Genomic DNA, 57,185 nt, shown 5'->3' with positions numbered 1-57,185 from the left:
TGTCCACCGGCTCGGCGGTGCCGTCGACGATGACGTCGCGGGTCGGCCCGAGGCCGAGTCGCCCCCGGCCGTCCGCCAGCAGGTTGCGGCCGGTGACCGAGGCGAGCGGCGTCGAGATGAGGAACGCGGTCCCGTCCCAGAGGTACGAGAGCGGGATGAGGTGGACGCCGCCCGGGAGCCCGACGCCGCGCCCTAGAGATCGACGTCGCTCTCCAGTTTCGCGCGAGTGGCCCGCAGTCTCTCCTCAAGCCCACGCGGCGGCGCGCCCGTCGTACTTCCTCCAGTCACTTCGTGGAAAGCCCTTCCTCCAGGGGAGGGGCTGCGTCGGTCATCGTCGGTTCACCGAGGCCGTGGGCTTCGCGCGGCAGCGACAGTGCCCGAACCCCAGGGCCGGCAAGGCGTGCGATGGACTCGGTCCGAGTGACGATGGTGGTCGGCTGCGGCGGGCGCATCAGCTCGGCACCCGGCACCGCCCCGAGCCCGGCGGCCGTCTCGTGATCGGCGACCAGGCAGGGCGGGCAGCAGTGACACTCAGGGCGCGGGTGCCGGCGATGCGGCCTCCCATGCAAACCCGTCCGGGTCGGTGAAAGGCCCGGCATCGCCACCGATCACGAGCCGGTGCGATCCGGTGCCGTCGGGAGAGACACCGGCGTCCTTGGCAAGGGCACGGCGCCTGTACAGCGCCGGCTTGACGGGTCCCGACCCAGCAGCGAACTCGACGTACTTGCTACCGAAGCTCTTTGCCACCGCCAGGCCTTGGTCGACGTAGAACCGCTTGCTCGCGGCCACGTCCGCGACTCCCAGCAGGAGCACGATCTCGTCGATCTGCCGGGTGGCAGGGCCGGTGTCCTTCTTGGCCGAGGTCGCGACCTTCCAGATCGTCCCGTCCGGGGCTTGTACGACACCGCCGTAGCCCCAGAGCGACTTCGCGGCAGGCTTCAGCGGCGTGGCGCCGGCGTCGAGGGCGGCGTCGATGAAGCCGTTGACGGTGGCCGGCTGGGACACCGTGAGCGACAGCGTGAACCCACGGAAGCCGGTCGTCGGTGCCTGCGAGGCCCGCAGGCGCACCTGTGTGTCCAAACCGAAGGCGGTGGTGCAGAAGCGGTTGGCGGCCGTGGGGTCGGCCACGTCGAGGGTGACGGATTCGATGGATGCCATGGCCATCACGCTAGTTGCGGCTCGGCGACCGGCGCTTCTTGATTCCTGACCGGTCTTGTCACCTGTTTTGCCACACACGGTGGCATCCCCGCAGCGCCCGTTGCGCGGCGCCGGTAGTCGCTGGGCGGCATGCCGACCAGCTCGGTGAAGCGGGTGCTGAAGGTGCCCAGCGATGAGCAGCCGACCGCGAAGCAGACCTCGGTGACGCTGAGGTCGCCACGACGCAGCAGCGCCGTCGCGCGCTCGATACGACGCGTCATAAGGTACGCGTACGGCGGCTCGCCGTAGGCCAGCCGGAACTGGCGGCTGAGGTGGCCGGCGGACATGTTCACGCCGCGGGCGAGTGCCTCGACGTTCAGCGGCTGCGCGTACTCCCGGTCGATCCTGTCGCGGACGCGGCGCAGTCGCGCAAGGTCGCTCAGGCGCTGCGCCGCGGTGCGTGCACGCCCCCACGAGGGGTGACACATGGGAGAACTCCTTTTCATCGATGTCCGCGAGCACCTGGATTGCATGCCGAGGCAGGCGGCGAGGTGCTCGATGGCGATGACCGGCTTGCCGGAGTGGACGAGCCGGTCGAGCAGGCCGAGCAACTGCTCGACGTCGGTGGGATGGAGGCCGGTGGTCGGCTCGGCGAGGATGCAGACGCCGCCCTTGTGGGCGGCCGGCGTGCGCGCCTCGGCCTCGGCGACCGACATCGCGAGCACCTGTGCGATGGTGCGGCCGCCGAGGGGGTGGTCGAGGACAGCGGCCCGGGAGCGCCGGCCGCCGCATTCTTCGCAGGTGATCGCGACGCCGGCCAGCATGGCCGAACCGATGACCGGACGGCTCAGCGAAGCTCCTGGACGCGGACCAGGTTGCCCGCGGGATCGCGGAAGGCGCAGTCGCGGATGCCGTACGGCTGCTCGGTCGGCTCCTGGACGACCTCGGCGTCGCCGGCCTGCAGCTTCTCGAAAGTGCCGTCGAGGTCCCGGGTGGCCAGCAGGATCCAGCCGTAGGTGCCCTTGGCCATCATCTCGGCGATGGTGCGGCGCTCGTCCTCGGTGACCCCGGGGTCGGCGGCCGGCGGCGCCAGGAGGATGGACGTGCCGGGCTGGCCGGCGGGGCCGACCGTGATCCAGCGCATCTTGCCCTGTCCGACGTCGCTGCGGACCTCGAAGCCGAGGGCGTCGCGGTAGAAGGCCAGGGACGCGTCCGGGTCGTCATGCGGGAGGAAACTCGTGTGAATGGTGATGTCCATGACGGTCAGACTAGGAGCGGCTTCGTGACCCGCGCTTCTCGATTCCTGATCGATCCGGCCATCTGTTTCGCCACACGCGGTCGCATCCCCGCCGTCGCGCGCACCGCCTGGCGCCGCAGTCGCGGGCCCGGAGTGCGGTGCTCAGGCCACTGAGCATCCTGGGTTCGCTGTCGACCACGAGCACGCGCTTCACGAGAGCTCCCGTACGGCGGCGGGAAGCGACAGGGTCATGGTCAGGCCCCCGCCGGGGGTGTCTTCCGGCGCAAGGGTGCCACCCATCGCCTCGGCCAGGCCCCGGGCGAGCGCGAGGCCGAGCCCGACCCCGGTCGTGTTGTCCGTGTCGCCCAGTCTCTGGAAGGGCACGAAGGCCCGCTCACGGTCGGTGACCGGCAGACCGGGGCCGCGGTCGATGATGCGGAACTCGACCCGGTCGGCCAGCGCGCTCGCGGTGATCACGACCGAGCGGTCCGGCGGGGTGTAACGGACGGCGTTCCCGACGAGATTGGCGATGATGCGTTCCAACAAGGGCGGATCCGCCAGAACGGCGGGCGCGTCCTCGGAGATCCGGACCTTCACGTCGGTCGGGTCGCAGGGCAGCGAGTCCAGAGCTGCCGGCAGCACTTCGTCGAGGGTGGTGGCCCTCAGATTCAGGGTGAGGGCCCCTGCCTGGAGCCGGCTCATGTCGAGAAGGTTGTCCACCAGCCGGTTCAGCCGGGCCATGGACTCCTCGGCCGTCGCCAGCAGCTCGGCCCGGTCCTCGTCGCTGAAGTCGACCTCGGTGCTGCGCAGGGAGCTGATGGCGGCCCAGCCGGCCGCCAGCGGGGTGCGCAGATCGTGGCTGACGGCGGCGAGCAGCGCTGTACGCATCCGGTCGGCAGCCTTCACGGGCTCTATCTCGGCGGCGGCCTCGGCGAGGCGTGCGCGTTCGAGGGCCGCGGCGACATGCGCGGTGAAGGCCGTCAGAACACGCAGCTCGGATGCGGGCAGGGTGCGGCCCCGCAGCACCAGGTGGGCGTCGGGACCGACCGGTACGTGGACGGCGTCGTCGTCCGTCGTCGGCTGAGCGAGCAGTTCGGCGGAGGTCATTGAGAAGGTCTCTCTCGTACGTTCGAGCAGCGCCGGGATCGCTTGGTCCCCGCGGACGATGGACCCGGCCAGCGAGGACAGCGTCTCCGCCTCGGCCGTGGCCCGGGCGGCGCGGCGCGACAGCCGCAGCGACCGGTCGACGATCACGGCCACGGTGGCTGCGACGATCGCGAACACCAAGAGTGCCAGGATGTTGTTGGGCTCGGAGATGGTGAACTCACCGATCGGCGGTATGAACCAGTAATTGAGCAGCAGGGACGCCGTCACCGATGCGACGAGCGCGGACACCACTCCGCCGACACAGGCCACCCCGACCACCACCACGAGAAACAGCAGCGCCTCACTCGTCAGGTTGAGGCTGCCTCGGGTGCTGTCCAGCAGGAACGTCAGAGCCACCGGAAGAACCAGGCCTGACACCGGCCCCGCGATGAGCCGCGCGGTCGGCAGGGTGCGCCGCCGCGAGGGCAGGAGCCGACCTCCGCCGGCACGCTCGTGGGTGACCATGTGCACGTCGATGTCCTGCGACAGTTCGACGATCGTTTCGCCAATGCCGCGGCCGGTGAGGAACCGCTCCAGGCGCCGCCGCCTGCTGGTGCCCAGTACCAGCTGCGTGGCGTTCTCGGCCTGTGCGAACTCAGTGAGCGCGGTGGCCACATCGTCGCCCACGACGGAGTGATAGCTGCCACCGAGGCTCTCGACGAGCGCCCGTTGGCGGGCCAGCGAAGCCGATGAGGCACCGCCGGTCAGCCCGTCGCTGCGCACGATGTGCACGGCCAGCAGGTCACCGCCTGCGCTACGGTCGGCGATCCGGGCCGCGCGGCGGATGAGTGTCTCGCCCTCGGCGCCACCCGTGAGCGCCACCACGACTCGCTCGCGCGTTTCCCAGACGCGCTCTATGCCATGTTCGGAGCGGTACTTCTGCAGCGCTTCGTCGACGCGTCCCGCCACCCACAGCAGGGCCAACTCCCGCAATGCGGTGAGGTTTCCGGGACGGAAGTAGTTGGCCAGGGCGGCGTCGATCTTCTCCGGTGCGTAGATGTTCCCGTGCGCCATCCGGCGGCGCAGCGCCTCGGCCGGCATGTCGACGAGCTCGATCTGATCGGCGCGGCGCACCACCTCGTCGGGGACGGTCTCCGGCTGCGGCACATCGGTGATCTTCTCGACGACGTCGTTGAGGGAATCCAGGTGCTGGATGTTGACCGCGGTGACGACATCGATGCCGGCGGTGAGGAGTTCCTCGATGTCCTGCCAGCGCTTGGCGTGCCGGCCGCCGGACACATTGGTGTGAGCGAGTTCGTCGACGAGCGCCACCTGAGGACGTCGGCGCAGCACCGCATCGAGGTCCAACTCGCTGAACTCTCCGCCCCGGTGGGAGCGTGCGGCACGGGGGAGGACCTCCAGGCCGTCGAGCAGCTCCTCGGTGAGCGGTCGGTGGTGGCATTCCACGAAGGCCGCCACGACATCGGTTCCCCGCTGTGCTCTGCGGTGTCCCTCGTCGAGCATCCGGTAGGTCTTGCCGACGCCGGGGGCCGCCCCGAGGAAGACCTTGAGCCTTCCCCGTCTCCTGCCCGATTCCGTCACGGCACGCGCCTCCTCACGCCGCACGCACGCCCGGTCACAGGGCCTTCCTGCGTGGCCGGGCGACAGGTGCCGCTGATCAGCATCGGCCGTGAGCGGCGGGTAGGGGGCCTGGCCCGGCGACCTTGACGCGATTCTGATCCGGTCCGCTGCGGGGGCGACGGGCGCAGCCCGGCTCGAAGAACTCCTGAGCAATGGCTCAGACGTCGCCGCGCCGGGACGCCGGTGAGTTGCGCGTCCTGTTCACCGGGGTATCAGCGGCGCTGGGGCCTCCGAGGGCTGTTTGCCCGACGTGCCCGGGACGAGGACAGCGCTCGTGCGGCCGGTGATCTCGCTGCCCTCGGCGTGTCCTTCGGTCCCTGCGGCGCCGCATCCCTGGCCGGAATCCGCGCCGCGCTCACCGGCGACTGCGCCGACGAGCGCCGCACGACCCTGGGCCTCGGCCCCGCCTCGATATTCGTGCTGCTCAGCACCGAAGGCACCGCCGCCAACCCCCACTCCACCACCGATCACTGAAGGACCCGTTCGTTGTAACACCGCATGATGTCCGCCCACGACCGCATCACATACGACGTCACGCGCCCGCCGTCGTCCGGTGACTCTCCACCTCAGCTCTCGGGTACGCCGGGCGCCAGCCGTACGGTCACCGTCTTGGGCCGTTGATACTCCTGGAGCGCCAGAGTGCTCAGGTCCGTGCCGTGGCCGGACGAGCCACGCCCGCTGTGCGGGAGCTCCGCCGTCTGCACCAGATGGCAGTTGAGCCAGGCCTCGCCCGCGTCGAGGCGGGCCGCGAGATCGAGCCCCGTGCCGAGACCGGTCGTCCAGACACTGGCCGCCAGGGCCTGCGGGACACTGTTCGCCAGGGCCAGAGCCGCCTCCACTGTGTCCGCGTGCTGGACCGTGAGGAGCGGGCCGAAGACTTCCTCGGTGACCGTCGGGTCGTCGTGCGGGAGATCCGCAAGGAGAAGGGCCGCGCGCCAGTGGCCGTGCTCCTCGCCGGGCGGGGCGGCGATGTCCGCCGCCAACTGTCGCTTCGCCGACGAGGAGGCGACGAGGGAGTCGTAACGCGTCACCTGGTCCGGGTTGTTCAGCGGGCCGAAGTCGCGGCCTGCCAGCCGGGCACCCATCGCCTCCGTCAGGCGGGCCACCGTCGACTCGTAGTTCTCCGTGAGCGTGATGACCCGGGCCGGCGCCGCGCAGCTCTGCCCCGCGTTGTACGTGGCCGCCTTCGCGAGCGACGCATACGTGTCCGCAGGGGCGTCCGGGAGAACGACGGCCGGGGCGTTGCCGCCCAGCTCCAGGCTGATCCGGCGCGTGCCCGCCCGTGCCGCCACATCCAGGCCCGCCCGGCCGCTGCCCGTGAACGCGACCATGTCCACCGGGGACTCGACCAGCAGCCGACCCGTCCGCCGGTCTCCCGGAAGCGACTGGAGCACTCCCTCGCCCAGGGTCCGCGCGGCGTGCTCCGCCAGCAGTTCCAGCGTGTCCGGAGTGGTCTCCGCCGGCTTCACCACCACCGTGTTGCCCGCGGCGAGCGCCGGGGCGCAGCGCCAGGCCGCCATCATCAGCGGGTAGTTCCAGGGGACGATCACCCCGACCACGCCCATCGGCTCCCAGCGCACCCAGCTCTCGTGCCCGGACACCAGCCGGCCCGCCGCCGGGGCCGTCCGGGTCCGTGCCGCCGTCGCGTAGAAGCGGAACAGATCCGCCACCTGTTCGATCTCGCCCGCCGTCTCCGTATCCGGCTTGCCCGTCCCGGCCCGCTCACGAGCCGCGTACTCTGCCGCTCCGGCCTCGATCAGCGTCGCCAGCCTGTCCAGACGTCGTGCCCGGTCCCTGGGGGTCAGGGCGCTCCACGTGCCCAGCGCCGTACGGGCCGCCGCCACGGCCACAGCCACCTCGGGCTCGCGGGAGACGGGCGCCGTGCCGCGGGAACGGCCCGTGCGAGGGTCGGTGAGTTCAGTGTTCATCGTTGCTTCCCGCTCGTCGCTTCCTGCTGCTCATTCGTCACAACGCGTAGGATCGCAGCCACAGTTCCAGCGTCAGCACCAGCCACAGCTTGCCGCCCTGACGGGGCAGAAGGGTGCCCTCGCCCTTCATCCAGGTGCGGACCGTGTCCGGGCGGAACAGGCCTCGGCGGGCCGACTGCCGGCTCAGCAGCAGATCGTTCCCGAGATCGTGCAGAGGACCCGTCAGCCACTGCTGCACCGGCACCCGCATCCCGCTCTTCGGACGGTCGACGACCGTGTCGGGCAGGAGGTCGCGCGCGGCCTCCTTGAGGATCCACTTTTCCGCCGAGCCACGGAGTTTGTACGTCGGCGGCGTCGCGAACGCGTGGTCGACGACCCGGCGGTCGAAGAGCGGTGCCCGGCCCTCGATGCCTTGCGACGCAGTCAGGCGCTCCACCTTTGTCAGGATGTGGTGCGCGCCCTTGGTCCGCAGATTGCAGTGAAGGAGCTGGTTGAGGAGATGGCCCATGCGGTGCGGGCTGTCGGCGCCCGGAGTCAGATACGGCTCCACGAACCGCTGGGGGCGCGGGGCGTCCCGCAGCGCGTCGAGCGTCTGCGCGGTCAGCAGCGTCGGGAGGTCCGTCCAGCACTTGCGGTACGAGCGCAGATACGCCGTCGCCCGGTCCTCGTCCCAGGGCGCCCCCGGTTCACGGTGCATCTCCTGCACCAGCATCGGGAGGTTCTTCGGGCCGCCGAACACGGGGTCGCCTCCCTCGCCGTTGAGCACCACAGAGGCGCCGTCCGCGGCCACGGCCTCCGCGAGCAACAGGTTCGGGACCGTCAACGGATCGCCCACCGGACTGTCCAGGAGCGCAGCCGCCTCCGCGAGCCGTGAGGCGACCGTCTTTCCCGACACGTTCAGGACCCGGTGGCGGGTATGGCAGTGGGCGGCCACCAGGCCCGAGTAGCCCAGCTCGTTGGGGAGTTCGTCGCCGAAGCTGATCGAGTACGTGTGTACCGGATGGCTGTGGAGCTTCGCCGCCAGCGCGGTGACGAGGGAGCTGTCGATCCCGCCGGAAAGAAGGACCGCGGCCGGCTCCGCCTCCGGGAGCCTGTCGGTCGTCGCCCGCTCCAGGAGCGCCCGCAGGGCCAGGACATGCTCCGTCGGATCCTGCGGCACCGGCTGCGCGATGTGCTCGCGGGGCTCCCAGTGCACCGCTTCGGTGACTGTGCCGTCCTCCGCCAGTCGCAGCACCCGCCCGGGCAGGACCTCCCGCACGCCGGTCAGGAGCGTCTCCTCGCCCGGCAGATAGGCGAAGGTGAGGAACGAACGGACCGCGGACAGATTCATTGATGTACCGAGTGCGGGCCAGCGCCGCAGCGCCCTCAGCGAGGTCGAGGCCGCCCAGGCTCCTTCGGCGCGGGCATAGAAGAGAGTCCGGGCGCCCACCTGGTCGCGGATCAGGATCAGGTCCTTGCCGTCCAGCACGGCCAGCACGAACATGCCCTCGGCGAGCGCCACCCCCGCGTCGCCGAGCCGCGCCCAGCAGCGCAGCAGGAGTTCACCGTCGGAGCACCGGGCGGGTACGGGGGTCCCCTCGGCGTGCAACGCGGACAGGAGGGCCGGGCGGTTGTGGAGGGTGACCTCGCCGACCGCCGTCAGGCCGTATGCCGTGAACGGGCCTTCGGCCCGGCCGGGTTCGCCCGCGATCAGTCCCAGATCAGCCCCGGCGACGTCCACGGATGCCCGGCCGGTCCCGGCCGCACCCATCGCCTCGACATGGGACCGGGCCTGCCGGGTGGTCGGGGCCAGGCAGACGCAGAAGCGTGCCATGGACGGCTCCTTTCCTTCGTGTTCTCTGGTCGTACTGCTACCGCCACCGCTACGGCCTCCGGTGGTGCCGACGCGGCCGGCTCAGCCGAAGTCGTCGTCGCTCCAGGCGTCATCGCCGTTGTCCCAGCCCGCGTCCCAGTCGGCCGTCCCGCCGTCACCAAAATCGCCGCTCCCGCCTGCGCCCGAGTCGCCCGAGGACGACGACTGGCTCTGTGCCTGCTGCTGGCGGAGCTCCTCTTCCTCCTCCGGGCTCATGCTCAGCGGCGGCAGCTGGGCGGCGGTGATGGCGAGGCCCGCCACGCCCAGGCCCGCGAGCATGACGCCCATCCTGCCGCCGAACGATGTCCGGTTGACCATCACCGTCTCGCTACGGCCCCACAGGGTGCGGCCGTATCCGATGTCGCGGGCATACGTCACCGTGCCGTCGGCGAGGGTGCGCTTGATGATGCGGTTGCCGAGGAGCTCGTCGGTGCCGGAGGCGTTCCGGTTGTCGTGCCAGCGCACGAGGTCGCGGTGGGATCCCTCGCGGTGGCGCCACTCCTGCCGGCCGTCCTCGTAGCGCCGGTGGACACTGCCGTCGGCGAGCAGTTCGTCGGAGTAGCCGATCTCTTGAGGTCGGATCATCGGGTGCATTCCTCGGGTCTGTGGGGCGGTCGTGGCCGCGGGAGCCAGGGCCCGCTCGGACGGGTCACCCCGCGGTTCGCGGGCGGGTGACGCGGTGGGTCATGAGGCGGGCCAGGTCAGGAAACCCGTCGTACGCAGCCCGCGCAGTTCGGTCCACATGGAGTTCCGGGGCGGTCGGGGTCCCCGTGTGAGGCGCAGCACCGTACGCACCAGGCGGGGCGGTGACACCGCCGCGACCTGAGTGAACCGTCCCCGCGCCAGCCACGCGGCCTCCTGGGGCCGCAGCGCCGGGGGCCAGGGTCCGTGAGGCGGAGCCGGTGCCGGGCCGCGGCCGGTGGGAAGTCGCAGAGCCGCCGCGTGACGGGGTACGAGTCCGATCGACGCCACCCGTATGCCGGGGACGCGGCCGAGAGCGGCCCTGATCCGCGCGGGGAGATCGATGCCCTCAGGACTCGCGTCGTGCAGCACATGGACCGTCGCGCCCTCCGCCCGCTCCAGCGCCGCGACGAGGCGAGCGGCGAGCGGCAGAGCATGGACCGCCGCGAGGACGGGGCAGCCCGCCTCCAGATGCACATGGTTGGCGAGCAGCATGCGGGCGATCGAGCGGTCCTGGCAGACGAGAAGGCGGGGCAGCCCGTAGGCGTAGAGGTCGGGTTCGGAGGAGTCGGGTGTGGCCGGGGGCCGTGGCGGCGCCGACGGCACCGGCGGGAGCAGGCCCTCCACGGTCTCCCTGCCCCGCGCCTCCAGGGCGCGCGTGAATGTGGGCAGACGCAGGGGAGGGGCCGGGGTCCGCGGGATGCGGGTGAGCAGGGTCGCGGCCGGGCTCAGGACGCGACAGGTCTCGTAGTAGAGCTGCCGTTCCGTGAACCTGATGCCGCCGGGGCCCGCGGCGCGGGCGGCGGCCCCGGTGATCGCGAGATCGAGGAGGCGGGCGCCGGACCCGCGGCCGGTTCGGGGAGCCGGGGCGATGGAGGTCCCGCTTCCGGGAGCCTGGGGGCGTCGCGTGGTCATGCGGAGCCGGTGCCTTCCTTCTTGGACGTGCCGGCGCCGGGTCGGCCGGTGTCCCGCACTCGTGGGGTCTGCGCGGTCTGCGGTGCCTGCGGCCAGGTGAGGAAGCCGTTGGTGTGGGCGTGCCGGGGGCCGGGCAGCGGGGTGGTCAGGGCCCGCTCCACCGCCCGTACGACGATCGATTCGAGGAGGCGCGGCGGCACGGCGGCGATCGGGCTCCAGAAGCCGTCGGCGAGCCACTTGGCGTCGGCCTCGGGCAGACCCGCGACCGTGCGGAGCTGTTCCGCGTCGGCTAACCGATTGTGCCGGGCGAGCCGTACGACGCCCTGCTTGCCCCTGGCCGCGGAGACGGGGAGGCCCGCGTCCACCACGACCCGGTCGGGCTGCGCGGCACGGATGAGCGGTGCCAGCAGGACGCCCAGCGGGTCGGCGTCGTGCAGGACGACCACCGGGAGCCCGCTGCGGTACGCCGCGAGTTCCTTGAGGGCCCCTGCCACGACGTCGGAGCGCCCCGCGGTTCCCTCCGGGCCGGCGGCCTCCAGGAGGACGGCCCCCAGCCGGCCGGGAATGTCATTGGCCGTGAGGAAGAGGGCTGCCACCCGGTCGGCGCAGAGAATCACGGCCGCGGGCCGGGACAACGGAGCAGAGGCACGGGAACGGCTCGCGCTGCGCGGCCGGGGCACGGGGCGCGCGTCGTCGACGACGCCTTTCGGCAGCCGGCCGTACGCCGTCGACCAGGCGCCCGCCATCAGCTGACGGAAGGTCTCTTCGGAGGGGATGAGCTGCGAACGGGGCGGCCGACCGGGGCGATGGCGGATGGCCGATGCGACGACGAGGACGACGCACCCGCCGGCTCCGGCGACGAACGCGAGGACACCGTCGGTCAGGACCGCGCACAGGAGGAGGGCGACGGCCACCGGCAGAGCCACGAGCCAGCGGATCCGGGTCGGCACACCGTGCGGATCCTGCTCGGCCCACGCGTAGTTGCGGGTGCGGGACAGGTACCAGAGCTGAGTCAGGGTGATCTTCAGGCGGCCGTGGTCGGTGGCGCGCTTCGCGATGCGCCGGATACGGATGTCGTGCATGCCCGTGCCGTGGACCGCAGGGTCGAGTGCGAAGCGCTTCCCGCAGCGCGCACATACCCGGCCGGTGCGCTCCTTGCCCGTGAGCGAGGCGGCGCAGGCGGGGCAGATCATCGCTCACCCGCCCGGTCCTGGGCCGTCGGGCCGGGGCAGGTCATGAATCCCACGGACGCGGCACGGCGCCGTTCCGGATCGACGTTCCGGGTGACCTGTTCGGCGATCCGGGTGACGGCGGCGAGAAGCCGGGCAGGGGGCATGCCGACGAGCGGGAACCGCCAGCCCTTTCCCAGCCACTTCAGCTCCTCCTCGGTGAACTCGCCGAGTGCGGTGAGCCGCGCCATGGTCTCCCGGTCGGGCCGACCGCCCCGGTCGCGGTAGGGCACGGCCTGGGCGAGACCGCGGACGGTGCGCAGCGGCAGTCCGGCGTCGATCACCGTGCGTTGCCCCAGACTCTCGCGGACGCGCCGGACGAGGAGCTCCCCGTGCGCGTCGGCGTCGTGGAGCACGATCACCGGGCCCTGCGTGGGCAGGGCCCGGACTGCGTCGAGATCCTTGGCCGGCGCGATCCCGTAACGGGCGGGCAGTCCATCGGCGATCAGGAACGCCGTGATGGAGCGGTCGGGGCACAGGAGTACGGCACCGGGCTGAGCGTCGGAGGGCGCACGAGCTCTGGCCCGTGAGGGAATGGGAGGGGTGTCGTCGACCACCCCGGGCGGCAGCCCGCCGTACACGTTCCGCCAGGGTGCGAGCGCCTCCGAACGGAACGCCGCACGGCTCATGACCGGGAAGCCCCGGCCCACACCGGCGGCTCGTGCCAAGGCGAAGCACGCGGAGGCGAGCAACAGGGCGCCCGAGATGAGGAGGAGGTACGTGATCTCGGTGAAGGTGGCGAGGACGCCGACGAACAGGCCCGCGCCGAGCGAGGCACTCGCACACCCCGGCGCGAACCGGCTCTCCTTGAGGCGCTTGCGAGAGAGCGCGTACCACAACTGGTCCGGCGCCACTGCGATCCTGCCCTCCTCCGTCACCTTGGCGAGGATCCTGCGCACCCGCAGGTCGCTGAGGCCGAGGGAGTTGGTCTTGGGGTCGAGCGCGTACGTGCGCCTGCAGTGGGAGCAGGTGTTGTTGGGACGCTCCTTGCGGAGCAAGTTCTTCTCGCAGTGCGGACAGATCACCGGCGGACCTCCAGTGCGGTCGCCACACGGCGCAGTCGTTCGGCCAGACGCTCGCGGACGGTGGTGGTGGCGATGCCCCGGTCCCGCTGAAGGTGCTCGATGTCGCGAAGGGCGGCGGCGAGTGCGCGGTAATCGGTGGCGGTGGCCACGGCCACCTGGCCGGCCGTCGCGGTGTCGCCCGTTGCGCGGCGCTCCGCCTCCCCGGCGGTTATCGCGTAGTCCTCGTGGTCGATCCCGTAACCGGTGTTGGCTGCGAGGATCGTCAGCGGATCGGTGCCCCTGTTCGCGAAGGAGTGGGGCATCATCTCCGGAATCCGTATCAACATCCCGGGAGTCAGCGGTACTTCGGCGACCCGGTCGCGGTCCGCGTCGTGGAGGCCGCACGCCGCATGGCCCAGGCTGAGGACGAAGTGTTCACCGCCGTGGGCATGCGGAGTGAAGGCGCTGCGCGGCCCCACCACACCGAGTTTGACCGTGGCGTTCGAGGGACGTTCGGGGGAGGTCGCCGCGTCACCCACCAGGTAGTGGGCGAACTGCCCGTCATCGATGAAGCGGAGGAACTCCCGCTCGGGTCCCAGCTCGCGGGCGCCCTCGCGGTCGGCCAGCTCGATGCCTCCGTCCGGCCTCAGGTGGTACAGCTCCACACCCTCGGGGAGCGTGCCCCACGCTCCGCCCGACATGGCGTCGGATATGCCGTCATGCGGTCTCCCGGACATCGCGCATCCCCCTGTGTTCCTGTGCGCGGCGCGCGCTTCGCATGCGCATCGTATGGCCTTGATTCACAACAAGGGGAGCCTCTGGGGCGACTCTTGGACAACGTGCGCTGGAACGGCGGGTGAACGCGCGTCGGCCGGCGCTTGGCAGGTCAGGTCCTTGACCGGGAGCCTGCCCGTGGTCAGGTAGACCGTGGCGCTCTTGTCCGCGCAGGACTTGAAGGGGTAGACGCCGTGCCCCTCTCCCCCGGCGACGGTGACCATCCGGGAGCCGCGCAGGGCCCGGTGCATGGCCTGGCCGGCGGCCAGGGGCGTCTGGGGGTCCCACTCGTTCTGCAGGATCAGTACTCTGACCTTGTTGTTCACCGTTGTCGTGGGCTCGCTGCCCGGCTTCCAGAAGGCACACGGTGTGATGTTGGACGCGAAATCGCCGTACAGCGGATACCGGGCCTTGTCACGGATCGCGTCGCGGCGGTACTGCTCGGGGTCGCTCGGCCACGTACGGGCGTCGGTGCACAGGACAGCCCAAGCGCTGGCGTCGGAATTGTCCAGGGGAACGTCACGGGCGAACGCCGGCGGGGCGGGGGTGAGCGCCCGCTCGGGCGTGCCGGACGAGGCCGGCTTCTTGCCCTCGGCCGCCTTCTTCAGCCCGGCGACCCATTCGGCGGCTACCTGAACGCGGAAGAACTTGTGGCGCTTGGCGCGGATGTCGTCACCTGTGAGGGGTCCCTCGTCGGAGTCGATGGGCTTGCGGTTGGCATGGGCGACCAGGTCCCAGAAGGTCTTGCGGACCTCGGCTGGGGTATTGCCCAGTTCGTACGTCGTGTGTCGCTGGGCAGTCCACCTGCTCCATCGCGTGAAGGCGGGCCCGGTCCCCTCTGCCATCCCCTGGAACATGCCCCGCCAGATCCGCGTGGGGTCGGTTGCGCTGTCCAGCACGAACCGGTCGGTACGTCGGGGGAACATCTGTGTGTAGACGGCGCCGAGGTAGGTGCCGTAGGAGTACCCCAGGTAGGAGATCTTCCTCTCTCCCAGCACGGCACGGATGACGTCCATATCGCGAGCGGTGTTGCGGGTGGTGAAGTGCCGTAGCGTGTCACCCCCCTTGGCCTGGCACTTGTCGGCCACCGTACGGGCCCACCGCACATCCTTCGCGAATGTCTCGGCCTTGTACGGGCGCTCAGTGATCTTTTCGTCGCCAGCCAGACCGCAGCTGACGGGGGAGCTCTGCCCGACGCCCCTCGGGTCGAACCCGATGAGGTCGTACTGTCTCTTCACTTGCCCGGGGAGGTCCGCTCCCAGGTCGACAGGCATGTTCAGGCCCGGCTCGCCAGGGCCGCCGGGGTTGAACAGCAGAGCGCCGCGACGTTCCTCGGCGCTGCTTGCCTTCAGCCGGGATACCGCGATGTCGATCTTCCTACCGCCGGGATCGCTGTAGTCCAGCGGCACTTTGAGAGCCGCGCACTGAAAGGTGGTGGGGCTCCCCGCGTCGCAGCGCTGCCACTGGGGCTTCTGCTGCGTGTACTGCCGCAGAGGGTCCTTGGCAGCGGAGGCCTCAGATGCGGCAAAGGCCGTTGCGGGTGTCAGCGCCCGAAACGAAAGTCGTCGCGATGCCGACGGCCAGAAGAGATGCCATTCGTGTGTTTCGCACAAAGATGCTCCTGCTTGCTGGGGAGAGGTGACTGGCCCTTCCGCCCTTTTGTGCGCGGGAGGTTGGCGAGGCCGTCGGGGACGTGAACTCGCCGGCCGTTGAGAAGCCGTTGCGTCGGCCGCCCGGGCGGTGCCCCGCGGCTGCGGTCGTTGCCGGCTGTGCTGCCGACCGCCGGTCAGTTTCCCGTGAGCTGCTCGTGGACGCACTGCTTGTATTGCTGGAAGCTGTCGGGCTGGTAGCACTCCTGCGTGTTGTTGGCGTACCAGACCACGAAGAACGCGACCAGGATGGACACCACGATCGCGATGGCCGACGTCACCACGCCGGTGATGGCCTTGCCCCGGCCGACGCCAGTCCGCTTGGTCGTCGTCAGGGCGACGATGCCCAGGATCAGGCCGATGACGCCGAGCAGGCCGCCGATGAAGAGGATCGAGGTGATCAGGCCGATGACGCCCAGCACCATGGCGGTCCCGGCCAGGCTGTTCTTGCCGCCCGGAGGCCGCATGCCGTAGCCGCGGCCCTGGGAGCCGGGGAAATACACGTCTGCCCCAGCGGCCCGACTCGACGCTGCCCGAGTCGGCGTTGACGTCGTCCGAGCCGCCACAGCCTCAGCCGGTGCCTTGTGATTCGGCGACATCTCTGTCCCTTGCGTGTTCATCAGCCATCCTCCGGTCAACTGCTCAGGGCACGATCCTGGCCTCCCGGGGCTCGGGTGCATATCGCGGGAAGGCGGGAGAAAATGCTCCCTCGATCGGGGGAGGCCTCCGATGAACCATCCGGTCATACTGGCCGATTATGATCCGGGGAATTCGGCCGCTGCTGCGCGGCTCCACGTATTCGGGTGTGCTGTTCGCCTATTGCGGCGCGTTGGCGAGTCTTCCACTGCTGCCTTTCTCGATGCTGCCGGTGCTGGCGTGGCCATCCGCTCCATATGGAGTGCAGGCCGTTCTGACTCTGCTGGTCTGGGCAGCACTGATCGGCGTGGTCGGGCTGGCCCGCACCACGCGGCGGACGCTGATCGCGTCCGCCCGTCGACTGCTGAGGGTGCCGTTGCCGGATCCCGTGGCCGCACGTCAGCCCGCGAGCTCACCCGGCACTGAGCCGACTCCTGTGCCGGCCCCTGCTGCCGCGCCGACCCCCGCCGTACCATGCGGAGTCGACCGCTGGCGGACTCCGCTCTGGCTGCTGCTGCACGTGGCACTGGGGTGGACGGGGGCGCTGGTGAGCGGTGTGCTGTTTCTCGCGGGCCTGACCCTCCCGGTGGGTTGGCTCCGCGCCGAGGCGGGGCTGAGCCTGTTCGGCTGGTCGGTGCGGGCGGAGAGTGGCTGGCAGAGCTGGGCGGTGGCGCTCGGCTGTGTGCTGCTGGCGGCGGCTGCGTGCGCGGTGGTGACGAACGCTCTGCGGTGGTTGGCGCCCAGGCTGTTGGGACCGTCATCGGCTGAGCGGCTCGCGCTGGCGGCCGAGCGGGAGCTGAGGCTGGCCGAACGTAACCGACTGGCCCACGAGTTGCACGACTCGATCGGGCACACGCTGACGGCGACCACGATCCAGGCCGCGGTGGCGGGCGAGGTGCTCTCCGCCGACCCGGTGGCGGCGCGGGCCGCCCTGCGCAGCATCGAGGAGTCGGCCCGGGCCGCGCTGGAGGATCTGGATTACGTGCTGGGCGTGCTGCGCGAGCAGGAGGCGGAGACAGCGCCGACCCGCACCTTGGCCGACCTGCCTGAGCTGTTCGACCGGTTGCGGCACGCGGGCGCGGTGGTGGAGCCCGATCCTCTTCCCGGCGGCACTGCGCCGGATGGTCGCCGCGCGCCCGCTGGGCTCCGCCGAGGCGTTGCCGAAGGCGGCGCTGACGGGGTGGGAGGAGGAGGTGCTGCGGTTGATGGCCACCGGCCTGTCCAACCCGGAGATTGCGGAGTCGCTCACGGTGAGCCTGGAGACGGTGAAGACGCACGTCGGGAACGTGCTGACCAAGCTCGGCGCGCAGAACCGGACCCACGCGGTGGTGATCGCGTACGAGTCCGGTCTGGTGGTGCCGGGGTTCGCCGGCTGACCGGTTGAAGATCAACCGGGCCGTGGTCAAGCGCTTCGACAAGAGGGCGTACGTCTTTCACGGCACCGTGACCGTTCCTGCCCTACGTCTCTGGCTCCGCTCGTGATTCGCGCGTCGCCCCGCGCGCTGGTTCCTCGCGTCGCACGCCGGGCGGACCGGGCTGGGACACCGGCCGACGGTTCCTGGCGTCAACACGGCGTTCCACGGTCTGTCGCGTCCGACGTAAAAAGGTGGAAAGACGGGTAAACCAGCGAGGTGCTTACGGCATCCTCCCAGACGTGATGAGCCTGACGGGGACACCCTTCTTCCTGGCCACGATCGCGCTGGCCGTGGTCACCGTGCTGCTTCCCCTGCTGCTGTGGAGCCGGGTACGCGGCCCCGCTGCGGTGCGCGGCGCGGTCCGCATGGTGATGGTCGTCCTCGCGCAGGCGGCAGCCGTGCTGAGCGTCTTCGTGATGGTCAACAACACCAACGGCCTGTACGACAGCTGGGCCGACCTGCTCGGCACCGGACACCACATCGTCGCGGCGCCCGATCTCGGGCGCGACGGACTCGGGGATCACAAGCACCTGGCGAATGAGCCGAAGGTCGCACAGGACTTCAGCCTGACGCACGACGCCCGGATGGGCCGGGGCGTCCGCGTCACCCAGCTGAGCGGTCGGGTGTCGGGGGTGCGCGGAGAGGTGTACGTATGGCTGCCGCCGCAGTACGGCCAACCGGCCTTCCGGCACCGGAAGTTCCCCGTGGTCGAGCTCCTCGGCGGCTTCCCCGGATCGGCCAAGGCGTGGTTCGGCAGCCTGCAGGTGCAGTCGCAGCTGGAAGCCGGGATGCGGAGTGGGGAGATCGCCCCATTCATCCTCGTGGAGCCGCGGACCAATCTGCTGGCGGGTCAGGACACCGGGTGCGCCAATGTGCCGGGCGTCGTGGACGCCGAGTCCTGGCTGAGCGTGGACGTCCGGCAGATGGTGACCGATACCTTCCGCGCGCAGAGCCGTGCGAGCGGCTGGGCGGTGGCCGGGTACTCGGCCGGGGCACACTGCGCCGTGAAGATGGCGCTCGCCCACCCCGACCGGTACCGAGCCGCCGTGGGCCTCTCCGGCTACAATGACCCGGCCGCCGAGCGGGTTTCCCTCACGGGCCGGGACCCGGAGCTGCGGCGGGTCAACAACCCGCTGTGGATCCTGCGCCACGCGGCCACCCCGCCGTGCGTCGCGCTCTACCTCTCGGGCGGGCGCAACGACGGTTACCGTGACGGCCTCGCGCTGCGGCGGGCGGCAGCGCCCCCGACGCGGGTGGTGGTGGCCGAGGTGAGTGGGCCGCACACCGTCGGGCTGTGGAAACGTCAGGTGCCGCGTGTCTTCCGCTGGCTGACGGCCGAACTGTCGCCCTGCGCGGGCCGGGTCGCTCCCGCGAAGGGCACCTGATCGATGGGGGCGGCCGGGGCGCCCGGGTAGAGCGCGCGGATGATCTGCGGTGAGCTCCCCGTCAGCAGCGCGTGTACCGGCTCGCCCAGCCCGAGCAACAGAGGAGAACGGTCTTGGTTCATGCGGTGGTTGCCCGGATGAGGGAGGTCGTTCTGCGGTAGGGGCGGCCGCAGAACGACCTGCCGGCGACGCCAGGAGAGTGCCGGGCGTCCCGGCACGGGCCGGAACATCAGGTGGAGGGTGTCTCGGAACCCGTGGTGCCGGAGATCGATGGCTCCCGACGCCCGGAATTCGGCCTTGTCACCGGCTCCACCACGAGGCGAGTGATTCGAGGTGATCCTTTTCGCCGGGTCAAAAAAGGATCACGCCGGCCGCGCGACGAGGGCATGAGGCCGGCCCCCCCCGGCCGGGGATGATGCGCCGACCGGGTACGCGGCACCGGCCGCGTACAGGTCCCGCCGCAGTGCGATCTCCGCGCCGTGTGCAGGACTTCACGGTTGACGTGGAGAGCGACCGCGGCCAGCGGCCACAGCCGGTAGGTGTCCCAGACGTCCTCGCTCGGTTCGGCCGGCGCCGCCGCGTCCAGCTTCCGTACCCCGTTCAGCCACGATCATCCGATCGAGGAGAATGTTGTTGAGCAGATGGGAGTAGGTCTCGACATGGCTGTGGCGGCGCCCCGTCACCACCGCGCCCGCAACCTTGTCGGTCAGCCGCCGGTCGAAGCGCAGTCGAGGTCGCCGAGCAAACACGTTGCCCTCGGCGGCGGCGGCGCGCACTTCTGCCTCGGTTCGCATCTGGCCCGTCTGGAAATCGGCGCGGTGCTCGAAGCCCTGCGCGACCTCGTCGCCGACCTCGAACCCGCGGGTGAGCCGGCCCGAATCTATTCGAACTTCCTGGGCGGAGTGTGCAGCGTGCCCGTCTCCCTCAAGGCGCGGTGAGACGTGCCGCACGGATGCGGCGCCGTGGTGGCCGGCGCCGCATCCCCCTCATCTCATCCGTGACGGCCGCGGGATGCCGAGGGGTGTTCGCCGCCTGAGCCACCGCGCAGGGCAGGGCTACGGTCGGGGAACCCCACCGGTCCGGAGCCCGGACATCCGGGCCGGGTCTGTCCGCTCGGTGGGTGAACAGGATGCACTGCGAAGGGAATTGGGGGACTGGTAGGAAAGTTTACTGTTCGCTAGCATCCCGGGTGGTGGCCCGGCGCGGTGCCTGCCCCGTAGGCATGACGCGCTCAGTGAGAGCTCTGGCCCGGCCACCATGATGTCGCCCCCTGCCCGCACGAGGGTCGGGGCGCGAGGTCATGCACCAATGCCCAGCTCTCGCCACCCCCAAGGCCAGGAGTCCAGGGATGCACCTGAACGGCTCAGCTCCACTCCTCACGCCCACGCGGCGCCGTACGGTGGGCGTGGTCATCGCCGCCGTACTCCTCCTCGTCGGAAGCCTGTTGCTCGCCTACCCCGACCGGGCCGACGCCGCCGCCGACCCCCTTATTTCGCATGGCAAGCCCGCCACCGCCTCCTCCAGCGAAGCTTCCGGCCTCGGGCCGCAGAACGCCTTCGACGGCGACCCGGCCACCCGCTGGGCGAGCGCCGAGGGCGAGGACCCGCAGTGGATACGTGTCGACCTCGGTGCCACCGCCGACGTCACGCGGGTGGCGCTGAGTTGGGAGGCCGCGTACGCCAAGGCGTACCGGATCGAGATCTCCGCCGACGGCACCACCTGGACCCAGCTCGCCAATGAGACGGCCGGGAACGGCGGCACCGACGACTGGTCTGCCCTCTCCGGCAAGGGCCGCTACCTGCGCGTGTACGGCATCGCGCGCGGCACTGCCTACGGCTACTCGCTGCATGAGGCCGAGGTGTACGGCACCTTCGACGGCGCGCCCCCGCAGACCGGTGCCTTCACCGTGGTCGCCGCCGGTGACATCGCCGCCCAGTGCACCGCCTCCGACAGTGACTGTGCCCACCCCAAGACCGCCGCACTGGCCCAGAAGCTCAATCCGAAGTTCTATCTGACGATGGGCGACAGCCAGTACGACGACGCCCGGATCGCCGACTTCCGCGCCTACTACGACAAGACCTGGGGCGCCTTCAAGGACAAGACGCGCCCGGTGCCCGGCAACCACGAAACGTACGACCCGGCCGGGGCGCTGGCCGGCTACAAGGCGTACTTCGGGGCCATCGCGTACCCCCAGGGCAAGAGCTACTACAGCTACGACGAGGGCAACTGGCACTTCATCGCCCTCGACTCCAACTCCTTCGACCAGAGCGCGCAGATCGACTGGCTCAAGGCCGACCTCGCCAAGAACAGCAAGGCGTGCATCGCCGCCTACTGGCACCACCCGCTGTACTCCTCGGGCGGACACGGCAACGACCCGGTCAGCAGGCCGGTCTGGAAGATCCTCTACGGGGCCAAGGCCGACCTCGTGCTCAACGGACACGACCACCACTACGAGCGGTTCGCCCCACAGAACCCCGACGGGAAGGCCGTCGCCGACGGGATCACCGAGATCGTCGGCGGGATGGGCGGCGCCGAGCCCTACCCCATCGAGGAGGTCCAGCCCAACAGCCAGAAGCGGATCAGCGGCGAATACGGCGTCCTGAAGATGGACTTCACCGACTCCGGCTACAGCTGGAACTACGTCGGCACCGACGGCAAGAACAAGGACACCAGCCCGAAGTACACCTGCCACTGATGTATCTGGCGACCACAGGCCGCCGGGACACGCCGGCCCCGCCCCGCACCGGCGGGGCGGGCCGGCGGGTCCCCGGCACCGTCCTCGCACTCGGCACGGTCAGCCTCGTCACCGACATCTCCTCCGAGATGGTCACCGCGGTGCTGCCGCTCTACCTCGTCCTCGGACTCGGTCTCTCACCCCTCCAATTCGGCTTCCTCGACGGCTTGTTCAACGGCGCCGCCGCCGTCGTACGGCTGCTCGGCGGGCACGCCGCCGACCGCGGCGGCCGGCACAAACGGGTCGCGGGGATCGGCTACGCCCTCTCCGCCTGCTCCCGGCTCGGCCTGCTTCTCGCGGGCGGCGCCACCGCCGGGATCGCGGCCGCCCTCGCCACCGACCGGGTCGGAAAGGGCATCCGAACGGCGCCCCGTGACGCACTGATCACCCTGAGCAGCCGACCCGAGGCGCTCGGCCGGTCCTTCGGCGTGCACCGGGCGATGGACACCACGGGCGCCCTGCTCGGCCCGCTCGCCGCGTTCGCCCTGCTCTGGGCGACGGCCGACGCCTACGACGCGGTGTTCGTCGTCAGCTTCTGCGTCGGCCTGCTCGGGGTACTGATCCTCGTCCTGTACGTTCCCGGGGGGCACCCGGCACCACCCACGAACTCGACTCCCCGTACACGAAAGACATTTGGGGCACTGCGTGATCCCGCCTTCCGGCGGATTCTCGGAGCCGCCGCCCTGCTGGGTGCCGCCACCGTCGGTGACGCCTTCGTCTACCTCCTGCTCCAGCGCCGCCTCGACCTCTCCGTCGGCTGGTTCCCGCTGCTGCCGCTCGGCGCGGCGGCGTGCTATTTGCTGCTCGCGGTCCCGGCGGGCCGGATCGCGGACCGGGTCGGCCGACGGCTGCCGTTCCTGTACGGACACGTCGCGCTGCTCGGCGTGTACGCCACGCTCCTCGCCCCGACCGGCGATTCGGCCCCGCTTCTCCTTGTGCCCGCCCTCGTGCTGCTGGGCGTCTTCTACGCCACCACCGACGGGGTGCTGATGGCCCTCGCCGGACCAGTGCTGCCCGCCGACGGCAGGGCGGGCGGACTTGCCCTGCTCCAGACCGGCCAGGCGCTGGCCCGGATGCTCGCCGCCGCGGGCTTCGGCGCCGCGTGGACGGTGTGGGGGGCGCGCCCCGCGCTGTGGGCGGCGATATCGGCCCTGCTCGCTGCGCTCGTGGGCGGCTGGGCACTGCTGCCGCGCAACCAGTCCCGCACCCCGGCCCCCGAGGGGCCGGGAGCTCCGATCCCCGAGAGGCGGACCGCATGAGTGCCAGGTTCCCAGGACCCGCGACCCCGCTCGGCCCACGGGCCCGTATCGCCGTCGTGGTGGCCGCGGTGCTACTCCTCGCGGGCGGCTCCGTCTGGTACGCCCTGCACGCGGAACAGCGGTCGGAGGGGCAACGAGCCGACGCAGACCCCTCGTTCACTCTCGGTGGGCCCGCGCTGTACTTCCGGGACACGGTCACAGGACGCGTCGCGCATCAACCGCTCGCCGGAACCCCCGGCGCCCGCACCACCGGCGGCCCCGCCTGTGACCGGTTCTACGCCTCAGGCGATACCGCGCTCTGTCTGCGCGCCGAGCCCGGGGTGCTGCCGAAGACATACGCAATCGTTCTCGACCGGCAGCTGCGCGAGATGCGCCGGATCACCGTGCCGGGCGTTCCCACCCGCGCCCGCGTCTCCGCCTCCGGGCGGATGTTGTCCTGGACGGTGTTCGCCACCGGAGACTCCTACGCCACCACCGCCTTCTCCACGCGGACCGCCGTCCTCGACCTGCGCACCGGCTACCTCATCAAGTCCATGGAGGAGATCCCCCTCACCATCGACGGTGTCCGCTACCACGCCCCCGACGTCAACTACTGGGGGGTGACCTTCGCCCGCGACGACAACCGCTTTTACGCGACCGTCTCCACCAAGGGCCGCACCTACCTCGTCGAGGGGAACATGAGGGACTGGTCGGCGAAGGCGCTGCGGCAGAATGCCGAATGCCCCTCCCTGTCGCCTGATAACACCCGGGTCGCCTTTAAGAAGAAGGTTTCCGACGACCCGGCCGCGCCCTGGCGGCTGTACGTCCTCGACCTGCGGACCATGCGTGAGACGCCGCTCGCCGAGTCACGCAGTGTCGACGACCAGGCGGCCTGGCTGGACGACGACACGGTCGCCTACGCGCTGCCGGGCGCGGCCGGCCGGGCGAGCGACATCTGGACCGTCCCCGCAGACGGTACCGGGGCACCCCGCGTGGCCGCGGCGGGCGGATCGTCACCGGTGGCGGTGGGCTGAGCGAGACGGCCCGGGGCAGAAGCAGCCCACCCGGCAGGGCTGTCGTCGTCCCTGCCGAGCGGCACGCCGGCGGCATGGTTTCGAGGACCGGCAGACTCCGGCTCGGAGGCTGTTTTCTCCATTCGGAATCGAGCAACCCTTGCTGCTCCAGGACCAGTTCAGAGCGCTGTTCTGTTCTGACGTGCACCGCCCCGGTCGGATCGAGGGATCGGGGCGTGGGTGCGAAAGGTGGCAAGAACGCCAGAAGGGCCGTCACATTCGCCGGGCGCTGAAGTACTGGATGTGCAAGTGGGCGTGTACATGCCGACGGGGTCGTGCCCGTGACCATGGGCCAGGGCTGAGCTCGACGCAGAAGTGCCCGGCGTCCGGGTAGCGGTGCAAGTGTGACGGGGCCTGGTCGACGAGACCGCGCAGAGTGGTGCCGGCCGCCGCACGGCGTGAGGCGTTAACAACCGTGATAGAAGAGGGTGTTATGAAACACGAGGCATACAACGCAGGCCAATTCCACAGCGCTGTTCCGCACTCAGCCCGCGTCTGGAACTACTGGATCGGCGGCAAGGACCACTACCCGGTGGACCAGGAGCTCGGAGATCAAGTAATCGCGAGCTACCCCCAGACGCGGGAACTTGCCCTGGCGTCACGGGCTTTTCAGGCACGTGCGGTGCGGTATCTGGCCGAAGCGGGTATATCCCAGTTCCTTGACATCGGGACCGGGCTTCCCGTGCAAAACAGCACGCATGAGGTCGCGCAGAGCGTCGAGCCGAAGGCTCGCATCGTGTACGTCGACAACGACCCGCTCGTATTGGCACACGCCCGTGCCTTGCTGACAAGTGCACCAGACGGGATGACGGACTACGTGCACGCGGACATGCTGGAAGCCAAGCGGGTGCTCCAGGAGGCGGCGCGCACCCTGGACATGACACGACCCGTGGCCGTGATGGTGCTGTCCACACTGGGACACCTCCAGCCCCAGGCCGGCATCGACCTCATGCACCAGTACATGGCCGGCACGGTGGCAGGCAGCTATCTGGTCCTCTGCGACACGGTCGCCACGCCCCAGACGCTGGCTGCGCAGCAGGCTTACGCGGCGGGCGACACTCCGCCATACCTGGTGCGCCAGCCGGAGGAGATCCTCGCGAGCGCCGACGGGATGGAGTTGGTCGAGCCCGGATTCGGGTCGATCACCCTCTGGCGAGCGGACGAAGAGGACCTTGAACCGGTCGACCAGTGGGGATTCGTCGCCCGCAAGGTGTAGAAGTCGGCGACTGCACCGGTCGATGCACTGAGCCCGCGTTCGCATTTGGCTGTCCGAAGCGGTCACTGCACGCTTCAGCGCACACGGCGTCGCTCGGCGACCCACGCCCGGTGCGTGCCGCCCAGCGGCAGGCCGAAGTCGGTATTCCGGCACGCACAGGATCTTGGCCATGGCGGCGGCTCCTCATCCGTTGTTGCGGGAAGGAGCCGCACACGGCCCTCACCCGGGCCGCGCGTGGTCAAAGCGGACGTGTCTATGTGCCCATAGGCGGCACAATCACAATCTGTAATGCGAAACCCCATAGCAGATGCCTGGCTATTCAGAGGAAGGCCCAAAGCTCCTGTGGGCGGGACTCGCTGTCCCGAGGTGCAGGTCGCGAAGATCTGCACCTGGCGTGCGGAGCGTCCGTCGTCGCGCTGATCAAGTCGACGGAGATTTCCCTGGCTGCGGTCTGATCTTCGGGCGGGAGACGACTCCGTTCTGATCGGGAGCTGTCCACGCCCCGACCCACACGCGTGTGATGGCGCTGATGTAGCGCGCGCCGCAGCGGTCGGCGGGAACCACGAGCTGGCTACCGACCGCGTCCAGTTCCTGATTGTCCATCCGCGTGGCGAGCAGGACAGGGACGTTGCCGAAGTCGGCGTCGATCTCCGCCCAGGACAGCACCGTGTGGTGGCCGTCCCCGCCGGTGACAGCCAGCAGGAAACGGGAACGATCCTTGCGTCGTTGCGGGTCGAAGGCAGGGCCGGCGTTCAGGATCACCTCGCGCAGCAGTGGACCTTCGAAGCTGTGGCGCTGCGGGCCGCTGGTGGCACAGTCGAAGACAATCTCGGCTCGGTGCTGCTCCCATCCCTCCCGCAGGTCCCGCACCGTCAGCGTGGCCGGTCGGTCGACATCCCCGCGCAGGGCGAGAGAAGCGGTACGTACACGAGGTGTGCGGGGTGGCGGGCTGTGTCGGCTCATCGGCTTCCCCAGGTCGGACGGCCCGCAGGGCGGCTGTCAGAAGATATGCCCCGCCATCGCCCCATGGAATCGCAACTATGAGGCAATATCCGTCTGCGGCCTCGCTTTTGTGAGGTCCTGTCGAGATGCTCTGTGGCATCCTCCGGTCATCCGCCCACGGATCGCCCGGCCCGGGCACATGCATGAGCCGGGTAGCTTCTGGGCACCTCGGGCTGCCGTTTCCCTGCTGTGGGCTCTCTCGTTGGGCCGAATGAGTGGGGCCCGGGGCAAGAAAGGGCAGGGCAAGCGGCAGGAGTGGTCACCGGAAGGCGTGGTGGCGTGCTGGACGCTGGTGGACGGTGACTGGGCCCTGGTGGCCAACAAGAGCGGTCCGAGGCGGCTCGGCTTAGCCCTGACCCTGAAGCTCTTCGAGCAGGGGGGCCGGTTCCCGGAGTTCACGAAGTACGTGTTCACCGGCCGGACCGCCGAGTACCACCGCAAGCAGATCCGCGAGGCCCTGGGGTTTTGGCCGTCCATGCGGGCGGACGAGGATCGCCTGATTGAGTGGCTGGCCACCGAGGTGTGCCCGGCCGAGCCCCAAGCACCCCACCTACGCCGCCCTGGAAGAGCTCGGCCGGGCTGTCCGCACCTTCTTTGCCCGCGACTACCTCGCCAGCCCCGGCCTGCGCCGCGAGATTCACGGCGGCCTCCAGGTCGTGGAGACTGGAGCAGCGCCGACTCGGTCCTGCACTACGGCGAGGACGGCGCTCTGACCGGCCCGGGAACACGCCGAGACCTCGATGCTCGCTCCGCACCTGCTCCAGTCGAGCCTCGTCCACATCAACACCCTGCTGCTCCAGAAGCTCCTTGCCGAACCGGCCTGGGCCTCGAGGCTCAGCGAGGAGGCCCGGCACGAACCACACGACCGGCACCGTGACTGCGATGTTCAGGTACCGCTCGGGCGTGAGAACTTCGTCTGGAGGAGATCAGTGAAGATGCCGATGGGGTCGTCCCAACCACTGTCGACCCAATCACCGTTGACGTTGGCGGTGACCATGTGTATGCCGTCGCGGGCGCCGTAGGTATAGGACCAGGAACCGAAGAGCGCACCCCCCATGCCCCAGACCGTTTCCCGGCAGGGGAGCATCACTGACGAGACGCCGAGACCGTAGGTGGCGTTGGAAATCCAGCCGTGGGTCGGCACCGTGGTGAACATGTCGCGCTGCTGATCCGGTGGCAGTATGCGGCCACCCAGCAGAGCGCCGAAGAACTGGTTGAGATCCTCGACGGTGGAGATCATGCCGCCGGCCGCCCAGAACATGGTGGAGTCGAACTCGGTAGCGTCGTGGATCGGGGCGCCGGGGTCGGTCCGGAACAGTTTCGTATAGTGCCGGGAGTGTGGCCCGCGGATCGTCGGGTCACTGCCGTGCGGCAGGTACGTCCCGGTCAGGCCGAGCGGGCGGGTGATCCGCTCGGTGATCTCGTCGGCAAGGGCCCGGCCGGTGACCCGTTCGATGATCATGCCTGCGACGACGTAGTTGGTGTTGGAGTAGGCCCAGTCCGAACCCGGTGCGAAGGTGGCCGGATGGGCCATGGCGATCTGCACCAGCAACTCGGGGGCGTGGGTCTCGTGACGGTTCAGTGCTTCCTGGTCATCGGTGTAGTTGAAGATCCCGCTGGTGTGGTTGAGCAGCATCCTGATGGCCACCCTGCCGCCGTCGTGGTCGTGGCCGCGGACTACGCCGGGCAGCCACTGTTCCACCGTGTCGTCCAGACTCAGTCTGCCTTCGGCCGCCAGTTGCAGCATCACGGTGGCCACGAACGTCTTGCTGATGCTGCCGATACGGAATCGGTCCTCCGGTGAGCGCTTGCGGCCGGTTGCGGTGTCGGCCACCCCTGCCGTGCCGAACCACCGCTGATCGCCGTCGCACATCTCGGCGACGATGCCGGGAACGCGGCCTTGATCCACGGCCTGGTTGAGTAAACGCTGGAACGCTGGGTGGCAGTCGGTCACTGAGATCGGTGCAGGTGCGGACATGGTGCCCGCAGCCTTGGCTGCCGCGGTGCCCTGCCGGCCGCCGTCTGTGTGAGCGGAACGTTGGTGCATGTGCATTTCTCCTTGTCGGTGGCGTGAGCTGCTTGGCCGCGCGGATCCGATGTCAGCCGTCACCGGCGGTCAGTCGTCCTCGTTGCTGAGTGCCTGCCGTACGCGGTCCACCAATTCGGCCTGATCGACGTCAGCCAGGGCGAGAGCACGTGGCACGGTACCGACCCGGGCCTCCAGAATCCCGAGCAGCAGATGTGCCGACCGCAGTTCCTTCTTACGGACGGAAGAGAAGCTCCGATTCAGCGCGAGCTTGGCGGACGCGCCCATCTTGGGCTGCTCGCAAGCACGGCTCGGCCGGGGAAGGTCAAAGGGTGCCGGAGACACTCCGACGGAGCTCAGGCTGTGCTCGAACTCCCGGTCCAGTGCGTCGCGGACAGCGTGGTGATCGAGCCCGGCCGAGGTCAGGACCTGATGTGCGACGGCCCCCTGCTCCGCGGCGATCGACAACAGGAGATGATGGGCCTCGATCGTCGCCGATCCATCCTCGCGAGCTTCGTGTATCGCCCGCACGATGACCGCGTGCAGATACTTGTCAAACGCGGTCATCGCCGCGCCTCCTCAGCTTGACTTCGGCCGTGATGAGCCGCTTGGCGTGCTTCTTGTGGACGGCCTGGCGCGTGACACCGAGCGCCTCGGCTACCTGCGGCCAGCTCCAGCCCGCTCGCATGGCCTGCTCGACTGCGGCGTCCTCCAGTTGATCAGCAAGGCGCCGCAACGCCACGACGGCCGCCAGGGCGTCAGCGGACTCTCGGGGAACGGGACTCTCAGCGGCAGGCATACAAGCAACCGTAGTTGACTATTGGAGATAGTCAACGCGAGTTGCTCATCGTTGCGGCAGGGGTGGGCGAGGCTGGGCACCCGTGATCACGAGCCCGCAAATGGGCGGTGTCGGCAACCCGCGTCGGAAATCAACGTCGGAGAACGGTGCTTGGGGTAGTTTCCGACAGTGCCTATCGGCTACTGCCGCATCTCGACGGCCGACCAGAGCTCTGATCATCAGATCGACGCCCTGCTGCGGGCCGGCGTCGACCGCGACAACATCCATGTCGACACCGCGAGCGGCGCGAAGGCGTCCCGCCCGAGGCCCGGCCTCGTCATGCAACTGCTGCGCGAGGGCGACACTCTGAAGGTCACCCGCCTCGACCGGCTCTCCCGATCCGTGCTGCACGTCATCGAGCAGGGCATCGACACCTCCAGCATGGAGGGTCGGGCCCGGGACGGGCACCGGCGCGGACTGCTGCCGGCGCCGCCTGAGCTGCTGAGTGAGATCACCCGCGGCGCGTTGGAGCGGCTGCTCACCTCGCAGTTGCCGCGCGAAATCGACTGGACCGCGGCCGATCTGCTGCGGGCGACCGTCGACACCGTGCTCTACGGGACGATCCGCTCAGCACACCCCGGCATCGACGATGAAAAACTCCGGGCGTTCATGCCGACGGCCCGCGATGATGAGCAGGAGGTGGGCCCGTGACTGGGGCAACCGGCAGGGTGGCATTGGTGACAGGGGCCAGCAGTGGAATCGGTGCGGCCACCGCGCGCCTTCTGGCCGCACGAGGGATGCGCGTGGTGGTCAACTACCTCCGCAGCGGCACGGCAGCCGAGGAGGTCGTGGCCGACATCGAGGCCGCAGGCGGCCAGGCCATGGCCGTGCAGGCCGACGTGCGCGAGGCAGCGGCGATCGAGAGCGTGATCGAGCAGGCCCAGGCGGCATGGGGCGGCATCGACGTGCTTGTGCACAACGCGCTCACCCCGTATGTGATCAAGCCGTTCCAGGACATGACGTGGGAAGAACTCGGCGGCAAGCTCGACGACGAGATGCGTGCGGCGTTCGCGGTCACCAAAGCCGTCCTGCCCGCCATGACCGAACAGGCCTGGGGACGCATCATCTATCTCGGTACCGGCCTCAGCCGCCGGCCCCGGGAGGGCATGATCGCCCTGGGCACGGCCAAGGCCGCATTGGCGCAGTTCGCCCGGTACCTCGCCCAGGAACTGGGCCCGCGGGGCATCACGGTCAACGTCGTCGAGCCCGGCCCGGTGGAGGACACCCGCATGGCGCATGTGTTGGACGAGGAGCACAAGCAGCGGCAGGTGGCCGCTACCCCCCTGGGCCGCCTGGCACACCCGGGCGACGTCGCCCAAGCGGTCGCCTTCTACGCCGGCGAGGACAACACCTTCATGACCGGCACCACGGCCGCGGTCAACGGCGGGATGTCCATGTACTGACGCCCCGCTGTCCTCCGCACACGGGGCCATACCGTCCCGGTCCGGCCGACGGCCGGACCGCATCCGGCACACCGTCACCTCAGCATCATGGGCCGCAGCAGCCGGGCCCGCGGGGGCGTATGGCGGTGACACGATCAAGGAAAACGTTCATGTACACGATCGATCTCGCCTACGTCGGGCGGGGCCTGCACGAGGAACTGGTCGCCTACATCGCCGACCAGCAGGGCTACTACGCCGACGAGGGCGTCCACGTCGCGCTGCGCGACGGCTGCTCCTGGGACGAGGAGCGGCTGCGCCACGGCGCCACCATCGGGCTCGGCCGGGCGCTGCTGTCCCGACTGGCCAATGACATCCCCTGGGTCGCACTCAATGTCAACACCCACCGCCCGCTGTTCTGGTTCCTCGCCCGCCCCGGCCTGACCTCCCTGGCCGACCTGGCCGGCCGACGGCTGGCGGTACACGCCCCCCACACCGCACCCGGGTGCTTCGCCCGGATCGTACTGCGCCAGGCCGGCCTCGACCCGGACCGTGACATCCACACCATCGTCCGCCCACCCCGCGACTACGGCATGGACCTGCGCTGGCTGCACGACGGCAGGATCGACGCCGCCCTGGTCGGCAGCACCATGGCACCGGAGGCGGTAGCCGCCGAGTACGGCTGGCAGGTGCTGGCCTGGGTCGGCGACCACTTCCAGATCCCCACCGTAGGCGTGGCCGTCGACCCCACCTACATCCACCCGGACGGTCCCGCGGTCCAGGCCGTCGTACGAGCCCACCGGCGCGCCCTGCAAGCGATGCGCAACGAACCCGACACCACGGTGCGGCACATCCAGACGTTCCTCGGCCGACACACCGCAGACGAAGCCCGAGCCCACTTCGAGACGTTCATCGCACCGTATTTCACCATCGACGGCCAAGCCGACCTCGCCGTCGGCGCCACCGCGATCACCGCGGTCTCCGCCGAACTCGGTGTCCCCGCCACCGTCACCGCAGCCGAGTTCTACCGCACCGCAACCACCACGCCCTAGGAGCCCGGCGACACCGTTATGTCACCAACGTGCCCCGGCTCTCCAAGCCGCTGCGGGTGCCGACCCCGGCCGACCGGGGCCCGGGGCAGCCCTGACGACCCGGCACCCCGCTCCCGGCGCCCATCGGCCCCGACACCCCGGGCGCCGGAGTCCCTGCCGACGTACGCGAGGTCTACAGCGCCCGTACCCCGGGACCGCCGATTGACGGGCACAGCGCCTCGCAGTAGATGCTGCTGGAGACCCTCGAAGTCTTTCTCGCGCACAACGGCTCCTGGGCACGCACCGTCGAAGCCCTGCACCTGCACGTCAACACGGTGCACTACCGTGTCCGGCGCATCGAGCTGCTCACCGGCCGGGACCTGTCGCGCCTCGACCACAAACTCGACCTGCAGGCTGCACTGCTGTGCCGCTGACCGAAGTGGTCCCTGTTCAGCTCCGGCTGCCCAGCCGATCGATGTGCACGTTCGTCGACTTCACCCGCGCCGTTGCCATGACCCCGACCTCAAGGCCGAGCTCGTCGACTGACTCGCGGCTGATCAGCGACACCAGCCGGTGCGGCCCGGACTGGATCTCCACCTGAGCCACGATGTCGTCGACCTTTACGGCGGTGACGATCCCGGCGAATGAGTTCCGCACCGACGTCAGCACCTCACCGGGCACCGGATGCAGACCTGCGGCGCGCTCTTTGGCGAACGCGGCCAGACTCACACCGTGGATCAGCCGGTTCCCCGACCCGCCCCGGTCCATCGTGAGGACCCCACCGTCGGCCCAACGGCGGACGGTCTCGGGACTCACAGCCAACAGCTCCGCTGCCTGGCCAATGCTGTACGAAGGCACCTGGGCACTGTAGGCCAATGCGGGGTTCACCAGCGCACCGGCTCCGACCTTGCCAGGACGGACGCCGGGCGCTCCCCTCGCGTATGAGCCCGCGTCGCCCACCGTCCAGACCAGCGACGCAACCGAAGTGCCGACGCCGGCGGATGTGCCTCCCCGGCCACCCTCGCGAAGACCCCTGCGCAACCCGAAGGGCAGATCGCGCCGGCAGCACAGTTGCTACCAGGGGCAAGAGCTCGAAGCCCCGGCAGCGCACAGCGCCCGCGGGCCCGGACGCGCTGCTGCGCGACATCCCCCGCGCAGCCGGGATCACCGCGGTGTCCGCGCACTACCTCCTGCACACCTACCTGGGCGGGCCGACCGTGTGGCGCGGACGGGTGGACGCCCTGGACGCGGGCCAGGAGGCGCGGCTGCGCGCTGAGACCGGCACCCCGGACACTGCGGACACCCCTGACGCTGCGGCCCCCAATGCCCCCGCGTACCTCCTCACCGACGCGGACCGCCTGCTGCTGTCCGCGCTGCGCGAGGACGCGCGCCTCAGCTACGCGGACCTGTCCGCCGCGACCGGCACCACCGCGTCCACGGTTGCCCGCCGACTGGCCGAACTGCGGGCGCGCGGCGCGCTGTTCTTCGATGTGGATGTCGATCCGGCGCTGCTGGGCGTGACGGTGTCCGCACTGCTGTGGATGCAGGTGGCGCCCGCGCAACTGGATGCGGTGGAGACAGCGTTGGCCGGGCACGAGGAGTTGGCGGTGGTCGCGGCGACGACCGGCCCGACGAACCTGGTCGCGCAAGCGCTGTGCCGGGACGCGGAGACCCTGCACCACTACCTGACGCGGCGGGTGGCCTGGGATGCGGTCACGCTGATCGAGACGGCGCCGGTGCTGCGCACCTACAAGGCGGCGGCGACGATACGCGCGGGCTGACCCCGGTCGCCGAAACGATGCGCGGACGCGGGGCGGGGACGCGCGGTGCGGACGTGGCGGTGTGCCTCGAAGAGCGACTCGGCCACGGCGTACCGGTGTTCCCACCCCTCGCGTTCCCATGCGTGGCCCGGGAGCCATTCGTCGGTTCAGCGCCGAGTCGAACGCGGCGAGCTGGTCCTTCTGCCCATCGCGGCACGCCTGCATGATCTGGCCGCGCTTGCCGTGGCAGATCGCGCGGGCGAGCCGGTGCCGGGACTCCTGGACGGTGAGTCGGCGGTTCATTCGGCGGCTGCAGGTTCACGCCGGACGCCGAGCCGTAACGAGCCGCCCAGGCCTCAAGATCATCTCGTGGCGGGTTTCTGGCGTATCCGGGAACCGGCGCGAATCGCATCTGATGCGAACTGGACGCATCTTGCGTCGCGTTGACCGACTGGGCCTTGGGAAGCCGCTGATCAGCGAACAGAGGCTCCATTGTGCGCCTGCCGAGACGGTAGCCGACGAGCCTGTCCTGTCTCGTTTCGCTCCACTCGATTGGATGGCTGACCTGCCGTTCCTCTCCAGGCTTCGCATCTGGTGCGAGAATCTCGCGCCGGATGCGATCTACGGAGCGTGACGAATTCGGCGGGCAGGACGGGACAGCACCGGGAGCCGCACGGCTGCACCTGGCCGACGGGGTGCCGCTGTTGCGGCCGGAGGAGCAGGTCTTCGAGGCGATGTTGGACGGCTGGCGTAACCAGCAGCTGGCACGGAACCTCGCGCTGTCGACCATCAACGGCCGCGAGCGGAAGGTGCGGGCGTTCGCCGCGCACGCGGACGCCTTCCCTCGGAACTGGTCCTCACCGTTGGCGGACGAGTGGTTCGGCGACCTGCGGGTGGTCCACGGCTGCGTCCGCTCGAAGCTGCGCGGCTACCAGGAGGCGGTGCGGCTGTTCTGCGAATACGCCACCGACCCGGCTCACAGCTGGGCAGCCGAGTGCGAGCGGCGCTTCGGCACCCATCCCATCCAGGTGTGCCACGAGTGGAACACCACCGTGCACATGCAGGAGTGCGAGGCCGAATCTCCGAGCCAGGCGCTACCGGCGCAGAGTCTGCCCAGCTCGCCGCCGAGGCCGGAGGAACCTGGCGTCGCTACGCTCCCGGCGACCACCGGCGGTGGCTACCGCCCGTGGCTACCGCCCGTCAGGCGCTGCTTGACCTTCCCGCTGGCGGCAGGGTTGCACGATGACCGGCATGAACAGCACCGCATCGCAGAGCAGCAGGATCGTCGCCGTCACCGGAGCCGGCACCGGGATCGGCCGGGCCACCGCCCGCGCCTTCGCCGCCGAAGGCGCCCACGTGGTCGCGATCGGGCGGCGGGCCGAGCCGCTCAAGGAGACTGCTGCCGGGCACGGCCGGATCACGCCGCTGGCCGCCGACATCACCGCCGAGGGCGAGCCCGATCGGATCATCCAGGCCGTGCTGGAGACCCACGGCCGGCTGGACGTGCTGGTCAACAACGCCGGCATCGTGCGCAGCGGCGCCCTCGGCACGCTGACACCGGAAATGATCGCGGCTCAGCTCGCCACCAACCTCGTCGCCCCCGTCCTACTGGCCCAGGCCGCACTGCCACTCCTGGAGACGTCGGGCGGGGTGATCGTCAATGTCAGTACGTCGGTGGGGCAGCGGGCCTGGCCCGGCAGCTCGGTCTACGCGGCGACCAAGACCGCTCTGGAGCTGCTGACCCGCAGCTGGGCGGTCGAGCTGGCACCCCGCGGGATCCGGGTGGTGGCAGTCGCCCCCGGCGCGATCGACACTCCCATCGGCGAGCACCAGGGCCTGACGCCTGAGCGGATGGACGCAGTGCGGGAGTGGCAGCTGGTGCACACTCCGCTGGGCCGGATCGGTCGCCCCGAAGAGGTGGCCTGGGCGGTCACCCAGCTTGCCGCACCGGCTGCGTCGTTCGTCACCGGAGTGATACTCCCGGTCGACGGCGGGGCGGTCGTGGCGTGATAAGAGTGGCCCGGGAGGTGGACGTGGTGCGGATCGGTGAGCTGGCCAAGGCGACTGGGACGACCGCCCGTGCGCTGCGGCACTACGAGCAGGCCGGACTGATCTCCTCGCAGCGGGCCCCCAACGGCTACCGCATCTACGACGAACTGGCGGTGGTGCGGGTCCGCAACATCCGCTACCTGCTGGCCGCCGGGCTCACCCTGGACGACGTCCGGGTGTTCCTGCCGTGCCTGGACGGCGATGTGGCCGCCGCACCGCCCTCGGACAAGGGCCTGCGGGTCGCGTTGGAACGGCTGGCGGTCCTCAACGAACGGATCGCCGCCCAGACCGAGGGCCGCGACCGGCTGGAAGCCGCGTTGCGACAGGCAACCGGTCGCCGGATCCGCCCAGTGGCCTGACCGCCCGCCTCTTCGCAGAAGCCGGAGGAACCTGGAGTCGCTACGCTCCCCGCGGCCACTCACGGTGACCACGAGCCCTCACCAGCCAAGGAATACGCGACTCTCGATTACGCGAGGTCGCCAGTTTCATGCCCCGTAGAGGCTCGAGCTGTGCATGAACGGCTGGAGATCCTCGGCGCGGGTTCAGGGCTTTCCGGCAGCGACGGCAAGTTCGCAGCTTTCGAGGACGAGGGTGTCGGCGACGTGGACGGGGCCGCATGAGCCGTGCGGGGTGGAATCCCGGGGGATCGGGGTCGGGTGCAGACCGCGCGCCCCACCCGCTGTCGGCGCGGCTGCCTGCCAGTGCCGCCCATGATCGCGACCAGCTCACCCAGAGCGACAGCGATCTCCTCACGCCGCGCCACCGCCGTCGCCGCCCCGCTCCCTGTCCGGCAGGTCTCACGCCTCCGTGCCGACCCTACCGGGCGGGCACCTGCAGAGATCCCCCGACCACTTTGAGGTACGGCGAATCCCGGCCAGATTGGCATGCGTGTCAGCTCCACCTGGGAAGACGGGGAAGCGACTTGTCCCCTGAAAGTCAGTGCCGCCCTCTACGGTGGAGAACCAAATGCCGCCGAGGTGGCAGGGGAGAGGGTGAGAGGTGCGCAGGGTTCCACCGGAGATGTTCCGATTCACCACGGGGGGGAGGTCCGACCTCTACGGTGCCGTGCTGGACGCCTTCGGCGCGGCCGGCGAGCACCTGGAGACGGCGCTGGGGCTCGACGACGTGCGCGGGCGGCTGCGGACGGTGGGGTGGCTGGCCGCGGTCGAGGACGAGGAACTGCACGACGTACTGAAGAAGCTTGTGGAGTGGAAGCTCCTGGACCGGGTCCACAACCATGCCGAGAACTACCGCACGGCCGAGGAATACGAGCGGCGCAACCTGCACTACTCGCTGACCCGCCGGGGCGAGGCCGCGCTCGCCGGGGTGCGGCACGCGCTGGAGGTGCTCGCCTCGACAGGGGCGCTCCAGACGGCCGTACTGGAGGCGATCGCCGACCGGCTCGACGAGCTGTGCCTGCTCTCCGCCGAGCCTGTCTCGGCCGATCGCCGGATCTTCACGACGCTGCGCGAGCTGGAAGGGCACCTGGAGGCTCTGGTGGAGAACACCAAGGCGTTCAACGCCGAGCTGCAGCGGCTGCTGCGCGCCGAGGGCGCCGATCTGGAGGTCTTCCGGGAGGTGAAGGCCGCCACCGTCGCGTATCTCCAGGAGTTCCTGGTCAACCTGGACCGGCGCGGGCAGGCTGTCGCGGCCGCCGTTGTCCGGGTGGAGGATCGCGGTGTCTTCCTCCTGCGCGAGCGGGCCCTGCGCGGCGCCGAGCTGCCACCGGTGGCCGGCGAGGACCCCGCACCCGGCTGGCTGGAGAGCCGGCGGGCCCGCTGGGCCGGTCTGCGGGCGTGGTTCCTGCCGGACGACGCGGCCCGTCCTCGCATCGAGCAGCTGCACGACATCGCCCGGCGGGCCATCGTCTCCCTCCTGCAGGTCCTGGAGCGGATCAACGAGTCGCGGCGCCGCTCCTCCAGCGCTGTACAGGACTTCCGCGAGCTGGCGCGCTGGTTCGCCGCCGCCCCGGGAGAGGAGGACCTGCACCGGCTGTGGGCGGCAGCCTTCGGCCTGGGCTCGGCGCGCCACGCCCATCTCGCCCACCCCGATCCGGAACTGATTCCCCAAGCGCTGTCGTGGTCCGAAGCGCCGCCGGTCGAGGTGTCGGCGCTGCTGCGCACCAGTGGACGGACCGAGCGGTTCACCCGTACGGCCAAGGTGCGGGACGTTGCCGCTGTCAAGGCGGCGCGGGCCGAACGGGCCCGTGCCCAACGGGCTGAGCTCGCGCTGGCCTGGCGGGGCCTGGCGACAGACGGGCCCGTGCGGCTGTCCTCCTTCGGTGAACTGGACCCCGCGGTCTTCGAGCGGCTGCTTGAGCTGCTGGGCCGCGCCCTGTCCGCCGGCCCGGACACCACCGGGCTGCGGCGCGCGACCACCGGGGACGGCCGGGTGGAGATCACGCTCTCTCCGCCGCCCGACCACCGCACCGCCGTGCTGCGTACCGCGAAGGGCGTGCTGGCCGGGCCGGACTACGTCGTCCGTATCACGGCGGCGGACGGTGCCGGGGCATTCCCGGCGCCATGGAGCTCCGCGCGAGGGGAGGTGGCGGGATGAGTACGCTCGCCAACCAACTGGCGGCCGCCGAAAGGGAGGAGGTGGCCCGGGGCGTGCGGCTGCTGCTCGCCCGTCCGCTGCTCACCGAGGCGGCCGACCCGACGGGCTTCGAGCTCGTGCGCCGCCGCCGCGAGCCGCTGGCCAAATGGTTCGACTACACCTGCGGCTGGAACCTGGTGGTCGAGCCCCGGCGCGGATACGCACGCCTTGCCAAGATCCGAGCCCATGCCGACGCCTCCCGTCCCGCCCGAAGGTCGCGTTCCGGCCGGGCCCCGTTCGACCGTCGGCGTTACGTCCTGCTGTGCGTGATTGCGGCTGAACTGCTGTCCATGCCGATGACGACCATCGGACTGCTCGCCGACCGTGTCGTGCAGGCCACGGCGGCCGATCAGGCACTGCCCGAGTTCGACCCGGTGCACCGGCCGGAGCGGATGGCATTCGTGGACGTCCTCAAATTGCTGGAGTCGTACGGCGTGCTTCGCGCGGTGGACGGCGCCACGGAGGCGTACGTCGAGTCGGCCGAGGCCAAGGTCCTCTACGGCGTGGACACCACCTTGCTGATGCGGCTGCCCGTCGCGCCCGTCGGCGCCTCTGGACTGGCCGTACCGCCGGACGAGGTGCCCGCCCGCTTCGAGGACCTCCTCACCGGCATCGTGCGGGAGCGGCGCTACGGCGGCGCGGCCGGTGACGGGACGATCGAGGAGAAGGCGCCGAGCGCGACCGCCGCCACGGAACCCCAGCGCAATCTGTGGCTGCGCCACTCGGTGCTGCGCCGCCTGTTCGACGACCCCGTCGTGTACCGCGCGGACCTCACCGAGGACGAACTGGCCTACGTCACCTCCCTGACCGGCCGCCAGATCCTGCGCCGGTCGGTCGAACAGGCCGGTTTCTTCCTGGAGGAACGCGTCGAAGGCTTCCTGCTCGTCGACCCGGACGCGATCGCGACCGACGTCCGCTTCCCCGACGACACCTCCACCGCCCGGGTCGCCGCACTGCTCCTGCTCGAACCGGTCTGTGCCGCGCCCGCCGGGCTGTTCCCCGAACAACTCGCCGAGGCCGGTGCGGACCTGCTGCGCCGCTTCCCCCGCTGGGCGAAGGCGTACCAGTCCCAGGACGGCGCGGCCAGACTGGCCGACGACGCCGTGCGCGTACTGCGGGACACCGGGCTGATCCACCAGCTCGGGGGCCGCGTCGTCGCACGCCCGGCCGCTCACCGCTACCGCGTCGCCGAGGCGACGAGCGCGGACGCGGCCACGAGAGCCGGACAGAGGAAGAGCGTGAAACGGCGCGACGTGAACGACACCGCGGTCCCGGACGGCGGTCCGCACGAAGGAGACGAGCAGTGAGCGTGACAGAGCTTCCCGCGCCGCGACGCCACGAGCGTGCCGCACCTGCGGAGTCGGCCGAGGCGGCCGGTCCGGACGCACAAGCGCGACGGAGCCGCTGGCAGCCGCACCGCGCCGGCATTCTCAACGTCTGGCGGTACTACGACGAAACCTTCACCTTCCACCAGGGCCGTCTGCTGCTGCGCGGCCAGAACGGCTCGGGCAAGTCCAAGGCCCTGGAACTCCTGCTGCCCTTCCTCTTCGACGCCAGCCTGCGCCCCAACCGCCTCTCCACGTTCGGCGGCTCGGAACGCACCATGCACTGGAACCTGCTGGGCGAGGGCGCCTCCGGCAAGACCCGGGTCGGATACGTGTGGCTGGAGTTCCGCCGTACCGGTGACGACGGCGAGGACCGCTGGTTCGGCTGCGGGGCGCGTCTGCAGGCGAGTGTCCACACCAGCGGCGTGCACACCGACTACTTCACCACCGGCTCCCGGATCGCCCGCTCCGACGGCCTGTCCCTCGTCAACGAGGACGGACAGCCCCTGACCCGCGCCGCCCTCGCGGAGGCCCTGCGCGACCGCGGTGACGTCCACGCCTCGGCCGCCGACTACCGCACAGTGGTCCGGCGCGAACTCTTCGCCGGCATGGGGGAACAGCGCTACGAATCACTCCTGTCCGCCCTTCTTCAGCTGCGCCAGCCCAAGCTGTCCGAACGGCTCGACCCCTCCCTGCTCTCCACTCTTCTCTCCCGCGCCCTGCCCCCACTGGGCGAGGGCGAGATCGCCGAACTCTCCGAGGGCTTCGAGCGGCTGGACCGCCAGCGCGAGCACCTCAAGCGGCTCGACGACGAGGTGGCGGCGGCCGAGACCGTCGCGTCCCGGCAACGCGGCTACGCGCGCCGGGTCCTGCGCGCCGCCTCGGCCACGCTGATCTCCGCCACCACGGAGATGGACAACCTCACCCGCATCGCCCGTCTCAGCGCCGAGGAACACGCCAAGGCTCAGGAGGAGCGGGAAGTGGCCGAGGTCCGGCGCGAGGAGCAGGCCAGGCGCGCGCACGCCCTGGAGGAGACCATCGAGGGCCTGCGCGACAGTGACGCGTACCGGCAGGGCGAGGAGCTCGACCGGCTCCGCCGCCGTGTCGAGGAGGCGGCGGCCGACGCCCGGCGACAGCGCGCCACCGCCCGCACCGGACAGAACCGGGCAGAGGAGGACCGGCGGCGTGCCGATGAGGCCGCGGGCCATGCCCATACGCTCGACGAGCACGCCCGCGAAGCCGCCGAGGGGGCGCACAGGTCGGCACGGGCAGCGGGTCTGGAGTCCGTCCACCACGAAGCGAACGCGCTGCTCGACGCCGTACGCCCGCCGTCTGGTACGGCGGTTCCCAGAACGGGCACCGGCCCGTCCGAGGCCCTGCCCGCTTCCGGCGACACGGGCGAGAACCGGGCCCGGCAGGCGCGCCGACTGCTGCGGGGCGCGGTCACCGCCCGGCGGCAGCAGGTCGATCTCGTCATGGAGGCGATGGACGGGCACGACCGGGCGGTCCGGGACCGGGTCGCCGCCGAGGAAGCGCTCGAACAGACCCGCGCCCGCCTCGCGGAGGCCATCGCAGGGCGCGACGAAGCAGTCCACGCCTGGGACGACGCTCTCTCCGTACAGGTGGGGCGGCTGCGCGTCTGGGCCGAGGGGTGCACGGAACTCCGGATCACCGACCCGGAGGAGCTGTCGGCCCGCGCGGCGTCCGAGACGGAGGTGGCAGCTCTGGTGGAAGCCGGCGCGCGCCCGGTGGAGCAGGAGATCGCGGAACACGAGGCCACCGACCGAGCCGCGCGACGAAGCTTGCTGAACGAGCGCGACGGGCTGGCGAAGGAAAGGGAACGGCTGCGTCTGGAGACCGACCTCCCGCCCTCGCCGCCGTCCACCCGCACCGCGGACCGCGCCGTGATGGCGGGCGCGCCGCTGTACCGGCTGGTCGCCTTCCGCGAGGACGTGCCGCTCGCCGTGCAGGCCGGAGTGGAGGCGGCGCTGGAGGCGTCGGGCCTGTTGGACGCCTGGGTCGGCCCGGACGACGGACTCACGATGCCCGGGCACGACACCCGCGTCGAGGCCGCGCTGGCCCTGCCCGCCCCGGGGCCGAGCCTGTTGGAGGTCCTGCGGCCCGAAGAAGACATCCCGGTCCTGGCGGAGACGGTCACCCGCCTGCTCGCCGGCGTCGCCTACGGTGCGTGGCTTCCCGGCTGGCATCCGGCCGCCGTGTCCGCCGACGGTGCCTGGCGCCTCGCGTTCGCCACGGGTACCTGGAGCAAGCCGGAGCCCGCCCACATCGGCGCCCTCGCACGGCAGCGCGCACGACACCGCCGGATCGGCGAACTGACCGACCGGATCGCCGGAACGCACGCCTCCCTCGCCTCCCTCGACGACCGGCTGCGCGCCCTCGCGGCCCGACGCGACCGGCTGGACGATGAGCGGGCGGCCCGCCCCGACCACCGCGAGCTCGATCAACGGCGCCGCGCCTGGGACCGCGCCGAGGACCAGGTGGCGGCCCGGGACGACGCCGTACGCGACGCGGCCGAGCGACTGGAGCGGACCGAGACCGAGGTCGCGGCCGCGCTGCGCGTACTCAGCCGCCGGGCGGCTGAGCACAGCCTGCCCACGGACAGCGGCCGACTGCGCGAACTGTCCCGCGCCATCGACACGTTCCGGGACACCGCCGATCTCTGGGTGGACGCCCGGCTGGGCGCGATGGCGGTCGCCGACCGGGCGCGCCAGCTCGCGGCGCAGGCGGACCGCTCGCACCGGGACGCCGAGGAGCAGAACGCGGCCGCGACCACCGCCGAGACCGAGGCCGAGGGGGTGAGGGCACGCCTGGAGGCGGTGGAGGCCACCGTCGGTGAGGACTACCGGCAGGTGGTCGCGCGCGTCGCTGAGGCACGGTCCGAACTGCACCGATGCCGTGATGAGGCCGAGCGGACGGGCGAACTCCTGCTCCGCCTGGAGGGGCGTATCGGAGAACTGCGGGCCGTCAGCGAACGCGATGCCGAGGGGCGGGAGCATGCGGTCGAGGCCCGGGATGGTGCGGCGCGCCGGTTCCGGCACCTGTGCCTGACCGGGCTTGCCGAGGACGCCGGCATCGTTCCGGAGCTCGGTGCCGAGGGCGGTGCGAAGGCCACACTGGAGGCGGCCCGCGCAACCGCGGCCACCTGGTCCGGTGTTCCGTACGCACCGCGCAACCTGGGCGACGCCGCCACCCGCCTCTCCGAAGCGGTCCACGAGGCCCGTCGGCACCTCGGAGCCCGGGCCGACCTCGACCTGGAGCCGGACGAAGACATCCAGCTCTTCACCGCCACCCTGGACGGCGTACGCGTCGGGGCGACGGGCCTGTTCAGCGAGCTGACGCAGGAGCGGGACCGCAGCCGGGACGACATCACCGGTGCCGAGCGCCGCCTGTTCGACCAGATCCTCACCGGTGACATCCGCCGCCACCTTGCCGCCCGGATCCGCCAGGCCGGTGAACTCGTCGACCGTATGAACGGCCACCTGGAACGGGTCCGTACCGCCTCCCGGGTCGCCGTCCAGCTCGTGTGGCAGATCCGCCCTGATCTCCCCGAGGGCACCCGCACCGCCCGCGAGCTGCTACTCAAGGATCCGGGCCGGGTCACCGACACCGACCGGGAGGCCCTGCACGCCTTCTTCCGCGCGCGAATCGAGGAGGCCAAGAGCAGTGACACGGCCGCGAGCTGGGAGGAACAACTCGGCGAGGTGCTCGACTACACGGCCTGGCACCAGTTCACCGTCCGCCTGGACCGTGCGAACGGGGTCGGCTGGCAGCCGCTGACCAAGAAGCTGCACGGTGCGCTGTCCGGCGGCGAGAAGGCCATCGCCCTGCATCTGCCGCTGTTCGCCGCGGTCTCCGCCCACTATGAAGCCGTGCCCCAGGCGCCCCGGCCGATCCTGCTGGACGAGGTCTTCGTTGGCGTTGACACCGTCAACCGCGGCCAGGTCTTCGCGCTGCTCACCGCTCTCGACCTGGACCTCATGCTCACTTCCGACCACGAGTGGTGCACCTACGGAGAGCTGCCCGGCATCGCCGTCCACCAACTTCTCACCGGCACGGACGACGACGCCGTCACCAGCGCCCGCTTCGTGTGGAACGGCATCGACCTGGAGGCGGAATGACACGTACGGGACCGACCCCGGGGGAGCGCACCTTGCGCCGCCCCGAGCTGCGCCCCCTGTGGCAGACGGTCCACGATCGCCTTTCCTCCGGCCGGCCCGTCACCCGCGTGCGCCTCGGACCGCTCGACGACGCCCAGCGTGAAGCTCTCGCCGACCTCCTCGGTCTGGACCGCCTGCCGGATGTCCGGCCCGCCGTTGCCCTGGCCCGCCTGGAGGAGGCAGTCACCGAGCTCTGCGGCCGTACGGTACGCGAAACCGTCACCGACCTGGTGGGCCCGCTGGCCGACCGCGCGACCGAGCGGCGCCGTCAGGAAGACGAACGAGCCGGACTGTGGGCCTGGCTGGATGCCCACGACATCGTGCGGGCCCAGCCAGCGCTCGCCGACTGGGCCGCCTCCTGCCGGGCCGCCGGACTGGTTGGCGGCTCGCCGGGACGCACACGCGCCTTGCTCACCGACACGCTCGCGGTGCTGGCGGCGCTTCCCGCCCACGCGGAGCCGCTGCCGGTCTTCGCCGCACGGGTGGTGAGAGGTGATTCCCACGCGCTCGACGACGGCACCCGCCTGTCCTCCCTCGTCCTGCGCGCCCTGGCGGCCCTCCATGACACCGACCCGCCGCAGTCCGCCGCGGACCGGCGCGCCCGGTGGACCCGGGCGGGCGTTGCCGACGACGAAGTGTCCGCCACCGTGCTCACCGCCGGACTGCTAGCGGGCGGCGACGGGCCGCTCGCCCGAGTGGCACGCGTGTGCGCCGAGGCCGGGCAGGCCGCCAGTCTGACCCTGGCCCAGGTACGCGCCCCGGGCGAGCTCACGCTCGGCACCCGGCCCGCCGCCGTCGTCCACGTCGTGGAGAACCCCAGCGTCATGGCTCTCGCGCTGCGGCGGTTCGGACCGTCTTGCCCGCCCCTCGTCTGCACGTCCGGCTGGCCCAACAGCGCGGCCATCCATCTTCTCCGCCTACTCGCGGATCACGGTGCGATCCTCCGCTACCACGGCGACTTCGACGGTGAGGGCATTCGTATCGCTGCCTATGTGCTCGACAAGACACCGGCCCAACCGTGGCGCATGACAGCGGCGGACTACCGCGCCGCCGTCGCCCGCCTGACTGGAGGACCTCCACCCGGCCGCCTCACCGAGGCGCCCTGGGATCCGGAGCTGACCGTGGCCATGGCCTGCCGCGGCATCACTGTTGTCGAGGAACTGGTTGCGGACGTCCTTCTGGACGACCTGGCCGATGTCGGTCGTGCGGACATGGCCTGAGCTGAGGGAAATGACCGCGAGCCGCAGCGAGCCGGGAGGCCGTGACGCTCCAGAAGGTCGTACTGGCCGCATCCGCCGCTCTCAGCCTGCGCCGACCCGCCTCCACCCGGCCCCCGTTGCTCAGGAGGAGAAGGCACCCTCCCTGCCAGACGCTGCAACCGGGGACCCAGGAATCGACGGCGCAAACATGCTGGGCAGGACCAGCAGCCGGATGCGCCGCCCGACCGGCGCACGGATCAACGCCGCACGATGAGCGGCACGTGGCCTGTCTCCTTCTCCGATCACACGGCCTATCGTTAAAGAATGAGCAAAGTTGAGCATGAGACCGGTCCCCAAGGGCTGCTTGTGTGCCCGGTTTGCAAGCACCCCGTGGACCCCACCATCATGAGGCGGCACAAGACTCTCGGAGTCTTCGTGCCCGTGCGCGGCCCGGGCCCCTGCCGCAACCCCGACTGCCCCCAATACCTGGAGGAGCCGGAGCGCAGCAGCTCCCAGGACCGCTGACATCAGGACAGGACACCTGGTCGGCGGGCGACGCTCGCGGCCCGGAAGGGTGACTCACGGTGAGCATCCGGATTCCGTACTGGTCATGCCGGTGGAAGACATGGCGACATAGCACCGTTGATCGGCAACCTCGTCCGGGTTCTGTATTTCGGCGCCATCTCGGGGTATCGCCGAGGTAGGTCCAAAGGGGGCCGTGGGATGATCTTGAAGCCCAGACCGTCCACTGGGGCGGGAATGTGACCTCGATCGCTTGAACCGCGTATCCGCGGTTCAAGCGGCTGATCACCGCGCATGAGCTGCATCTGTTCTTTTCGCCGACCCGTTACGAGGTCGAGTGGGCGGCCAGTGCCACGGACTGCGACGAGTATCTGCCGACCTGATGCTGAAGCCGCTTTCGTGCTCGTCGAACTGCGAGCCCGACAGCCCAGCTTCGATCCCCGACTGCTGGCCCAACGTATGTTCGGCGGCGGCAACGCGGCGCTCGGGTTGCTGCTCTTCGCCATGACCGCTGCCAGCTTTTACGGCGCTTTCCACCTGCAAGGCGCACGCGGCTTCTCGCCGCTGGAGGCGGGCTTGGCCTTTTCCCCAGCGGCGCTCGGGTCGATCGTGGGGGCGCCCCTCGGTGTCCGTCTGGTTCGCCGCTGGTCGCTACGCCCCGTTACCGCGACGGCGCTCACCACGGCGGGACTGGGCATGGGCTCCCTCGCGTTGTTCGGGCTGCATACTCCACTCGTCTGGAACGAGATCGTGTATTTGGTCCTGATTGCGTACCGGCGCGCGATCGAAGAGTCGCTGCACAACTACCCCGGCCCGGTGCAGGAACAGGCGCGAGTCTCCGCGGAACAGGCCCGGCATGCCGCCATCGCGACCCACCAGCCCGCCTTGGCGCACGCCGCCGATGACGCGTTCATCCAGGCCATGCACGTCAGCGCGGTCTGGACCATGCTGATCGCACTCTCCGGAGCTTCTCTGCACTTCACTCTCACGGGTGAAGGGGGGTATGTGACTCGTCAAAGGGCCTCCGAGATGGATGGGATGGGGGGAGCGGATAGCCGGCGACAGCTCGGCAGGTCGCGGGGCCGGTACGATCGGCGCTCTCATGGGGAGTGCGATGCGAACATCGGGGCGGGGTGGCGAGGGGCAGAAGTACGCGCTGACCTCGGACGAGGACGACGTCGACTTCTGGGGCTTTGCTCACGAGGCCGAGGGGTTGTTCACGCCGCTGCCGGATGAAAACGGAGCCCGCCGAGTGCACCTGGCGGGCTGTCTCCCGCAGGGTGGCCTACTGAAGAGCCTTGACCACGTCGGCAGTCGTCGTGCCATGGCGGGGAACGCCTGGTTCGACATCCTCGCCGCTGACGGGGCCACCATGGGGTCCTACTTCGTGGGCGAGGTCACCGTCATCGACGTCAAGCCCTCTGTCCGCGGAGCCGGCCGAGTCGACCTCACGATGACGTTGTGGTGCGAGAACGCCCTGGCCGGAGCGGAGCGAGTGTGGGATCTGATCCGCACGGGGCAGCTGAGCCGCACCGGCATGTGGCACGAACTTGACCCCGACGACAGACACGCGTGGCTGTCGGTGGCGCTGTGGTCCCGGGAGTACCAACGCCAGGGAAGGCCCGACGCCCCTGCAGGCGAGGTGTTCACCTTGGACGGTCGAAACACCGTTGACAGGGATAGCTTCTACTGCGCGATCGGTGAAGCCATCAACGGGCCTGGCGGATACTTCGGCTGGAACCTTGATGCTCTGGACGACTGCCTGCGCGGTGGCTGGGGCGCCACTACTCCGTTCACCTTGCACTGGGATTCCTCGGCCGAGGCCAGGGCACGATTGGCAGAGCGTGTGCCCACCGGCGATGGCGAGGTTTCGCTGTTCGACCTGCTCCTGGAAATCTTCGAGCGACGGAGCGTGAGCGTCGTCCTTCGGTGACAGCTGGTCGCTCCCCAGCATCGGCCTGGGGAAGGTCATTCTGACTCCTTGTTAGTGGCCAGCTGAGAATCCCCACCCACGGCCAGTAAGCGGGGAGCCACCTGGCCGTGGATGTCACGAAGCGTAATCGCGGCCGGTCTCTCGCTCGGCCGGCGGGTCTGCAGGTACTAATTCCAGTTTGGTGTCGTATCCGGCTGATCTCGTTCGTGGGTATGTCAGAGGGCGGCACACGGTCGCCCCTTCCCTGAGAAGGAGACTGACGTGTCCGAAACCACCTCTATGCCCCCTCAGACCGTGTCCTCCAGACAGAATCGTCGTGCGTTGTGGTGGCCGGGCCTGGCATGGGCTGCGGCCGGTGCAACTGCGGCCACCGCGGTCGCGGCCGCGGGGCAGGCCGCTGATGTCTCACTTGAGATCGAGGGTGAGTCCATCCCGCTGCTGGGCTTCGCCCAGCTTGCGTTCGTGTGCTCGGTGGTGGGTGTCGCCCTGGCGGCGGCCTGCCGTCGCTGGGCGGGCCAGCCTGCCCGGTTGTTCACCCGAACGGCTCTCGCGCTGGTGGTGGCGTCCTTCCTGCCGGACCTGCTCATCCCCGATACCGACGCTGGCACGCGGGTGACTCTGGTTCTCACCCACATCGTCGTGGCCGCGATCGTGATCCCCGGGCTCCGCTTGCGCCTGCGATAGCCGAGGGACACGTTCCCGAATCCGACCAGAGAATTGGCACCGCACTGTCGTATCGGCTCCGCGCCGTTCGTAGAAGTGGTGGGACGACACCCAGACGTCCGTACCGAGAGAGGCGAGAAACATGCCCCAGTACCTGCTGTCCGTCGTCGACGACGAGCACACCCGCAAGCGCACGCCCGCCGAGGCACAGCCGATCTTCGAGGCCGTTGACTCCTTCAACGAGGAGCTACGCCGCAAGGGCTCCTGGGTGTTCGCCGGGGGCCTGACCGAGCCGGCGATGGCGACCACGGTCGACGCCCGCGGGCCGGAGGTGGCCTTGGTCGACGGACCGTTCGTCGAGTCCAAGGAGTACCTGGGCGGCTTCTGGGTCATCCAGGCACCCGATCTCGATGTGGCGCTCAAGCTCGCCGCCCAGGCGTCGCGGGCCTGCGACGGCAAGGTGGAAGTGCGCCCCTTCGAGGCCGAGCCGCAAGGTACGGAGTGAGTGACCTCGATGCCGTCTTCAAGCAGGAGTACGGCCAGGTCCTCGCCACGCTGGCGCGCCGCTTCGGTGATCTCGACCTCGCGGAGGACGCCGTCAGCGAAGCCTTGGTTGCGGCCGTCGAGCACTGGCAGTCCGGGGTGCCGGCCAACCCGGGCGGCTGGCTCACGACCACAGCGACCCGCAAGGCCATCGACAGACTGCGCCGCGAGTCGGCCCGGGATACAAAGCAGCGTGAGGCCCTGATGATTGTCGACGACACTCCCGCCGAGCCGACCGGGGCGGTCGTCGACGATCGGCTGCGGCTCATCTTCATCTGCTGTCATCCGGCCCTGGCCCCCGAAGTCCGCGTCGCCCTGACTCTGCGGCTGCTGGGCGGGCTCACCATTGGGGACATCGCCCGCGCGTTCCTCGTGCCGGAGACCACGATGGCACAGCGTCTCACCCGCGCCAAAGCCAAGATAAAGAAGGCCCGGATCCCGTACCGGGTACCTGCGGCCGAGGACCTTGCCCCGCGGTTGTCCACGGTGCTCGCGGTCCTCTACTTGATCTTCAACGAGGGGTACCTCGCCGGTGCGGGAGAGGCCCCCGTACGCCGCGATCTGACGGCCGAAGCGATCCGGCTCGCGCGGCTCCTGCACGTGCTGCTCCCTGACGAGCCGGAGGCGGCCGGCCTGCTGGCCCTGCTGTTGCTGTCCGAATCACGGGTTGCCTCGCGCTTCGCCGAACACGGCGAGCTGGTCCCGCTCGGGGAGCAGGACCGCGGCGGCTGGGACCGGGACCTCATCGCCGAAGGCCACGCGCTGGTACGTGCCTGCCTGCGGGTGAACCGGCCGGGCCGCTATCAGCTCCTAGGGGCCATCAACGCGGTCCACACCGACGCGCCCGACGCTGCATCCACCGACTGGGGTCAGATCGCGGCCCTTTATGACCAGCTGTACACCCTGGAGCCGACACCGGTCGTCGCCCTCAACCGGGCCATCGCGGTCGCTGAGGTCGACGGCCCCGCCGTGGCCCTGGCCCAGATCGACGCGCTACCGCTCGACGCCTATCATGCCTGGCACGCCACCCGGGCCGACCTCCTGCGGCGCCTGGGACGCAGCTCCGAGGCTCGCAGCGCCTATGACGCGGCCATCGCCGCCACCCAGAACCCCGGCGAACGGGCCTACCTCGCCCGCCGCCGAGGCAGCCTGGCACCCAGCCAGACTGCCGGACCGGCCACCATCAGCCGGTCCCCACACCCCAGTTGACCAGTACCAAGAGAACCAAGGAATCATCATGCGCACGCTCATCAGCACCGCCTTCGTCTCCCTCGACGGCGTCGTCCAGGACCCCGGCGGCCAGACCGACTACCGCAACGGCGGATGGACCTTCAAGAACATCGACTTCGTCCCCGAGGCGTACGCCCTCAAGGGATCGGAGCAGGCCGAGTCCACCGCCGTCCTCATGGGCCGCAAGAGCTACGAACTCTTCAGCCCCGTGTGGCCGGGCATGGAGGAGTTCGCCCACTACAAGGAACTGCCCAAGTACGTCGTCTCCACCACGCTCACCGACGACAAGCTGGTCTCCGACTGGGGCCCGACCACGATCCTGCGCTCGCTCGACGACGTCGCGCAGCTCAAGAAGACCGAGGGCGGCCCGATCATCGTCCACGGCAGCGTCACCCTCAACCACGCCCTGTCCGACGCCGGCCTGATCGACCGTTACAACCTGCTCGTCTTCCCGCTCCTGCTTGGGGCGGGCGAGCAGCTGTTCAGCAGCACCGACAAGGACGCCCAGAAGCTGAAGCTCGTGGACAGCGAGGTCTACAGCAACGGCATCCAGAAGAACATCTTCGACGTCGTTCGCTGACTCCAGCCGCTGTGCCCGCCCTGAATCTCTTGAGGGCGGGCCGCAAGCCCACAGCTGACGACGTCCGGACGCCAGCAGTCACCCACTGTCACATCCGTAGCCGGCCGTCCGTGGGGACTTCTCGGTGGCCGCTGTCACCTCCTTCGGGCGGCGGCGTGCGGGGATGCCGAGGTCGACGGCAGGACGGCGAGCCGCGCGCTGGGACTCGTCGCGCTTGGAGCGGAGGAGTGCGAGCGTGAGGTTGAGTCCTTCGATCTCACCGGCCCACCCCTCCCTCTCAGCTCTGTTCCGGCGGGCAAGGAGGTCCTTCTCGAGTTCGTCGAGACGGGCCAGCATCTTGGGGTTGACGTGCAGCATTGGGCAGCGGATGCAGGCTTCTCCGAACTTTGGGGCCGTTCCGTCCCAAGGCATCTGGTCTGCAGCTCTCTGAAACCGAATCGGTGATGCCAGAGGGATCACAGCGAGATGTTCCGGAGAGCGAGAGCCGCTCCGCCTGCCGCTTCAGTACTGTGGCTTCGCATGACCGACACCGAGATCGAGATCGAGATCACCGCAGACCTGGTCCGCGACCTGCTGCAGGAGCAACATCCAGACCTTGCAGGGCTTTCCATCCGCGAGGTGGCGGGCGGCTGGGGCAACCAAATGTGGCGCCTCGGGGACGAGTTGGCCGTGCGCATGCAGCGCATGGACCCCACCCCGGAGCTCCAGCTCAAGGAGCGGCAGTGGCTACCTGTGCTGGCCCCGCGTCTGCCGCTCCCGGTTCCGACCCCTGTGCGGTTCGGCGAACCGTCCGAGCGCTTCCCCAAGCACTGGACCGTGATGACGTGGGTTCCCGGCGAGCCGCTGGACCACGGCTCGATCAGCCGCGGCGCCCACGCGGCCGATACGCTGGCGGGCTTCCTCAGGGCGCTCCACGTGGAGGCGCCCGCCGAGGCGCCGATCAGCTCGGACTTCGGCGCTCACCCCAAGAAGTGCACGCACGGCTTCGACTACTTCTTTGAAGCCGTTGTCCCCGGCGGCATTGCCGACGAGGTCCGGGCCGTCTGGGACGATGCCGTTGCGGCCCCCGAGTGGGAGGGCCCGCCGGTATGGGTGCACGGTGACCTTCATCCCGCGAACGTCGTCGTCTCGGACGGAACGCTCTCGGGCATCGTCGACTTCGGTGCCATGTTCGCCGGCGATCCGGCGTGGGACCTCGCCGCCGCATGGGTGCTGCTACCCGCGGGCACGGCCTCACGGTTCTTCGACACGTATGCGCATGCAGACGAGGCGGCGATCCGGCGCGCCCGCGGGCTGGCCGCTATGAAGAGCCTCTTCCTGATGCTCATGGGGCAGAACGGAGATCGGGGCCTTCCCGGCGGCAAGCCGAACTGGGGGCCTGCAGGCCGGGCGGCACTTGATCGTGTTCTGAAGGGCGTTTGATTCTTGGTTGAGGGCCATGCGGCAGCCCGCCTTCGTGGGTTCATCGATCACCACTCGTGGTGGGGATGCCAAGGTCCACGGCCGTCTGCTGCCCGTGGCCCCGATCGAGTTGGCGGAGCTTCTCCTCGGCGCCAGCCAGGCTGGCCTGGAGACCTTCGACCTCGCCGAGCCGGCCTTCCGTCTCGGCTTCGGCGATTCGGGCGATCAAGTTGTCGCGGATCTCGGCAAGTCGTGCCCGTTGGGCCGGGTCAGGTCGGAGGAGCGAGCATCTGACGCAAGCGTGCTCATGAATGCATGGGGACCGAAAGGCGCGTGCGCAGGTGCCGATGGACACCTTCCGTTTCTCGAAGTGGGCGAGGAAAGCGTCCCACTCTTCTTCAGTCGGGATCCGGTACTCCTCGCTGGGGCGGGCGGATCGACGGCGGGCGATGAACGCCCGGTGGGCCTCGATCGTTTCGGCGGGATAGACCGCCTTGTATCCGATCGTGGTGTCGATGCTCTTGTGCCCGCAGATCACCTGGGCAATCTGCGGGGGTAGGCCATTCATGATGGCGTCGGTGACGAAGATCCTTCGGAAGTCGTGGGGCGAGAAGGTGAGTGCTTCACCGTCGGCATTGGTCAAGCCGGTGGCGGCCAGCGCGTTGATCAGCAGCTTTCGGAGCGCGGTTGGTGTGGATGCGCGGTGTTCGGAGCCGATGCCTCGTTGGAACAGCAGAGGCATCGGCGGGTTCCAGACCTTCTCGCGGACGTCGTAGGCAGCCACCAGCGGAATCGCCCCGGTAGGGCCGCGCAGGCGGCTGATGACGGCGCTGAGGACATCGGCGAGTTCAGGGCTGACCAGCAAGAGCCGCTCGGTGTCGGTCTTGGACGGGGCGATCTGCAACAGCGGCACGACCTCGCCGGTGGACTGGAGCCGGTACTGGGTGATGCTGTGGTGCGTCAGCTCCAGAGGTTCCTCGTTGCGGACGCCGGTCAGGCGCAAGACCTCGATCGCGGCGAAGGCCCAGAATGCCTCCTCTTCCTCATTGGTCAAGTTCCGTCGACGTCCGCCAGACGGCTCCTCAGCCCAGGTGAGGTGGCCTGCGGCCTTCGGGGCAACAGCTCTGCGCAGTGCAGGATCGGTGCCAGGGATGACAGTCCCGGGCTCGGTGTTCCGTGCCGCTTGGAGCAGGTCGGCGGCCGCGCGCCGCCGGCCGACGGCGCTGATCAGGATGGGCAGGACGGGCAGTCGCTCGCGCGTGCGCTGGTCCATCCGAGCTTTTCGCCGCTTGCGTTCCTTCGCCTTGTGGAGCTCGTCGTCGCTGATCGGGCAGGGCACGGCCCATGGACCCCAGCGGGCTGGTTCCTCGGCGGCCCATTGCGCGATGTCGAGGTAGAGGGCGCGGACGCGCATGAGCTCGTCCTTGGCATTGAGGCGCGGGCTCGCGACCTCGACACTCTTGCCGTCGGGGCCGGTGAGCATGCGCTTCTTGACCTTTAAGTCCTCCTTCCAGGCGCGGGCCACTGCACGCGGCAGTCGTAGTGTGTCGATGCCCGGGGCCAGGGCTTCGATCCGGGCCCAGAACAGGCCGGCGAGTGTGCGCGAGATCGCGTCCAGGCTGGCGAAGTCCAGCGACGGCTGGCCTTCGCGCAGATAGTCGACCAATAGGTTGCGTACTGGTCGGCACTGGATCCGGTAGCGGTCCACCAGCTCTTCGATACTCAGCTGGCCCAGGGCGAGCCCGAAGGCTCGGATTGTGGCCGGGGCATCCTCAGGGAAGCTCCCAAGGTCCCGCAGCCGTAGGTAGAAGTCGACCTTCTTTTGTCCGCCGCTGGCGTGCACCCCCCGCTGGGTGTCGACGAGTTCCACGCAGTCGCCGACCCTGATGTCTGCGATCCTTCCACCCTTGCAAGCCAGGATGGTGGCGATCCGCGTGGCGGCGATCTGGGCGTCCTTGCGTGAGCTGGCCGCTCCTTCCGCGGCGAGTTGGTGCAGGCGCGCGAACCCGTCCGGGTCTCGGATCTCGGCCATCACGGAGTCGAGATACCGGTGCGTGCGGGTGAGCATCCACGGCAGGCCGGGACGGATGACGTCTCCGCAGATGAGCATGAGCAGCCCGGAGGGCAAGTCCTCGCGATCACGGGACGGCGAGGGCCCGCACTCGCGCAGCCACTGCAACGGGGCATCCACCCAGGCGACCCCGGGACGGTCCTCCGCCCCGGAAGCTGTCCATCGCTGCTGCCAGGTATCCCCAGGCAGGCTCGACAGCCAGCGCAACAGCTTGATCACCCCGCGGCGGCGCCCTGCTCGGGTACCACTGGCCGCCGGGAGGAACGGCGGTGCCGTCAGCCGCCGCAGGGTCTCCTCCAACGGCTGTGCGGTGTGCAGTCACTGCGGCTCCGGTGGCCGGGCCGGAAACCGCTCCCGCAACTGGCCGTTCCTCGCCTGGGCCTGCTCCGTGGTCGCGTTCGCGGCCCTCAACGGCGTGCGCGTCGCGTGCTTGACGACGCCGGTCACGACGAGCGTCCGACCACCACCATCGGATCGACACCGGCCACCGACGTGACCCAGATGAAGGACCTGAGTTACCCGAAGAGTCTGTACGTCGCCCAGCTCTCGGCCGGCGACGAGTACTTCGCCTACTCGTCGTTCGACATCTGGGAACAGGAACGCGCTCAACCGCTCACCTTCATCCCAGCCGATCCCGTGGGACCAGCGGCAGCAGAGCTTGCATCGCCGCCTCGGAGTCGGGGACGGAGATCGCCAGCCGGCTGAACGGCGCACCCCGGCGCAGTTCCACACACAGCACCGGCCGGCCGGCTCGTACCAACGCGAAGTCCTGTCCCTCCTGGAGATGCCGGATGCCCGCGCACAACCGTGCGGGGATCCAGGTGCCCCGACCGCACCCGCCGCGAAGCGCACGCCACCAGTCGGGCTCGATATAGAGCCGGGCCAGCGCCGACACCGGAACCCGCACATCGCGGTGGCGTGCCGCCGCCTTCTCCCACCAGGACAGACGTACGACGATATCGGTGCCCTCGACTACCACCCGCGCCATGTCCTCTCCCTCTTTGCGGTGCTGCGGGGTTGGCATGGCCTGGTGCCTGGCGATGCTTCCCCGTTCCAGGTCTGTACCGCGCCATCCGATTTTCCTTGGCACGACACTCCTGAGACAGTCACCCGTTGCGATTCCTGAGACTGACCCCGCAGGCAGCCGGGGCGCTTTGCCTGGCTCAGCCATGCACGGCCATGACACATCGCTCCGGCATCGAACGCTTCTCTTCAGTTTCCGCCGCTCCGGGACCGCAGGTCCCACCACAGGCCTATCCGACGGTTCCCATCCCGTCGTCCGCAGGGCCAGCCAGGACACGAAGGCGGCCAAGGCCACGGTGGCCAGTACCAGGACTGCTCGGCTGCGGGACGCCGGGTTTGATGTCTTGCAAGGTCTGCCACCCACGTGTCCCTTCGATTTGCTGTTGCATCTGCTGTTGCAGTCGCTGTCCCGGGTCTCGGCGGAGTCTGTGGCCTCCGGAGTACCTGCTGCGAAGGTCAGGTCATCGCTGCTGGACAGACGCGTTCGTTTGGGTTTCGATGGATATCTGCCGTACTTGATGAGCGGTCATGCGGCAGAGGGCGGCCGGGTCCCCGGTCACATGTCGGCGCGTGGGATCCGGCTCGCTGGTGTGGGAGGCCACGGGCGTGGATGTCGCCACGGCCAGCCGTTCCGGAGCCTCGTCGCGGGTGTGCAGGGGAGCGGCATCCGTCCTCAACGCGGCAGGGCTTCCGCAAACCGCCGGCACGTCCTCAAGGTGACCCCTCCAGTGATGACTGAGCGTGATCGTCCCGGTCCGTGTCCTGCCTAATACGTGATTTTTCAACATGCGCGCCCTCATGCCCTCAGGCAGGAGCGCTCTGGTCAGTCGGGTGGCTCGGGGACGGGGGATCCCGGACCCGGCGCAGGGGGCGGTTCCGCGTCCGGCTGGGGCTCGGGTTCTCCGGGACTCGGTACGGACGGCGATTGCGGGTCGTGTGGCACTGGATCCGGCTGGCTGGGGACGGGCCCCGGACCGTCAGGGGAGGGTTCTGTGGTCATCGCTGTCGTCCTTGCGTTGTGCGCCACCGAACTTCTGGATGAACGCTGGGGAAAGCTGTCGGGTCAGGCGCGTCCGGCTGGTGATCAGGGCACCCGGAGTGGCATAGCGCATATCTGCATTCTCGTGTGTCTGCCCACGTTCCGCCCGCACGGAAGCGGCCCACCCATCGAATGCGACCAGCCGCTCACCATGGAACAGTCGCAGCCTGCCCCCGGGCTGGAATCGGCAGTGATCGAGCCGAACCCCTCACGCCGCCCCGACTTCTCCAGCGGTCAGGACCAGGGGGTGCTACGGCCGGCCAGGAGTGCAGGCGGGTCATCTCGAGAGGCGACCGGAGTCTTCAGAAGGGAACCTGGAACCACGAGCGGCTGTGCTGGACCCGGGAACGAGAACCACCGCGTGGGAAATCGTGATCCCCAACGCCGAGTGCGTCGGCGCAAACGAACCTCTCCTGCTCGTGGCTCGCAGGATGGCGGAGCCGGGGGCCGGTGCCCAGTCCATCCTTGGTCAGGACGAGCGGCTGAAGGGAGTGCTCACCGACCGTGACATCGTGACCAAGGTTCTGGCAGCAGACAAGGATCCAGTGGCAACCACCGCCGACGAGCCGGCTCAGGGGAAAGCCATCACCATCGGCGCGGACGACGAGGCATAGGAGGTTCTGCACGATGAGTACCCACAAGGTGCGTCGGCTTCCCGTGCACACCCTGGTCGGCAGGGTTGCCCAGGCAGACGTCGCCCGCGCCTTGCCCGCCCCGGCCGTCGGGGACGTGCTTGCAGCGCTGTCCAACAACTGACCGGGCGGATGCACACACGACCGGCAAGGAGGTGTCCCCATCATGGAGCGAGGAAGCAGCCGTCTCAGCCCCCATGAGGACGATCAGCGCAAGCACGAACTGCAGGGATTTCTGCGGTCCGGCCACACCACCCACGCAAACGAGGCGTACGACCCCGAGCCTCCCGCCGACGACGACGTGCACGTCGACCGGGGCGGCCCCGTCCCCCCACCTGGTGAGGAACGACAGCGGGCGCGCGCCGAGGCCGAGGCCGAGGAACTCAGAGCTGAACTCGCGCGTCGCCTGAGCCGCACGGTCTTCCCTGCGGATCGCGCGTCCCTCTTGCGTACTCTTTCCGGCTCGTACGCTCCGGACGCGCTGATGGACGTGGTGCGAGAACTTCCCACGGACGACCGGTATGCGAACGCTGGAGAGATCACAAGAGCACTGGGCTACCGGCCGCGTGTCTGAACCTCGCCGGGGCAGTTCTGCCGCGCACGGACGGAGCGCTCACGTGTACGCCTCCCGTCGCCGGGACGCCGGACAGGTCACCCAAGGACCTGAGCCGACTCCTGGCGGGGCAATTCATGCGAGGTATATGGATTGGCGAACGGCGTGACAAGAAGAGCCGTGCAACGCCGTGCCGATGCGCACCATGCCCACTGACTGCGGTGCGGATCCCGGTCGCCAGGGCACTCCGGTTTGGCAAGCAGGACATTGGTGAGGTCCCTGGCTTCGACCTGCTGGCGATCACCCACTTCTTCGAGGTCTACGAGGACCTGGAGTCCGGCAAGTCCGTCGACGCATTCCATGGGAAACGCGCGCGACAACGCGTACGCGGAGATCTCGGCATCTCGACGACGACCCACGGCCCTGCCCTCGGCAGGGCCGTGGTAGATACGGCGGTCTTCCGGGCGTCATCGCCTGGAGGAGACCGGTGAGCAGCTGGAATCGGGCCTGACCCTCACGGACAGGTTCAGGCCCGTGCGGCGGCTTCGTAGAGATCGAGTAGTCGTCCGCGCGTCGCGTGCAGTCGTTGGGTGAGCACCAGGCCGACCCATTGGCTGATCGCGAATCCGAACTCGGGTTCCGACCGGCACAGCGCCCGGACCTGGGATGCGTCGAATTCATAGGCGCGGGGAGTGTCTAATCAACGGCGGATCTGATGATCAAGGAGACGCCAGAGATGACCGAGTCCGTTGTCGAGCAGGAGTCCGTGGAGAAGTCGGCGGT

At 69.9% G+C, this 57,185-nt stretch carries 50 protein-coding genes and 5 pseudogenes; 33 read left to right on the top strand and 22 right to left on the bottom strand.

The genetic code is table 11. From position 1 onward, the window contains the following. Positions 1-531: 531 nt before the first annotated feature. The 4 genes from ACZ7IB_RS30385 to ACZ7IB_RS30370 form a co-directional block, all read right to left on the bottom strand. On the bottom strand, positions 532-1,158 hold the full coding sequence (locus ACZ7IB_RS30385) for a glyoxalase (protein ID WP_470916992.1): 627 nt from the start codon (positions 1,156-1,158) through the stop codon (positions 532-534). Between the two features lie 5 nt (positions 1,159-1,163). Beyond that, positions 1,164-1,625, bottom strand: coding sequence for a helix-turn-helix transcriptional regulator (locus tag ACZ7IB_RS30380; RefSeq protein WP_470917046.1), 462 nt, complete (start codon positions 1,623-1,625; stop codon positions 1,164-1,166). A gap of 359 nt (positions 1,626-1,984) precedes the next feature. After that, entirely contained in the window at positions 1,985-2,395 is a 411-nt protein-coding gene (locus ACZ7IB_RS30375; protein WP_470916991.1) for a VOC family protein, read from the bottom strand. Positions 2,396-2,584: 189 nt separating this feature from the next. Then, positions 2,585-5,062 (bottom strand): sensor histidine kinase, encoded by a 2,478-nt coding sequence (locus tag ACZ7IB_RS30370; RefSeq protein ID WP_470916990.1) that lies wholly within the window; start codon positions 5,060-5,062, stop codon positions 2,585-2,587. A 342-nt stretch (positions 5,063-5,404) separates the two neighbouring features. On the opposite strand from ACZ7IB_RS30370, the gene ACZ7IB_RS30365 reads away from it, so the two are divergent. Continuing rightward, positions 5,405-5,575, top strand: a complete 171-nt coding sequence (locus tag ACZ7IB_RS30365; protein ID WP_470916989.1) for a hypothetical protein — start codon at positions 5,405-5,407, stop codon at positions 5,573-5,575. 92 nt (positions 5,576-5,667) lie between these two features. Here ACZ7IB_RS30365 and ACZ7IB_RS30360 read toward each other — a convergent pair whose 3' ends face one another. The 9 genes from ACZ7IB_RS30360 to ACZ7IB_RS30320 form a co-directional block, all read right to left on the bottom strand. Further along, complete coding sequence (locus ACZ7IB_RS30360) at positions 5,668-7,029, bottom strand: aldehyde dehydrogenase family protein (RefSeq protein WP_470916988.1); 1,362 nt, start codon at positions 7,027-7,029, stop codon at positions 5,668-5,670. Positions 7,030-7,066: 37 nt separating this feature from the next. Next, positions 7,067-8,842: an asparagine synthetase B family protein gene (locus ACZ7IB_RS30355; protein ID WP_470916987.1), complete on the bottom strand. Its 1,776-nt coding sequence runs from the start codon at positions 8,840-8,842 to the stop codon at positions 7,067-7,069. Between the two features lie 81 nt (positions 8,843-8,923). After that, entirely contained in the window at positions 8,924-9,466 is a 543-nt protein-coding gene (locus ACZ7IB_RS30350) for a hypothetical protein (RefSeq protein WP_470916986.1), read from the bottom strand. Positions 9,467-9,565: 99 nt separating this feature from the next. Then, positions 9,566-10,477: a hypothetical protein gene (locus ACZ7IB_RS30345; protein WP_470916985.1), complete on the bottom strand. Its 912-nt coding sequence runs from the start codon at positions 10,475-10,477 to the stop codon at positions 9,566-9,568. After that, entirely contained in the window at positions 10,474-11,670 is a 1,197-nt protein-coding gene (locus tag ACZ7IB_RS30340; protein ID WP_470916984.1) for a hypothetical protein, read from the bottom strand. The genes ACZ7IB_RS30345 and ACZ7IB_RS30340 overlap by 4 nt, the downstream gene beginning before the upstream one ends. Then, on the bottom strand, positions 11,667-12,731 hold the full coding sequence (locus ACZ7IB_RS30335; protein WP_470916983.1) for a hypothetical protein: 1,065 nt from the start codon (positions 12,729-12,731) through the stop codon (positions 11,667-11,669). The genes ACZ7IB_RS30340 and ACZ7IB_RS30335 overlap by 4 nt, the downstream gene beginning before the upstream one ends. Continuing rightward, positions 12,728-13,447 (bottom strand): cupin domain-containing protein, encoded by a 720-nt coding sequence (locus ACZ7IB_RS30330; RefSeq protein ID WP_470916982.1) that lies wholly within the window; start codon positions 13,445-13,447, stop codon positions 12,728-12,730. The genes ACZ7IB_RS30335 and ACZ7IB_RS30330 overlap by 4 nt, the downstream gene beginning before the upstream one ends. A gap of 63 nt (positions 13,448-13,510) precedes the next feature. Continuing rightward, the gene (locus ACZ7IB_RS30325) at positions 13,511-14,893 is read right to left on the bottom strand and encodes an alpha/beta hydrolase (protein WP_470916981.1); all 1,383 of its coding nucleotides are present in this window, start codon (positions 14,891-14,893) and stop codon (positions 13,511-13,513) included. A 377-nt stretch (positions 14,894-15,270) separates the two neighbouring features. Next, positions 15,271-15,636, bottom strand: a complete 366-nt coding sequence (locus tag ACZ7IB_RS30320; RefSeq protein WP_470916980.1) for a DUF4190 domain-containing protein — start codon at positions 15,634-15,636, stop codon at positions 15,271-15,273. Between the two features lie 254 nt (positions 15,637-15,890). Between ACZ7IB_RS30320 and ACZ7IB_RS30315 the strand changes: the two are divergent. The 9 genes and pseudogenes from ACZ7IB_RS30315 to ACZ7IB_RS30275 form a co-directional block, all read left to right on the top strand. Beyond that, positions 15,891-16,718, top strand: a pseudogene (locus ACZ7IB_RS30315) (histidine kinase); the annotation flags it as partial. 145 nt (positions 16,719-16,863) lie between these two features. Then, positions 16,864-17,145, top strand: a pseudogene (locus ACZ7IB_RS30310) (response regulator transcription factor); the annotation flags it as partial. A gap of 4 nt (positions 17,146-17,149) precedes the next feature. After that, a pseudogene (locus ACZ7IB_RS30305) lies at positions 17,150-17,251 on the top strand (IS5/IS1182 family transposase); the annotation flags it as partial. A 175-nt stretch (positions 17,252-17,426) separates the two neighbouring features. Continuing rightward, positions 17,427-18,569 carry an alpha/beta hydrolase gene (locus tag ACZ7IB_RS30300; protein WP_470917045.1) on the top strand — a complete coding sequence of 381 codons (1,143 nt, stop codon included), beginning with the start codon at positions 17,427-17,429 and terminating at the stop codon, positions 18,567-18,569. A 539-nt stretch (positions 18,570-19,108) separates the two neighbouring features. Further along, positions 19,109-19,507, top strand: a complete 399-nt coding sequence (locus ACZ7IB_RS30295; protein WP_470916979.1) for a hypothetical protein — start codon at positions 19,109-19,111, stop codon at positions 19,505-19,507. 410 nt (positions 19,508-19,917) lie between these two features. Next, a complete protein-coding gene (locus tag ACZ7IB_RS30290; protein WP_470916978.1) occupies positions 19,918-21,264 on the top strand; it encodes a discoidin domain-containing protein in 1,347 nt (448 codons plus the stop codon). Further along, positions 21,264-22,562, top strand: a complete 1,299-nt coding sequence (locus ACZ7IB_RS30285; RefSeq protein ID WP_470916977.1) for an MFS transporter — start codon at positions 21,264-21,266, stop codon at positions 22,560-22,562. The genes ACZ7IB_RS30290 and ACZ7IB_RS30285 overlap by 1 nt, the downstream gene beginning before the upstream one ends. Then, positions 22,559-23,575 (top strand): TolB family protein, encoded by a 1,017-nt coding sequence (locus ACZ7IB_RS30280; RefSeq protein ID WP_470916976.1) that lies wholly within the window; start codon positions 22,559-22,561, stop codon positions 23,573-23,575. Before ACZ7IB_RS30285 ends, ACZ7IB_RS30280 begins: the two co-directional genes overlap by 4 nt. 472 nt (positions 23,576-24,047) lie before the next feature. Beyond that, positions 24,048-24,830, top strand: a complete 783-nt coding sequence (locus ACZ7IB_RS30275; RefSeq protein WP_470916975.1) for an SAM-dependent methyltransferase — start codon at positions 24,048-24,050, stop codon at positions 24,828-24,830. Between the two features lie 420 nt (positions 24,831-25,250). On the opposite strand, the gene ACZ7IB_RS30270 is transcribed toward ACZ7IB_RS30275, so the two are convergent. Further along, positions 25,251-25,793 (bottom strand): molybdopterin-dependent oxidoreductase, encoded by a 543-nt coding sequence (locus tag ACZ7IB_RS30270; RefSeq protein ID WP_470916974.1) that lies wholly within the window; start codon positions 25,791-25,793, stop codon positions 25,251-25,253. A 539-nt stretch (positions 25,794-26,332) separates the two neighbouring features. Between ACZ7IB_RS30270 and ACZ7IB_RS30265 the strand changes: the two genes are divergently transcribed. Next, positions 26,333-26,545: a Tn3 family transposase gene (locus tag ACZ7IB_RS30265; RefSeq protein ID WP_470916973.1), complete on the top strand. Its 213-nt coding sequence runs from the start codon at positions 26,333-26,335 to the stop codon at positions 26,543-26,545. A gap of 173 nt (positions 26,546-26,718) precedes the next feature. Here the strand turns inward: ACZ7IB_RS30265 and ACZ7IB_RS30260 are convergent, their stop codons facing one another. From ACZ7IB_RS30260 to ACZ7IB_RS30250, 3 genes are all read right to left on the bottom strand, one after another. Next, positions 26,719-27,879 carry a serine hydrolase domain-containing protein gene (locus tag ACZ7IB_RS30260; RefSeq protein WP_470916972.1) on the bottom strand — a complete coding sequence of 387 codons (1,161 nt, stop codon included), beginning with the start codon at positions 27,877-27,879 and terminating at the stop codon, positions 26,719-26,721. 69 nt (positions 27,880-27,948) lie between these two features. Continuing rightward, the gene (locus tag ACZ7IB_RS30255) at positions 27,949-28,425 is read right to left on the bottom strand and encodes a Clp protease N-terminal domain-containing protein (protein ID WP_470916971.1); all 477 of its coding nucleotides are present in this window, start codon (positions 28,423-28,425) and stop codon (positions 27,949-27,951) included. Then, complete coding sequence (locus ACZ7IB_RS30250) at positions 28,412-28,657, bottom strand: hypothetical protein (RefSeq protein ID WP_470916970.1); 246 nt, start codon at positions 28,655-28,657, stop codon at positions 28,412-28,414. The genes ACZ7IB_RS30255 and ACZ7IB_RS30250 overlap by 14 nt, the downstream gene beginning before the upstream one ends. Positions 28,658-28,825: 168 nt before the next feature. Here ACZ7IB_RS30250 and ACZ7IB_RS30245 point away from each other — a divergent pair, with 168 nt between their 5' ends. The 4 genes and pseudogenes from ACZ7IB_RS30245 to ACZ7IB_RS30230 all read left to right on the top strand — a co-directional run. Continuing rightward, complete coding sequence (locus ACZ7IB_RS30245) at positions 28,826-29,347, top strand: recombinase family protein (RefSeq protein ID WP_470916969.1); 522 nt, start codon at positions 28,826-28,828, stop codon at positions 29,345-29,347. Continuing rightward, positions 29,344-30,099 carry an SDR family NAD(P)-dependent oxidoreductase gene (locus tag ACZ7IB_RS30240; RefSeq protein ID WP_470916968.1) on the top strand — a complete coding sequence of 252 codons (756 nt, stop codon included), beginning with the start codon at positions 29,344-29,346 and terminating at the stop codon, positions 30,097-30,099. The genes ACZ7IB_RS30245 and ACZ7IB_RS30240 overlap by 4 nt, the downstream gene beginning before the upstream one ends. Before the next feature lie 149 nt (positions 30,100-30,248). Further along, positions 30,249-31,127: an ABC transporter substrate-binding protein gene (locus ACZ7IB_RS30235; RefSeq protein ID WP_470916967.1), complete on the top strand. Its 879-nt coding sequence runs from the start codon at positions 30,249-30,251 to the stop codon at positions 31,125-31,127. Positions 31,128-31,270: 143 nt separating this feature from the next. After that, positions 31,271-31,540 (top strand): annotated as a pseudogene (locus ACZ7IB_RS30230) (PucR family transcriptional regulator); the annotation flags it as partial. 16 nt (positions 31,541-31,556) lie between these two features. Here ACZ7IB_RS30230 and ACZ7IB_RS30225 read toward each other — a convergent pair. Then, positions 31,557-31,964: a TOBE domain-containing protein gene (locus ACZ7IB_RS30225; RefSeq protein ID WP_470916966.1), complete on the bottom strand. Its 408-nt coding sequence runs from the start codon at positions 31,962-31,964 to the stop codon at positions 31,557-31,559. A gap of 314 nt (positions 31,965-32,278) precedes the next feature. Here ACZ7IB_RS30225 and ACZ7IB_RS30220 point away from each other — a divergent pair, with 314 nt between their 5' ends. Then, positions 32,279-32,887 (top strand): Lrp/AsnC family transcriptional regulator, encoded by a 609-nt coding sequence (locus ACZ7IB_RS30220; protein WP_470916965.1) that lies wholly within the window; start codon positions 32,279-32,281, stop codon positions 32,885-32,887. 144 nt (positions 32,888-33,031) lie between these two features. Here the strand turns inward: ACZ7IB_RS30220 and ACZ7IB_RS30215 are convergent. Beyond that, positions 33,032-33,184: pseudogene (locus ACZ7IB_RS30215) on the bottom strand (Tn3 family transposase); the annotation flags it as partial. 924 nt (positions 33,185-34,108) lie between these two features. Here ACZ7IB_RS30215 and ACZ7IB_RS30210 point away from each other — a divergent pair. From ACZ7IB_RS30210 to ACZ7IB_RS30155, 12 genes are all read left to right on the top strand, one after another. Then, positions 34,109-34,876 carry an SDR family NAD(P)-dependent oxidoreductase gene (locus ACZ7IB_RS30210; RefSeq protein ID WP_470916964.1) on the top strand — a complete coding sequence of 256 codons (768 nt, stop codon included), beginning with the start codon at positions 34,109-34,111 and terminating at the stop codon, positions 34,874-34,876. A 26-nt stretch (positions 34,877-34,902) separates the two neighbouring features. After that, positions 34,903-35,274 carry a MerR family transcriptional regulator gene (locus tag ACZ7IB_RS30205; RefSeq protein WP_470917044.1) on the top strand — a complete coding sequence of 124 codons (372 nt, stop codon included), beginning with the start codon at positions 34,903-34,905 and terminating at the stop codon, positions 35,272-35,274. Positions 35,275-35,935: 661 nt separating this feature from the next. Next, the gene (locus ACZ7IB_RS30200; RefSeq protein WP_470916963.1) at positions 35,936-37,471 is read left to right on the top strand and encodes a TIGR02677 family protein; all 1,536 of its coding nucleotides are present in this window, start codon (positions 35,936-35,938) and stop codon (positions 37,469-37,471) included. Beyond that, the gene (locus tag ACZ7IB_RS30195; protein ID WP_470916962.1) at positions 37,468-38,817 is read left to right on the top strand and encodes a TIGR02678 family protein; all 1,350 of its coding nucleotides are present in this window, start codon (positions 37,468-37,470) and stop codon (positions 38,815-38,817) included. The genes ACZ7IB_RS30200 and ACZ7IB_RS30195 overlap by 4 nt, the downstream gene beginning before the upstream one ends. Continuing rightward, positions 38,814-42,974 (top strand): TIGR02680 family protein, encoded by a 4,161-nt coding sequence (locus tag ACZ7IB_RS30190; protein ID WP_470916961.1) that lies wholly within the window; start codon positions 38,814-38,816, stop codon positions 42,972-42,974. The genes ACZ7IB_RS30195 and ACZ7IB_RS30190 overlap by 4 nt, the downstream gene beginning before the upstream one ends. Then, positions 42,971-44,233: a TIGR02679 family protein gene (locus ACZ7IB_RS30185; RefSeq protein WP_470916960.1), complete on the top strand. Its 1,263-nt coding sequence runs from the start codon at positions 42,971-42,973 to the stop codon at positions 44,231-44,233. The genes ACZ7IB_RS30190 and ACZ7IB_RS30185 overlap by 4 nt, the downstream gene beginning before the upstream one ends. A gap of 900 nt (positions 44,234-45,133) precedes the next feature. Next, positions 45,134-45,970 (top strand): hypothetical protein, encoded by an 837-nt coding sequence (locus ACZ7IB_RS30180; RefSeq protein WP_470916959.1) that lies wholly within the window; start codon positions 45,134-45,136, stop codon positions 45,968-45,970. Next, positions 45,948-46,667, top strand: coding sequence for a barstar family protein (locus ACZ7IB_RS30175; protein WP_470916958.1), 720 nt, complete (start codon positions 45,948-45,950; stop codon positions 46,665-46,667). Before ACZ7IB_RS30180 ends, ACZ7IB_RS30175 begins: the two co-directional genes overlap by 23 nt. A 261-nt stretch (positions 46,668-46,928) precedes the next feature. Continuing rightward, the gene (locus tag ACZ7IB_RS30170; protein WP_470916957.1) at positions 46,929-47,351 is read left to right on the top strand and encodes a DUF6069 family protein; all 423 of its coding nucleotides are present in this window, start codon (positions 46,929-46,931) and stop codon (positions 47,349-47,351) included. 121 nt (positions 47,352-47,472) lie between these two features. Continuing rightward, the gene (locus tag ACZ7IB_RS30165) at positions 47,473-47,835 is read left to right on the top strand and encodes a YciI family protein (protein WP_470916956.1); all 363 of its coding nucleotides are present in this window, start codon (positions 47,473-47,475) and stop codon (positions 47,833-47,835) included. Next, entirely contained in the window at positions 47,832-49,082 is a 1,251-nt protein-coding gene (locus ACZ7IB_RS30160) for an RNA polymerase sigma factor (RefSeq protein ID WP_470916955.1), read from the top strand. The genes ACZ7IB_RS30165 and ACZ7IB_RS30160 overlap by 4 nt, the downstream gene beginning before the upstream one ends. A gap of 28 nt (positions 49,083-49,110) precedes the next feature. Further along, complete coding sequence (locus ACZ7IB_RS30155; RefSeq protein ID WP_470916954.1) at positions 49,111-49,683, top strand: dihydrofolate reductase family protein; 573 nt, start codon at positions 49,111-49,113, stop codon at positions 49,681-49,683. A gap of 78 nt (positions 49,684-49,761) precedes the next feature. Here ACZ7IB_RS30155 and ACZ7IB_RS30150 read toward each other — a convergent pair whose 3' ends face one another. Continuing rightward, on the bottom strand, positions 49,762-50,040 hold the full coding sequence (locus tag ACZ7IB_RS30150; protein ID WP_470916953.1) for a recombinase: 279 nt from the start codon (positions 50,038-50,040) through the stop codon (positions 49,762-49,764). A 162-nt stretch (positions 50,041-50,202) separates the two neighbouring features. Between ACZ7IB_RS30150 and ACZ7IB_RS30145 the strand changes: the two genes are divergently transcribed. Beyond that, positions 50,203-51,105 (top strand): aminoglycoside phosphotransferase family protein, encoded by a 903-nt coding sequence (locus ACZ7IB_RS30145; RefSeq protein ID WP_470916952.1) that lies wholly within the window; start codon positions 50,203-50,205, stop codon positions 51,103-51,105. A 40-nt stretch (positions 51,106-51,145) separates the two neighbouring features. Here the strand turns inward: ACZ7IB_RS30145 and ACZ7IB_RS30140 are convergent, their stop codons facing one another. Together ACZ7IB_RS30140 and ACZ7IB_RS30135 are read right to left on the bottom strand one after the other, a co-directional pair. Next, a complete protein-coding gene (locus ACZ7IB_RS30140) occupies positions 51,146-53,455 on the bottom strand; it encodes a tyrosine-type recombinase/integrase (RefSeq protein WP_470916951.1) in 2,310 nt (769 codons plus the stop codon). A 319-nt stretch (positions 53,456-53,774) separates the two neighbouring features. Continuing rightward, positions 53,775-54,143, bottom strand: coding sequence for a hypothetical protein (locus ACZ7IB_RS30135; protein WP_470916950.1), 369 nt, complete (start codon positions 54,141-54,143; stop codon positions 53,775-53,777). Positions 54,144-55,588: 1,445 nt separating this feature from the next. Between ACZ7IB_RS30135 and ACZ7IB_RS30130 the strand changes: the two genes are divergently transcribed. From ACZ7IB_RS30130 to ACZ7IB_RS30115, 4 genes are all read left to right on the top strand, one after another. Beyond that, positions 55,589-55,831, top strand: coding sequence for a CBS domain-containing protein (locus ACZ7IB_RS30130; protein ID WP_470916949.1), 243 nt, complete (start codon positions 55,589-55,591; stop codon positions 55,829-55,831). Between the two features lie 13 nt (positions 55,832-55,844). After that, the gene (locus ACZ7IB_RS30125; protein WP_470916948.1) at positions 55,845-55,973 is read left to right on the top strand and encodes a hypothetical protein; all 129 of its coding nucleotides are present in this window, start codon (positions 55,845-55,847) and stop codon (positions 55,971-55,973) included. Between the two features lie 42 nt (positions 55,974-56,015). Next, a complete protein-coding gene (locus ACZ7IB_RS30120) occupies positions 56,016-56,423 on the top strand; it encodes a DUF2795 domain-containing protein (protein ID WP_470916947.1) in 408 nt (135 codons plus the stop codon). A 200-nt stretch (positions 56,424-56,623) separates the two neighbouring features. After that, positions 56,624-56,893: a hypothetical protein gene (locus ACZ7IB_RS30115; protein WP_470916946.1), complete on the top strand. Its 270-nt coding sequence runs from the start codon at positions 56,624-56,626 to the stop codon at positions 56,891-56,893. The last annotated feature ends 292 nt before the right edge of the window (positions 56,894-57,185 follow it).

This window comes from Streptomyces sp. NPDC037301, assembly GCF_055602785.1.
Note: the sequence above shows the minus strand (reverse complement) of the source record. Positions and strands in the feature narration are given on the sequence as shown.

Coding starts and splice junctions, on each gene's coding strand:
- ACZ7IB_RS30385 (WP_470916992.1), bottom strand. CDS start 1,158: ATGGCATCCATCGAATCCGTCACCCTCGACGTGGCCGACCCCACGGCC.
- ACZ7IB_RS30380 (WP_470917046.1), bottom strand. CDS start 1,625: ATGTGTCACCCCTCGTGGGGGCGTGCACGCACCGCGGCGCAGCGCCTG.
- ACZ7IB_RS30375 (WP_470916991.1), bottom strand. CDS start 2,395: ATGGACATCACCATTCACACGAGTTTCCTCCCGCATGACGACCCGGAC.
- ACZ7IB_RS30360 (WP_470916988.1), bottom strand. CDS start 7,029: ATGAACACTGAACTCACCGACCCTCGCACGGGCCGTTCCCGCGGCACG.
- ACZ7IB_RS30355 (WP_470916987.1), bottom strand. CDS start 8,842: ATGGCACGCTTCTGCGTCTGCCTGGCCCCGACCACCCGGCAGGCCCGG.
- ACZ7IB_RS30350 (WP_470916986.1), bottom strand. CDS start 9,466: ATGATCCGACCTCAAGAGATCGGCTACTCCGACGAACTGCTCGCCGAC.
- ACZ7IB_RS30345 (WP_470916985.1), bottom strand. CDS start 10,477: ATGACCACGCGACGCCCCCAGGCTCCCGGAAGCGGGACCTCCATCGCC.
- ACZ7IB_RS30340 (WP_470916984.1), bottom strand. CDS start 11,670: ATGATCTGCCCCGCCTGCGCCGCCTCGCTCACGGGCAAGGAGCGCACC.
- ACZ7IB_RS30330 (WP_470916982.1), bottom strand. CDS start 13,447: ATGTCCGGGAGACCGCATGACGGCATATCCGACGCCATGTCGGGCGGA.
- ACZ7IB_RS30300 (WP_470917045.1), top strand. CDS start 17,427: ATGAGCCTGACGGGGACACCCTTCTTCCTGGCCACGATCGCGCTGGCC.
- ACZ7IB_RS30290 (WP_470916978.1), top strand. CDS start 19,918: ATGCACCTGAACGGCTCAGCTCCACTCCTCACGCCCACGCGGCGCCGT.
- ACZ7IB_RS30285 (WP_470916977.1), top strand. CDS start 21,264: ATGTATCTGGCGACCACAGGCCGCCGGGACACGCCGGCCCCGCCCCGC.
- ACZ7IB_RS30280 (WP_470916976.1), top strand. CDS start 22,559: ATGAGTGCCAGGTTCCCAGGACCCGCGACCCCGCTCGGCCCACGGGCC.
- ACZ7IB_RS30275 (WP_470916975.1), top strand. CDS start 24,048: ATGAAACACGAGGCATACAACGCAGGCCAATTCCACAGCGCTGTTCCG.
- ACZ7IB_RS30270 (WP_470916974.1), bottom strand. CDS start 25,793: ATGAGCCGACACAGCCCGCCACCCCGCACACCTCGTGTACGTACCGCT.
- ACZ7IB_RS30260 (WP_470916972.1), bottom strand. CDS start 27,879: ATGCACCAACGTTCCGCTCACACAGACGGCGGCCGGCAGGGCACCGCG.
- ACZ7IB_RS30255 (WP_470916971.1), bottom strand. CDS start 28,425: ATGACCGCGTTTGACAAGTATCTGCACGCGGTCATCGTGCGGGCGATA.
- ACZ7IB_RS30250 (WP_470916970.1), bottom strand. CDS start 28,657: ATGCCTGCCGCTGAGAGTCCCGTTCCCCGAGAGTCCGCTGACGCCCTG.
- ACZ7IB_RS30235 (WP_470916967.1), top strand. CDS start 30,249: ATGTACACGATCGATCTCGCCTACGTCGGGCGGGGCCTGCACGAGGAA.
- ACZ7IB_RS30210 (WP_470916964.1), top strand. CDS start 34,109: ATGACCGGCATGAACAGCACCGCATCGCAGAGCAGCAGGATCGTCGCC.
- ACZ7IB_RS30200 (WP_470916963.1), top strand. CDS start 35,936: ATGTTCCGATTCACCACGGGGGGGAGGTCCGACCTCTACGGTGCCGTG.
- ACZ7IB_RS30195 (WP_470916962.1), top strand. CDS start 37,468: ATGAGTACGCTCGCCAACCAACTGGCGGCCGCCGAAAGGGAGGAGGTG.
- ACZ7IB_RS30185 (WP_470916960.1), top strand. CDS start 42,971: ATGACACGTACGGGACCGACCCCGGGGGAGCGCACCTTGCGCCGCCCC.
- ACZ7IB_RS30165 (WP_470916956.1), top strand. CDS start 47,473: ATGCCCCAGTACCTGCTGTCCGTCGTCGACGACGAGCACACCCGCAAG.
- ACZ7IB_RS30155 (WP_470916954.1), top strand. CDS start 49,111: ATGCGCACGCTCATCAGCACCGCCTTCGTCTCCCTCGACGGCGTCGTC.
- ACZ7IB_RS30150 (WP_470916953.1), bottom strand. CDS start 50,040: ATGCTGCACGTCAACCCCAAGATGCTGGCCCGTCTCGACGAACTCGAG.
- ACZ7IB_RS30145 (WP_470916952.1), top strand. CDS start 50,203: ATGACCGACACCGAGATCGAGATCGAGATCACCGCAGACCTGGTCCGC.
- ACZ7IB_RS30135 (WP_470916950.1), bottom strand. CDS start 54,143: ATGGCGCGGGTGGTAGTCGAGGGCACCGATATCGTCGTACGTCTGTCC.
- ACZ7IB_RS30125 (WP_470916948.1), top strand. CDS start 55,845: ATGAGTACCCACAAGGTGCGTCGGCTTCCCGTGCACACCCTGGTCGGC.
- ACZ7IB_RS30120 (WP_470916947.1), top strand. CDS start 56,016: ATGGAGCGAGGAAGCAGCCGTCTCAGCCCCCATGAGGACGATCAGCGC.